The sequence below is a fragment of the Microbacterium sp. zg-Y1090 genome (genome assembly GCF_030246945.1).
Classification (GTDB): Bacteria; Actinomycetota; Actinomycetes; order Actinomycetales; family Microbacteriaceae; genus Microbacterium; species Microbacterium wangruii.
Genome location: NZ_CP126742.1, coordinates 226,547 through 283,270 on the forward strand (window position 1 = coordinate 226,547; position 56,724 = coordinate 283,270).

A 56,724-nucleotide genomic window follows, 5' to 3' on the forward strand; every position below is an offset into this window, starting at 1 on the left:
CTCTTCGACGCCGCGGGCATCACCGAGAACCCGAAGACGATCGAGGAGATGGGCGCCGCTGTCGAAGCGCTCAAGGCATCGGGCGTCGAGCCCATCGCCCTCGGCGGCAAGAACGCGTGGCCCGCCGCCCACTGGTACTACTTCTTCGCTCTGCGCGCCTGCAGCCCGGACACCATGGCGACCGCAGCCGAGGAGATGGACTTCAGCGACCCGTGCTGGCTGGATGCCGCACAGAACCTCGCCGACTTCGCCGAGACCGAGCCGTTCAACCAGGGCTTCCTGACCACCGAGGCCCAGCAGGGCGCCGGTTCGTCGGCCGGCCTCATCGCCAACCACCTGGCCGGCATGGAGCTCATGGGCGCCTGGAACCCGGGTGTCATCGCGGGTCTGACGCCCGACGAGAAGCCGCTGCCCGACCTGGCGTGGTTCCCCTTCCCCGAGGTTCCCGGTGGTGAGGGCGAGCCCGGCTCGATCCTCGGCGGCATCGACGGCTACTCCTGCTATGTGGACGCTCCCGACGCGTGCGTGGACTTCCTGAACTACCTGGCCACCGCCGAGGTGCAGGAGGCGTACTACGACGCCTTCGACGCCCCGCCGGTGAACACCGTCGCCCAGGAGGCCGTCACCGAGCCCTACCTGCTGCAGATCATCGAGGCCTACAACGAGGCGCCCTACGTCTCGCAGTGGCTCGACACCATCTACGGCCTGAACGTCGGCAACGCGCTGAACGTGGCGGTCGTGGACATGCTGGCAGGCAACAGTGGTCCGGAGCAGCTCGTCGAGGCGGTCAACGCAGCCGCAGCGAAGGGCTAGGAATCCGCACATGTCTGTTCGCGAGAACTCGTTGACGGAGAGCGGCACATCCGGCGAGCTCGCGCGGCGCGGCGGGGGCGACACCCAGGTGTCGTCCCCGCCCGTGCGGCGGCGGCGCAAGGGGCTGGGCTGGGCTGGGCGCCTCGAGATCGCGATCCTGGTGGGGCCAGCGCTGCTGGTCTTCCTCGGCTTCGTCATCTTCCCTGTGGTCGCCGCCGCGTACTACGGCTTCTTCCGGTGGCAGGGCTACGGCCCGCCCACCGACTTCGTCGGTTTCAACAACTACCTGCTGATCCTGCAGGACCCCGCCTTCCATGCGGCCCTCAGCCACAACGCGTTCATCGTCGTGATGTCGCTCGTGCTCCAGGGCCCCGCAGCCCTGCTGCTGGCGCTTCTGCTGAACCGCCGCATGCGCGGCCAGTCGGTCATCCGCGTGCTGATCTTCGTCCCCTACGTCATCGCCGAGGTCGTCGTCGGCGTCGGCTGGAGCCTCATGCTCCAGCAGCGCGGCGCCCTGAACGGCTTCCTCGAGAACGTCGGGCTCAGCGGCCTCGAGCAGGACTGGCTCGCCAACCCCGACATCGCCATCTGGACCCTGATGGTGATCATCACGTGGAAGTACTTCGGCTTCGCCGTCATCCTCTTCCTCGCCGGTCTCCAGGGCATCCCCGAGGAGCTGTCGGAGGCCGCCGCGATCGACGGGGCCTCGTTCTGGCAGACCCAGTGGCGCATCACGGTGCCGCTGCTGGGGCCGACCGTGCGCATCTGGGCGTTCCTGTCGATCATCGGCTCCCTGCAGCTGTTCGACCTCGTCTACATCATCTGGGGCCAGTACGTCGCCTCCACGGCGGGCACCTCGACCATGGCGACCTACATGGTGTCCGAGGGCCGCAACTCCGGGAACTACGGCTACGGCAGCGCCGTGGCAGTCGTCCTGTTCCTCATCTCACTGGTCGTCGCGCTGATCTATCAGCGCTTCGTCCTGCGCCGCGATACCGCCGGCGCCCTCACGGGAGGTAAGCGTCGATGACCGCGACAGCCCTCATCACCACGACTCCGCCCGACGAGCCGCTGCTCAAGGCGGGCAGGAAGCCGAAGGAGAAGCTGCCCTGGGGCAACCCGGTGGTCTACTTCATCGCCCTGGTGGTCATCGCCGTGATCCTCGTGCCGGTGGCGTACATCATCCTCGGCGGGTTCCGCACGAACGCACAGATCACCGCCGACCCGTCGGGGCTTCCGAGCCCCTGGAACTTCGGCAACTACCTCGACGTGCTCAGCGGGTCGATGTTCTGGCGACAGGTGCTCAACTCCGCCATCGCCGCCCTGTCGACGACCGCGGGCGCCGTGATCCTCGGACTCATGGCCAGCTACGTACTCGCCCGCTACCGCTTCCGCGGGCGGGGAGCGCTGTACGCGATGTTCGCGGCCGGCCTGATGTTCCCCATCACCGTCGCCATCACCCCGCTGTACATCGTGGTGCGCGACCTCGGCCTGATGAACTCGCTGCCGGGCATCATCCTTCCGCAGATCGCGTTCGCGCTGCCGACGACGATCATCATCCTGGTGCCGTTCCTCAAGGCCATCCCCGATGAGATCGAGGAGGCGGCCTTCATCGACGGCGCCAGCCGGCTGGGATTCTTCTGGCGCATGGTGATTCCACTCGCCCTCCCCGGCGTGATCACCGTCGGCATCCTCGCGTTCATCGGCAGCTGGAACAGCTACCTGCTGCCGCTGTTCATCCTCAACAACGAGGCCAGCTACACCCTCCCGCTGGGTGTGCAGGCCTTCTCCTCCCAGTACTCCGTCGATACGGCGCGCGTACTGGCCTTCACCTCGCTGTCGATGATCCCCGCTCTGGTCTTCTTCAGCCTGTTCGAGCGTCGTATCGTCGGTGGCCTCACCGGCGCCGTCAAGGGCTGAAAGAAAGATCGAGGACTCCTCCGTGGACACCCCTGTTTCGGCGCGCGTTCGCGCCCTGCTCGAGAGCATGACGCTCGACGAGAAGCTGGCACAGCTGGTCGGCTACTGGGTCGACCAGGGCGACGAGGTGGTCGCGCCCATGGCCGGCGAGATGGCCACCAGCACCCGGTACGACGACGCCACGACCCATGGGCTGGGGCATCTCACCCGCGTCTACGGCACCCGGCCGGTCGACCCCGTGGAGCGCGCCGAGTGGCTCTGGGGCGAGCAGCGTCGTCTGCAGCAGGAGACGCGCCTGGGGATCCCGGCCATCGTCCACGAGGAGAGCCTCACCGGACTCGCCGCGTGGAAGGCGGCCACCTTCCCCACGCCGCTGGCGTGGGGCGCCGCCTTCGACCCCGACCTCGTGGAGCGGATGGGCCACCTCATCGGGGAGTCGATGCGCGAGCTGGGCGTGCACCAGACGCTGGCGCCCGTGCTCGACGTGATCCGCGACCCCCGCTGGGGCCGCGTCGACGAGTGCATCGCGGAGGACCCCTACGTGGTGGGGACCATCGGCACGGCGTACGTGCGGGGCATGCAGGATGCCGGCGTGCACGCGACCCTGAAGCACTTCGTCGGCTACTCGCTGTCGCACGCAGGGCGCAACCACGCGCCGGTGCACATCGGTGAGCGCGAGATGCGCGACGTGATGCTGCCGCCGTTCGAGATGGCGGTGCGCGAGGGTGGCGTGCGGTCGGTGATGAACTCCTACACCGAGATCGACGGCGTGCCCGTGGCCTCCGACCCGACACTGTTGACCGACCTGCTGCGCGGCGAGTGGGGGTTCGACGGCGTCGTCGTCTCGGACTACTTCGCCGTGGCCTTCCTCCACACCATGCACGCCGTCGCCGCCGACCGCGGCGAGGCCGCAGCCCTCGCGCTGGCGGCGGGCATCGATGTCGAGCTGCCGACCGGTGACGCCTACCTCGAGCCGCTGGCCGAGCGCGTGCGCGCCGGCCTGTTCGACGAGGCGCTCGTCGATCGCTCCGTGCTGCGCGTGCTGGCGCAGAAGGAGGACCTGGGTCTGCTGGACGCCACCTTCGACGCCCCGCCCACCGCGATCGACCTCGACACCCCTGCGCACCGGGCCGTTGCCCGGGAGCTGGCCGAGGAGTCGGTGGTGCTGCTGGCCAACGACGGCGTGCTGCCCCTGGCATCCCCCCGGCGCATCGCGGTCATCGGCCCCAACGCCGATGACGAGCGTGCGCTGTTCGGCTGCTACTCCTTCCTCAACCACGTGCTGGCCCATCACCCCGACGTGCCGTCCGAACTCGAGGCGCCCACCCTGCGCACCGCGCTCGGCGAGCAGTTCCGCGACGCGGAGATCTGCTTCGCCGTCGGCGCCGACGTCGAGGGCGATGACCGCTCCGGCTTCGCGGATGCCGTCGCCTCGGCATCCGGTGCCGACGTGGCCATCGTCGTGGTCGGCGACCGCGCCGGCCTGTTCGGCCGCGGCACCGTCGGCGAGGGCAACGACGTGGAGAGCCTGGATCTGCCCGGTGTGCAGCGCGAGCTGGTCGAGGCCGTCGCCGCCACCGGCACCCCCGTGGTGATGGTGCTGCTCACCGGTCGCCCCTATGCGATCGACTGGGCACTGGACGGGAGCATCGGTGCGGTCGTGCAGGCGTTCTTCCCCGGTGAGGAGGGCGGGCACGCCATCGCCGGCATCCTGTCCGGCAGTGTGACGCCGTCCGGTCGCCTGCCGATCTCGCTGCCGCGGTCGGCGGGTGCACAGCCGTACAGCTACCTGCACCCGATCCTGGGCGGTGCGAACGAGATCACGAGCGCCGACAGCACGCCGCTGCGGCCGTTCGGCTTCGGCCTGTCGTACACGTCGTTCGCGCACAGCGACCTGCGGGTCGACCCCGAGACGCCGACCGACGGTGAGATCGTCGCGCGGGTGCAGGTGCGCAACACCGGTGATCGTGCCGGGACCGATGTCGTGCAGCTGTACGGCCGTGACGTGTACGCGAGCGTCACGCGCCCGGTGGCGCAGCTGCTCGGTTACCGCCGGGTGCCGCTGCAGCCCGGTGAGCAGGCGGAGGTGACCTTCCGCCTGCCGGCATCGCAGCTGGCGTTCACCGGACGCGACCTGCGCCGCATCGTCGAGCCGGGGCTGCTGAAACTCTGGGTCGGCCCCGACTGCGAAACCATGGAGGCGACCGCCGAGCTCACCTTGACCGGCCCGGTCAACGATGTGACCGGTCAGGCGCCCGCCTGGGTGCGCGTCGAGGTCGAGCCGGGCGTCGGCCCGGTGGACGTCGACGCGGCCGAGCCGGCGGTCACCGGCCGCTGACACCCCTCGATGCGCCGTCGACACCGTCCGGTCGGCGCCATAAGGAGACGACGATGACGACCGCCCCCTTGCGGGTCGCGCTGATCGGCACCGGGTTCATGGGGCGAATGCACGCCCACGCCTGGCGCACCGCGCACCGCTTCTTCGACCTGCCGCTGACGCCGGAGCCTGCCCTGCTGGTCGGCCGCGACCCGCAGCGCACCGCGGAGGCGGCCGACCGGCTCGGGTTCGCCGAGGCCGCCACCGACTGGCGTGCCGCGATCGAGCGCGAGGACATCGACCTGGTCGACATCTGCACCCCCGGGGACACGCACGCCGAGATCGCGCTGGCCGCGCTCGCCGCGGGCAAGCACGTGCTGTGCGAGAAGCCGCTGGCCAACGACGTGGTGCAAGCGGACCGCATGGTGGCGGCCGCCGAGCGGGCCGCCGCCGCCGGAGTCGTCAGCATGTGCGGCTTCAGCTACCGCCGCACGCCGGCGCTGTCGCTCGCGCGGCGTCTCATCGAGGACGGGCGCATCGGACAGGTGCGGCATGTGCGGGCGCAGTACCTGCAGGACTGGCTGAGCGATCCGGATGCGCCCTTCACCTGGCGCCTCGACCGCGACCGGGCGGGCTCCGGCACCCTGGGCGACATCGGAGCCCACAGCATCGACACCGCGCAGTGGCTGACCGGCGACGACATCGTGGGCGTCTCCGCGATGCTGCGCACCTTCGTCGAGACCCGTCCCGTGCTCGAGGAGCAGGTCGGCCTCGGCGGCCGCGCCTCGGCGGAGGCTCCCCGCCGCGACGTCACCGTCGACGACGCGGCCGCGTTCACCGCCCGCTTCGGCTCGGGGGCGCTCGGCGTCTTCGAGGCGACGCGGCTGGCGACGGGCCACCGCAACTCCAACCGCATCGAGATCAACGGCGACCGCGGCTCGATCGCGTTCGACTTCCGGGCGATGAACGAGCTGGACTTCTACGACGCCACCGATCCCGCCGGCGAGCAGGGATTCCGTCGCATCCAGGCCAACGAGCCCGAGCATCCCTACGCCGACGCCTGGTGGCCCGCCGGCCACGGTCTCGGGTACGAGCACCTGTTCACCCACCAGATCGTCGACCTCGTGCGTGCGATCTCGGACGGGACCGCGGTGGCGCCGACCTTTGCCGACGCCGCCCGCGTGCAGCGGGTGCTGGCCGCCGTCGAGCACAGCGCCGCACGCGACAGCCGGTACGTCACCGTCGAAGGAGAAACCGCATGACCGCACGCACCGCACTCGTCGTCCGGGGCGGGTGGGAGGGCCACCACCCGGTCGAGGCCACCGACCTGTTCCTCCCCTTCCTCGAGCGCAGCGGGTTCGACGTGCGGGTCGAAGAATCCAACGAGATCTACGCCGACGAGGAGGTCATGGCATCCACCGATCTGATCCTGCAGTCGGTGACGATGTCCGAGATCTCCCGCGAAGCCTTCGCCGGCGTGAAGGCGGCGGTGGAGCGCGGCACCGGGCTGGCCGGCTGGCACGGTGGCATCGCCGACTCGTATCGCAACAGCTCCGACTACCTGCAGCTCGTCGGCGGCCAGTTCGCGACGCACCCGTCGAAGCATCCGGATCAGTGCTCCGGCGACGAGTCCGACAACTTCCTGCCGTACACCGTCGAACTCACCGACCTCGGCCGTGAGCACGAGATCATGGCGGGGCTCGACGACTTCACCCTGCACACCGAGCAGTACTGGGTGCTGCACGACGACCTCATCGACGTGCTGGCCACCACCACGCACCCGGTGCAGCCCTACCACCCGTGGCACCGGCCGATCACGTCCCCCGCGGTGTGGACCCGGCTGTGGGGTCGGGGGCGCATCTTCGTCGCCACCCCCGGGCACAGCCTGGATGTGCTGCAGGACGACAACGTCCGCACGATCATCGAGAGGGGCCTGCTGTGGGCCAGCCGCACGGAATCGGCATAATCGGGCTCGGCGTCATCTCCCGGCAGTACCTCGACACCCTCGCGGGCGTCGACAGCGTGCGCATCACTGCGGTCGCCGATCTGGATGCCGAACGGGCCGCAGCGGTGGCGGACGAGATCCCCGGATGCCGGGCGCTCACCGTCGACGAGCTGCTGGCCGACCCGGCCGTCGACACCGTCATCAATCTCACGATCCCCGCCGCGCACGCCGAGATCGCGCTCGCCGCGCTCGCCGCGGGCAAGGGCGTCTACGGGGAGAAGCCGCTCGCGGCGACGCTCACCCAAGCCACGGCGATGAGGGATGCCGCCGGCGACCGGTGGCTCGGGGGAGCGCCCGACACCGTGCTCGGCACCGGCATCCAGACCGCGCGCGCCGCCGTCGAGGCCGGCGACATCGGCCGCCCCGTCTCGGCGGCGGCGACCTGGGTCTCGGGCGGCCACGAGTCGTGGCATCCGCACCCCGACTTCTACTACCGCGACGGCGGGGGGCCGCTGTTCGACATGGGGCCGTACTACCTCACGTCGCTCGTGCACCTGCTCGGCCCGGTCGTGCGGGTCAGCGGCGCGTCATCGCGCACCCGCGACACGCGCCGGATCGGCTCGGGTCCCCGTGCGGGCGAGATCATCCCCGTGGAGATCGACACCCACGTCACCGGCGTGCTCGAGCACGACGGCGGCGCGCTGTCGACGGTGACCTTCAGCTTCGACGCCGTCGGGTCGACCGCAGCGCCGATCGAGGTGCACGGCGAGGAGGGGTCGCTGAGCGTTCCCGACCCGAACACGTTCGCCGGCGATGTGCGCGTGCGCCGCCGCGGCGAGGCGGACTGGACGACGCTGCCCGCCGCGGCCGGATACGTCGGCGCGGGGCGCGGGATCGGCGTCATCGATCACGTGCGCGACGGCGAGGGGCGCGCGAGCGGTGAACTCGCCCTGCACGTGCTCGAGATCATGACCGCGCTCATCGACTCCGCGCACACCGGTGAGCGCGTCACGCTCACCACGACCGCGCGGCGTCCGTCGCTCGTTCCGCTCACCGCGCAGGAGGACTGGCGCCGCTGACGGCAGCGGTGCGCGTGCGCGCCGGCCGCGAGCGCTGCGAGCGCTGCGAGTGCTGCGAGCGCTGCGAGCGCTGCGAGCGCTGCTCCGGTGTCGCGAATGGTGGGTGGCGTGCGCGGGGATTGTGCGGAAGTGACACCGGAGTCGCGCGTCGCGGTCCCGGGCGCGACGATCGGCGGGTGCGGCCGTGTGCGCGCTGCCCGGGTGGCGCGAATGGCGGGTGCGGCCGTGTGTGCGCTGCTCGGGTGACGCGAATGGCGGGTGTGGCCGTGTGCGCGCTGCTCGGGTGTCGCGAATGGCGGGTGCGACGGGCGGGCATGGTGCGAAAGTGACACCGGAGCGGCTCCGCGGGAGCGGGCGCGGGGCGGCTCCGCGGGCGCGCGGGCGCGGCGGGGCTCCGCGGGAGCGGGCGCGGGGCGCGGGCAGGCGACCCCTCGGCTCAGCGCACGCCCTTCATGAGCCGCAGCACGGGCCGCGCGAACACCAGCAGCAGGACGCCCACGCCGATCGCGATGAAGCCGAGGGTCGAGAAGTAGGGCACCTCATTGTCGGGGTCGTAGTACTCCGCCAGCAGGCCCGAGATCGCGGTGCCCAGCGCCACCGACAGGAAGAACAGCGCGACCATCTGGGTGTGGAAGCGCGCGGGCGCGAGCTTCGTCGTCACCGAGAGGCCCACCGGCGACAGCAGCAGCTCGGCCACCGTGAACACCAGCAGGATGCCGACCATCGCCAGCAGCGGCGTCGACCCCGCCCCGCCGCCCGCGAAGGGGAGGAACAGCAGGAACGCCGCGCCCATGATCATCACGCCCAGGCCGAACTTCACCGGGGTGGAGGGCTGACGGGTGCCGAGCTTCGTCCACAGCCATGCGAAGACGCCCGACAGGATGATGATGAAGATCGGGTTGATGGACTGCACCCACGGCACCGGCATCTCCCAGCCGAAGAGGTCGCGGTTGAGCTTGACGTCGGCGTAGATCGTCACGACCGTGAACTGCTGCTGGTACAGCGACCAGAACGCCACCGAGGTGACGAACAGCGGCATGAACCCCCACACCCGGCTGCGCTCGACGGCGTCGATATGCCGGCTCGAGAGGATGACGACGAAGTACGCGATCGTCGCCGCCACCGTCGTGATGATCACGATGAGGGAGAGGTTGTCGGCGCGGATCACCCCGACGAGCACCAGCAGGACGATCGTCACGACCGCCGCCGCGGCGATGCCGCCGACGAGCCCGTAGCGGCTGCGCGGCAGCGGGTTCGCCACGCGTCGGGACGCGGCGGGCAGGGATTTGCGCCCGAACGAGTACTGGAGGAGGCCGAGCGCCATGCCGACGGCGGCGAGTCCGAAGCCCCAGTGGAAGCCGAGCGTCGACTGCAGCAGCCCGGTCAGCAGGGGGCCGGCCAGCGCGCCCAGGTTGATGCCGAGGTAGAACAGCGAGAACCCGGCATCCCGCCGGGGATCGTCCTTGCGGTACAGCGTTCCCACCACGCTCGTGGCGTTGGCCTTGAGGCCCCCCGACCCCAGCGCGATGAGAATGAGGCCGACGCCCACCCCGAGGAATCCGGGGATCAGGGCGAGGGCCACGTGCCCGGCGACGATGACGATCGCGCTGTAGAACAGCACCCGCTCCGAGCCGAGGATGCGGTCGGCGATCCACGCCCCGAGGATCGTCGAGAGGTACACCGAACCGCCGTAGGCCCCCACGATGCCCGCCGCCACGGCGCGGTCGAGTCCCAGCCCGCCGTCGGTCGCCGAGTAGTACAGGTAGATGAGCAGGATGCCCTGCATGCCGTAGAAGCTGAACCGCTCCCACATCTCCACACCGAAGATGTGCGCGAGGGCCCAGGGCTGCCCGAAGAACCGGCTGTCGCGGTCGCCGTTGTCGCCTTCGGCGACCTCGACCGGCCCCGTCGGAGGGCCGACCGGAACCTGCTCAGGCTCGTGCGCGCTCATGCGCCCAAGGGTAGACCTCAGCGAGGCAGAGAGGGATGGGGTTCGCGCGCAGGGCGTTGGGGGATGAACAGGGCGAGTACCAAGGCCACCACTGCGGCGGCGCCGCCCAGCACGAACGCGACGTCGAAGGCGGATGCCGTCGGCACCTGCGTGCCGCCCTGTGTGACCGACAGGCTCGCCAGGACCGCGCCGATGACCGCCGCGGCCACGCTGGTGCCGAGGGAGCGGAAGAGGGCGTTGAGCCCGTTGGAGGCTCCCGTCTCGTTCTGCGGCACGCTGCGCATGATCAGCATCGGCATGCTCGCGTAACCGAAGCCGATCCCGACGCCGACCAGCAGGTTCGCCACCAGGATGTGCCACACCTCGGAGGAGAACAGCAGCGTGAACCCGTACGCGACGATGAGCGCGATCGCGCCGAGCACAAGCAGCAGCCGCGGACCGACGGTGCGCGCCAAACGTCCCGAGTAGGGGGAGAGGACCATCATCACCAGGCCCGCGGGCGCGATCACCAGGCTGGCGCTCAGCAGCGACAGGCCGAAACCGGCCGGCGCGGGCAGCTCGAGGAGCTGCGGATAGGCCACGTTCGAGGCGAACAGGGAGAACCCCATCGCGAGGGAGGCGATGTTGGTGAGCAGCACCGGGCGGCGCGCGGCCACCCGCAGGTCCAGCAGCGGCTCGGCGATGCGCAGCTCGTACCAGCCCCAGACCAGCAGCACCGCGCCACCTCCCAGGCCGCAGGCCAGCACGGCCGGAGAGGTCCAGCCCCACTCGTTCCCCCGTGAGACCGCCAGCAGCACGCCCGTGAGACCGACCGCGAGTCCCGCCGCGCCGACGTAGTCGAAGCGGCCCGCCGTGCGCAGCACGCTCACCGGCACGATCCAGACCACCAGCACGAAGACCGCGACCCCCAGGCCGGCTGCCAGCCAGAACAGGGCGTGCCAGTCGCTGTACTGCGTGACCAGGGCGCTCAGCGGCATGCCGAGAGCGCCGCCCACGCCCATGGTCGCGCTGATCAGCGCGATCGCGGCATCCACCCGGTCTTCGTGCAGCACGTCCCGCAGGATCGAGATCGCCAACGGCACGACTCCGGTGACGGCTCCCTGCAGCGCGCGGCCGACGATGACCCCGATGATCTCGGTGGACAGCGCGGCGACGACCGAGCCGAGCACCAGCACGCCCAGCAGCACCAGCACGATGCGACGTTTGCCGTACATATCGCCCAGCCGCCCGGCGATGGGGGTGACGACCGCGGCTGCCAGCAGGGTCGCCGTGACCACCCACGCGGTGTCCTCGCGGCTGGCGTCGAGCAGTTCGGGCAGCTTTGCCTGGATCGGCACGACGAGCGTGAACATGAACGAGGATGCCAGGCCCGCCAGCGCCAGCACCGCGACGATCGCTCCCTGGCGGGGCATGCGGGTGAGGCGCCGACGTGCGTCCTCTTCCCGGCCCATCCGTCAAGGCTACTGCCGCCCGTGCAGGCTCGGCCCGTCCGGTCCTAAGGTGAGGGCATGGCCGATCTCAACAGCCTCATCGCCCCCTCCGGGATCGGGATCCGCGAGCTCGAGACCGTGGATGAGGTCTTCACCGCCGCCCAGGTGCTCTCCGACGTCTGGGACGGGGACAGCGACGCGATGCCGCCGAACCTGCTGCGGGCGCTCGCCCACTCCGGCAACTACGCCGTCGGGATCTACGACGGCGACCTCATGGTCGGGGCGTCGGTGGCGTTCTTCGCCGCGCCGGGGGAGCGTTCGATGCACTCGCACGTCACCGGTCTGCTGGCCGGGTACCGCGGCCAGGGGCTCGGCCGGCTGCTCAAGCAGCACCAGCGCGACTGGGCGTTCGACCGCGGCGTTGGGCACATCACGTGGACCTTCGATCCGCTGATCGCCCGCAACGCCCACTTCAACCTCTCCGTGCTGGGCGCGCGCGTCACCGAGTATCTGGTCGACCACTACGGCCCCATGGACGACGGCGTCAACCGCGGCGACGAGACCGACCGGTTGATGGCGTCGTGGGCGCTCGCGGCCCCGGCCCCCTCGCCTGCCCCCGACGCCGTGGTGGCGACGGTCGCCGTGCCGCGCGACATCGAACGGCTGCGCCGGGAGACGCCCGCCGAGGCTGCGGCGTGGCGGCTGCGGGTGCGCGAGCAGTTCGCCGAGCACACCGCTTTCGGCTTCGTTGTCGGCGGCTTCGACGACACGGCGGGGTATCTGTTCGTGCGCAGATGAGGCCGGCCCCGCCGCGCTCCCGCCTCGCCTGTCCCGGCTGCCCGGGCGCCCGCTAGCCTGAGCGCATGCCCATCGCCACCCCCGCGGCATCCGTCGCCCTCGAAGGCATCGAGCTGCGCGTGCTGCGGATGCCGCTGGTCTCACCGTTCACCACCTCGTTCGGCACCGAGACCGAGCGCGAGGTGATCGTGGTGAGGGCGCTGACGGCCGACGGCGACGGGTGGGGAGAGATCGTCACCCAGCAGGCGCCGCTGTACTCGAGCGAGTACACGCAGGGTGCGTGGGATGTGACGCTGCGCTGGCTGGGTCCGGCGCTGCTGGACCGGGGCACGCTCGCGCCCGAAGAGGTCGCCGGCGTTCTGCAGCCGTTCAAGGGCCACCGCATGGCCAAGGCGGGGCTGGAGCTGGCCGTGCTCGATGCGAGCCTGCGTGCGCAGGGGCGGCCGCTGGGCGCGTACCTCGGCGCGACGCGCGACCGGGTGCCCAGCGGAGTGTCGGTCGGCATCCAGCGCGACCCCGCCGCGCTCGTCGACGCGGTCGGGGAGTACCTCGACGCCGGCTACGTGCGCATCAAGATCAAGATCAAGCCCGGGCGCGATGTCGGTGACACCGCCGCGGTGCGCGACGCGTTCGGCACGATCCCGCTGCAGGTCGATGCCAACTCCGCCTACACGCTCGCCGACGTGGACACCCTCGTCGAACTCGACCGGTTCGACCTGCTGCTGATCGAGCAGCCGTTGCAGGAAGACGACCTCGTCGACCACGCCGTGCTCGCCGGGCGGCTGCGCACGCCGCTGTGCCTCGATGAATCGATCGTGTCGCTCAAGGCCGCGCAGGACGCGCGCGCGCTGGGTGCGGCATCCGTCATCAACATCAAGGCGGGCCGGGTCGGCGGCTACCTCGAGGCCGTCGCCATCCACGACCTCTGCCGCGGCGACGACATCCCGGTGTGGTGCGGCGGCATGCTCGAGACCGGCATCGGCCGCGCGGCCAACGCGGCGCTCGCGGCGCTTCCCGGGTTCACACTGCCCGGCGACGTGTCCGCGTCCGACCGCTTCTACCCCCGCGACATCGTCATCGACCCGATCGTGCTCGAGGACGGCCACGTGCGCGTGCCCACCGGCCCGGGGATCGGGATCGAGATCGACCCGGTGGCGCTCGAGGACTTCACCGTCGCCCGCGAGACGCTGCGGCGGTAGCGGGCAGGCCGACGCCGTGTGCGCAACGTCGCCGATCCGGGTTCGCGCGGGCCGCGCGAGGGGGGCGCGGGCCTGCGGCGGCACGGAAAGGCGACGTGGTGCACGGGCCGGCGCGGTGACGGCGGTGGTCGCGGTCGTTCTGGCCCTGGGCGGGTGCGCTGCGGAGCGCGCCGAGCTGCCCGAGGGGGTCGCGGTGACGGTGCAGCAGCTGCGGTCCGACGTCGCCGCGCGCACGGCCCAGGTGCGGGTGGTCAACGACAGCGCGGAGGATCTGCGCATCGACCGCGTCGAGCTGCAGGACGACCGGTTCATCGGTGCCCTGGCGAGGGAGCGGGACAGCACCGTGCCGGCCGGACGCACCGTGGACCTGCGGATCGAGCTGAGCGCGTCGGACTGCAGTGTGCCGTCCGACGCGAGGGCGGAGAGCACCGTCGTGGTCACCACCGCCGACGGCACGGCGCATCGCGTGCGCGCCGCCGACCCGCTCGGCTTCATCGCCGCGCTCCACGAGCGGGAGTGCCTCGCCGCCGCGGTGGCCGCCGTGACCTCCCTGTCGTGGGGGGCGTTCACACCGTCGGCGCCGGGCGCACCCGCCGCGCTGCGCCTGGATCTCGTTCCGACCGGCGCTGCCGGCACGGTGCGCATCGTCGACGTGCGCCCGACCAATCTGCTGCAGTTCGCCGCGCCGAGCACGGACCCGTTCCCGGTCGGCCGCGAGATCGACGGGCGGGACGGGCCGTCGTCGATCCAGGTGCCGCTCGTCCCGCTGCGGTGCGACGCGCACGCCGTGCAGGAGGACAAGCGTGGCACCGTCTTCGTCGTCGCCGTCGAGACCGCCGGGGCCGAAGGCGTGATCGAGGTGGCCGCGACGGCCGAGCACCGGGGGGCGATCCTGGCGTGGGTGGCGCGCTGGTGCGGGTTCGGCTGAGGCGCAGGCGCCGGCGCCGTCGCCCAGAACGGCGCGCGCCGCACCGATCGGCACTCCGCCGTAGGCTGAGATCGTGACCATGCCGCCTCCGCCCCCGCAGCCGCCGTACGGCGCGCCCTACGGGCCCACCCCCCTCAGCCCCGCCGACGAGAAGATGTGGGCCACCCTCATCCACGTGGGCGGCCTCTTCTTCGGCTTCATTCCCGCGCTGATCGGATACCTGGCGCTGCGCGACCGCGGCCCCTTCATCCGCGCCCACGCCGCGACGGCGCTGAACTTCCAGCTCACGGTGCTGATCGCCGTCGCCGTCGGAACGGTTCTGCTGTTCGTGCTGATCGGCTTCTTCGTGCTGATCGCCGTGGGGATCCTCGATCTGATCCTCTCGATCATCGCGGCCGTCAAGGCCGCCCAGGGGCAGTGGTACCGCTACCCGCTGTCGATCACGTTCGTGCGCTGACCCGCGCGCACAGGTGGGCGCCCATCGGCGCGGACTAGAATCGACGGATGCCGCCGCCTTGCGGCATCCGCGATTTTCCGCGCCGCACCACGACCATTTGGAGCCACCTGTGGCCGAGCAGTCCCGCCTCGACAAAGTCATCGCCCTCGCCCGTCACCGCGGGTTCGTGTTCCAGGCCGGTGAGATCTACGGCGGATCCCGCTCGGCATGGGACTACGGCCCCCTCGGCACGGAGCTGAAGGAGAACATCCGCCGTCAGTGGTGGCAGACGTTCGTCCGCGGCCGTGGCGACATGGTGGGCCTGGACTCCTCGATCATCCTGCCCAAGCGCGTGTGGGAGGCCTCCGGCCACGTCGCCACCTTCACCGACCCGCTGGTGGAGTGCCTGCAGTGCCACAAGCGGTTCCGCGCCGACAACCTCATCGAGGACTTCGAGGCCCGCAAGGGGCGCCCCGCCGCCAACGGCCTGGCCGACATCCCGTGCCCCAACTGCGGCACCAAGGGCAAGTACACCGAGCCGAAGGCGTTCTCGGGACTGGTGAAGACGTATCTGGGCGTCGTCGACGACGAGTCGGGGCTGCACTTCCTGCGCCCCGAGACCGCCCAGGGCATCTTCGTCAACTTCACCAACGTGCTGACCGCGTCGCGCAAGAAGCCGCCGTTCGGCATCGGTCAGGTGGGCAAGGCCTTCCGCAACGAGATCACCCCCGGCAACTTCATCTTCCGCACCCGCGAGTTCGAGCAGATGGAGATCGAGTTCTTCACCCCGCCCGCCGAGGCGCCGGAGTGGTTCGACCACTGGGTCGAGGCCTGCTGGAACTGGTTCGTGGACCTGGGGGTGAACCCCGACAACATGCGCCGCTTCGACGTGCCCGAGGAGGACCGTGCGCACTACTCCGCCGGCACGATCGACGTGGAGTACCGGTTCGGGTTCACCGGCAAGGAGTGGGGCGAGCTCATGGGCGTCGCCAACCGCACCGACTACGACCTCGGCAGCCACTCCGAGGCATCCGGCCAGTCGCTGACCTACTTCGACCAGGCCACCGGCGAGAAGTACACCCCGTATGTCATCGAGCCGTCGTTCGGCCTGACCCGCGCGATGATGGCGTTCCTCGTCGACGCGTACGACGAGGAAGAGGTGCCCAACGCCAAGGGTGGCGTCGACACCCGCACCGTGCTGCACCTCGACCCCCGTCTGGCGCCGGTCAAGGTGGCCGTGCTGCCGCTGTCGCGCAATGAGCGGCTTTCGCCGCTGGCGCGCGAGGTCGCCGAGACGCTGCGCGGGCGCGGCTGGAACATCGACTTCGACGACGCCGGCGCCATCGGCCGCCGCTACCGCCGCCAGGACGAGATCGGCACCCCGCTGTGCGTGACGGTCGATTTCGACTCGCTCGACGACCGCGCCGTCACGGTGCGCGACCGCGACACGATGGCGCAGGAGCGCATCGGTCTCGACGCGCTGGAGGGGTACCTGGCCGAGCGCCTGCGCGGCGCCTGACGCGCACCCGCGGTGCACGCCGGGCTTGCGCCCGGCAGTGCACCGCTGCACCCGCGCGTCAGTCGGCCGCGACGGTGACGGGCGCGACGATCATCCGCTCGGCACCCACGTGCCGTGCGTCGCCGACCACCTCGACGGCGTGCTCGGACACCAGATCTTCGCTCGAGCGACCGAGGCTGAACACGAGGGTGCCGGCATCCACCCGCCGGCGCAGGTCGATGCCGGTGTAGGCCGCCAGCTCCGGCGACACGGTGAAGGCGATGGCCGCGGCGGCGCCCGGTTGCAGGGTCGCCTTGGCGAACCCGACGAGTCGGCGTACCGGGCGGGCGACCTCGGCGACCGGGTCCGACACGTACAGCTGCACCACCACGGGTGTGGTGCTCGTCCCGGTGTTGCGGACGACCGTGGACAGCGCGGCGGTACCGTCGGTGGCGATCGCCTCTGCGTCGAGGATGCCGGGGGCGATGTCGACCGACCCGTACGACAGGCCGTGCCCGAAGGGGAACGCCGGCTCGGTGGGCAGGTTCGAGATGCGGTCGATCGTGCGGGTCAGCGGGGCTCCCAGGTACACGTGCTGACCGCCGCCGGCGATGCGCGGGATCTGCACCGGCAGCCGCCCGCCGGGGTTCACGCGCCCGCTCAGCACGCCGGCGACGGCCGCCGCGCCCTCTTCGCCCGGGATGAACGCCTGCACCGCTGCCGGCACGATCGACGCCGGGTGGTCGAACGCGTACGGCCGGCCGCTGTTGGTCACGAGCACGACCGGGGTGCCGACCGCCAGGACGGCATCGACGAGGGCGGACTGGCCGCCGGGCAGGGTCAGGTCGGTGGCGTCGCAGCCCTCGCCGGAGGTGCCGCGGCCGAACATTCCGGGGAGATCACCCACGGTGAGGATCACGAGGTCGGCGTCGCGGGCGGCGGCCACGGCGGCGGGGATGCCGGACTCGTCGGCGTCGAGGAAGTCGGCGCCGCGCTCGTGGACGATGTCTGCGTGCGGGAACTCTGCACGCAGGGCATCCAGCACGGTCGGCACGTCAATGCCGAGCCCGAGCTCCGGATGCCGGGGAAGCACGTGCACCGGGTAGGAGTAGCACCCCAGCAGTGCGCGGGCGGTGTCGGCGGTGGGCCCGATGACGGCGATGCGACGGCGCGTCTGGGCGGAGAGGGGCAGCAGGTCGCCCTCGTTGCGCAGCAGCACGACGGATGCCTCGGCCGCTTCACGCGCCAGCGCACGGTTGGCGGGCGGATCGAGATCGACCGCGGTGCCCGCGATCGCCGGCTGCGCGTCGAGCAGTCCGAGCTCGGCCTTCTGCCGCAGGACGCGCCGCACCGCGGTGTCGACGACGGCGACGTCGAGGTCGCCGGCGCGCACCATCTCGCCCAGCGGGGGGAAGCACATGCCGTTGGGGAGCTCCACGTCGAGCCCCGCCTCCAGTGCGAGGCGGCCGGCGTGCGCCGCATCCCGCGCGACGCGATGCGCAGTAGCGAGGAAGGCGACCGCCCAGTAGTCCGACACGACGGTGCCGGTGAAGCCCCATTCCCCGCGCAGCAGGTCGGTGAGCAGATGCCGGTCGGCCGCCACCGGAAGCCCGTCCAGATCGCTGTAGGAGTTCATCACCGACCGCACGCCGCTGTCGCGGACGGCGAGCTCGAACGGCACCAGCAGCACATCGGCGAGCTCGCGGGGCCCCACCGCGACGGGGGCATGGTTGCGTCCCGACAATGAGGCCGAATAGCCGACGAAGTGCTTGAGGGTCGCGATGATCCCGGCATCCTCCAGCCCGCGCACATAGGCGCCGCCCACGCCGCCGACCAGCACCGGGTCCTCGCCGATCGTCTCCTCGACGCGGCCCCACCGGTAGTCGCGCACCACGTCCAGCACGGGGGAGAGCCCCTGGTGCACGCCCAGTGCGCGCAGGTCGGCGCCGATGGCTGCGCCGATGCGCTGCGTGAGCGCCGCATCGAACGACGCGCCCCACGCGATGGGTGCCGGGTAGACGGTGGCGCCGAGCGCGTTGACGCCGGTCAGGCACTCCTCGTGGGCGATGGCGGGGATGCCGAGCCGGGTGTCGCGCATGAGCACCCGCTGCACGTCGGCCAGGCGCGTCACCACCTCTTCCGTCGGTGCGGGGGTGGTGCCGATCACCCGCGTGAGGTGGCCGAGCCCGTCGCGCGCGGCGACCTCGAACGGCGGGCGCCCTGCGCCGAGGGTGTCCTGCATCGGCGCGACCACCTCGCCGGCGCCGCGCTTGTCGAACCAGTAGCCGGTGAGCTGAGCGACCTTCTCCTCGACGGTGAGCTGCGCCAGCAGAGCCTCGGCGCGCTCGGTGGCCGTGCGGGTGGTGTCCTGCCATGAGGCGGTCCCGGCGGAGGAGGGAGCGGTGTCGGTCACGGAGCGTTCCTGTCGGTCGGGGGCGGGGCGGTCGATTCGCGCACGACGAGACGCGTGGCCAGTTCGATGTGGTGGGAGTCCAGTTGTTCGCCGGCGCTCAGCCGCTGGATCGTGCGCAGCGACACCCGGCCGATGTCCTGCAGCGGCTGGTAGACCGAGGTGAGCGGCGGATGCGCCCACGCGGCGACGTAGGTGTCGTCGTAGCCCACGACGCTGAGGTCCTCGGGCACGCGGATGGCCAGGCGTCGGGCGGCTTCGAGCACCCCCATGGCCTGTGCGTCGTTCGAGGCGAGGATCGCCGTGGGTCGGTCCGGCCGGCGCAGCCACTCCAGCGCGACGGCCAGGGCTGCGTCGTGCGTGAACAGGGCGTGCGCGACGAACGCGGGGTCGATCGGCACCCCCGCCTCCGCCGCGGCCGAGCGGAAGCCGTCGATGCGCGCCTTCGCGCTCATCGACTCGCGCGGGCCGCCCACGATGCCCAGGCGCGTGTGGCCCAGCCCGAGCAGGTGGGCGGTCGCGCTGCGACCGCCGGTCCAGTTCGTCGAGGCGACCGACACGATCGATGCGTCGTCCACCCGCAACGGGTCGACGAACACGACGGGGATGCCCGACCCCGAGATGGCGCTGTAGGTCGTCTCGGTGACCTCGGCAGTCACCACGATCGCACCGAGCCGGTCGGAGGCTGCCAGCCGGCGGATGACCTGGGCGTCGGTCCGCGCGCTGCCGGGGTGGTGGAAACGCGCCACCACGATGTCGATGTCCGCCTCCTCCGCCGCCAGCGTCGCGCCGCGGAGGATCTCCATCGCGTACGGGCTGGTGAGGCGGTCGACGAGGAATTCCACGCTCGCCCGCGCATCCCGTCGTCGCCCCCGCTGCCCCACGTAACCGGTGGCGGCGATCGCCGCCTCGATGCGCGCTCGGGTGCTCGCGGCGACCTCATGATGCCCATTGAGTGCTTTCGAGGCGGTCGCGATCGATACACCGGCGTGGCGGGCGACATCCGCGAGGGTGGGGCGCTCGCTGCGGTGAGTTTCCATCGCTCCTCTGCTCTGAGTCCACGTCGTCGCGGCCTCGAAAAGTTGCACTCACTATACGGGAGACGGTGCGGCACACCAGAAAAGACGATGTTTGACTCCGCGTAATCCTGCGGCTATCCTCACCTCCACCTACCGAAAGTTCACCGAAAAGTTTCGGTACTCCGTCACAGACAGCGAGGACAATGATGTTGGGTAAAGGAACTCGGGCGACCGTGGCGGTCGCCGCCGTCGCCGTGGGCGCACTGGCGCTGAGCGCATGCGGACCGTCGGACGACGATGCAGGGAACACCGGATCGGGCGACGGCTCGGCGGCCGTCGTCTGGGGGGTCGAAGGCGGTCAGTCCGCCTCGTACGAGGCCGCGGTCGATCGCTGGAACGAGGCGAACCCCGACCGGCCGATCGAACTGCAGATGTTCGGCAATGACGGCTACCAGGACAAGCTGCGCATCGCGATGGGCGCCGGCGAGGGCCCGGCGCTGATGTTCGGCTGGGGCGGCGGCGTGCTCCAGAGCTATGTCGACGGCGGCTTCGTCGACCCGATCGGGGACGCGGAGATCACCGATCGCTACCTCGACTCGGTGATCGAGAACGTGACGTTCGACGGCTCTGTCTACGGCGCGGCGATCAACAACATCCAGCCGGTGGTGGTGCTCTACAACACCGACGTCTTCGACGCCGTGGGAGCGAGCCCGCCCGAGACCTGGGACGAGCTGCTCGACCTGGTGCCGGTGTTCAACGAGGCGGGCGTTGCACCGATCGCGCTCGCCGGCGCCAGCAAATGGCCGCAGCTGCCCTACCTCTCGTACCTCGTCGACCGTGTCGGAGGCAGTGAGGTCGTCGAGCGGATCATGACGGGCGAGGCGGATGCCTGGTCGGACCCGGCCGTCATCGAGTCGCTGGAGATGATCCAGTCCCTCGTCGAAGCCGGAGGGTTCAACTCCGACTACGCCGCCATCGACTACGCCAGTGGTGCCGCAGACGCCCTCCTGTACTCCGGCAAGGCCGCGATGATGGTGGTGCTGTCCCAGGCCTACTCGAACATCCAGACCAACGCCGAGCAGTTCGTCGCCGACGGGAAGCTCGGCTACGCACCCTTCCCCATCGTCGAGGGGGGCAAGGGAGACCCGGGGGCGCTCGTGGGCAACCCCTCCAACTTCTGGTCGGTCACGAGCGCGGCATCCGACGCGCACAAGGAGACCGTGCAGGAGTTCCTGGCGACCGAGGTCATGAGCACCGACTACATGGCGGAGATCCTCGACCGGTCCGCCGTGCCGGGCGTCGAGGCAGCGGGCGAGCTCATCGCCGAGCGGGAGGACAACGACTTCCAGGAGTTCGTCTTCGGCCTCTCCGAAGATGCCCCGTCCTTCCAGCTGTCGTGGGATCAGGCGCTCTCGCCGGCACAGGGCGCGGAGCTGACCACGCAGCTGGACCGCATCTTCCTCCTCGAGATCACCCCGCAGGAGTTCGCCGACGCCATGAACGCGACCCTCTGATGACCACCACCGCCACACGGCGGACCGCGGGAGGGCCACGCTCGCGACCCTCCCGCGGGGGCGGCGGGCCGAGTCTGTGGTTCCTCGCCCCCGCCGGCATCCTGTTCCTCGGCTTCGCCGTGATCCCTCTCGTGGGCGCGGTGGGGCTGTCGTTCACCCGGTGGAGTGGGCTCGGCTCGCCGGAGTGGACCGGAGGGGACAACTGGGCCTGGTTCCTGACCGACGATGTCACCTACATCACCCTGCAGGTCACGCTGCTCGTCATGGTGGGCAGCTGGCTCGTGCAGACTCCGATCAGCCTGCTGCTGGGCACGTGGATCGCCCGTTCCGGAGGCTTCCGGTCGGTGGCGGGCCTCGTCTTCTTCGTGCCGTTGCTGCTGTCATCGGCCGCCGTCGCGCTGGCCTACAAGAACCTGCTCGACCCGAACTTCGGACTCTCCACCGAGACCGGCTTCGGGTGGCTCGCCCACAACTGGCTCGGTGACCGGAACACCGTGCTGCTCGTGGTCATCCTCATCATCTCGTGGCATTTCATCCCGTTGCACACGCTGCTGTACCAGGGGGCGGTGCGGCAGGTGCCCACCTCGATGTACGAGGCGGCCTCGTTGGACGGCGCCGGACGCGTCACGCAGTTCTTCACCATCACCATCCCGCAGCTCAAACACACCATCGTCACGAGTTCGACGCTCATGCTCGTGGGGTCGCTGACGTACTTCGACCTCATCTTCGTGATGACGGCCGGGGGACCCGGGTATGCCACCCGGGTGCTGCCGCTGCACATGTACCTCACCGGGTTCCGCTCGGCCGAGATGGGAAAAGCGAGCGTGATCGCGACGTTCCTCGCGGTGTTCGGCCTCATCCTCGCGCTGCTGCTGACCCGCCTCAGCGGCTTCACCAAGATGCAGAGCCAGCAGGAAGGCGCCTGAGATGACCGTGACCGCCCCCGTCGCCGCGTCCGGCTCCCCCGTCGCACTCCCGCCGCGCGCCCAGGGCCCCCGGCGTCGCGCGCGCCGCTCACGACCCAACGTGCCCGGCGGCATCCTGGGGCTGCTCTGGCTCGTGATCGTCGTGCTCCCGCTGTACTGGGTGGTGGTGACGAGCCTGCGATCGGGTCCGACGTTCTTCGTCGACAGCCCCCTCTCCCTGCCGTCGGAGCCGACGCTGGAGAACTACGGCAAGGTGTTCGACTCCGGATTCCTGGGGTTCTTCATGAACTCGGTGATCGTGACCGTCGCGACCGTCGTGATCGCCGTCTTCTGCTCGCTCCTGGCGGCCTACACGATCGTCCGCAACGCCCACCCGGTGGCACGGGGTTCGTTCTCGTTCGCCCTGCTGGGGCTGGCCATCCCGCTCCAAGCGGCGATCATCCCGATCTATTACATGATCACGCAGCTCGGTCTCTACGACACCCTGGTGGCGCTCATCATCCCGTCGGCCGCGTTCGCGCTGCCGCTGACGGTCGTCATCCTGGTGAACTTCCTGCGCGACATCCCGAACGAGATCTTCGAGTCCATGCGCATCGACGGCGCGTCGAACTGGGCGATGCTGTGGCAGCTGGTGCTGCCGCTGTCCAAGCCGGCGCTCATCACGGTGGCCATCTACAACGGCATGCAGGTGTGGAATGGCTTCCTCTTCCCGCTGGTGCTGACGCAGAGCCCATCGGTGCGCGTGCTGCCCCTGGCCCTGTGGAGCTTCCAGAGCGAGCTCACCGTGGATGTTCCGGCGATCATGGCCGCCGTGACCCTCTCGGTGCTGCCGATCCTGACGCTGTACATCTTCGGTCGCCGCCAGCTGGTGGCGGGACTGACCGCGGGCTTCGGCAAGTAGCGCGCGGCCTCGCACGGCCTGCGCCCGTCACGACCGCCCTCGCAGGCGTTCGTGACGGGCGCGGGGTGCTGCGGTCAGTTGTTCGAGGGCGCCGCCGGGGCGTTGCCGTTGGCGGAGGCGCCGGTGCGGGCGCCGGCGAACCCGGCCAGCAGCGTGCCGAGGTCGAGCCCGGTCAGCGACTTGACGACCTCGGTGCCCTCGCCGAGCACGGTGCCGACCGTCTTCGTGACCGCCGACGCGCCGTCGGTGGAGATGACGGTGAGCTGATCGATGTTGCTGATCGGCTCGGCGGCGGCGCGCACGATCTCCGGAAGGCGCGAGATGATCTCCTGCGCGAGCGCGGCCTCGCCGTACTTCTTCAGCGCCTCGGCCTTCGCGTCCGTCGCGGTCGCCTCGGCGATACCCTCTGCCTGGATGGCGGCGGCGCGCGCCTCACCCTCGGCGCGGATACCGGCGGCCAGGGCCACCTGCTTGTCGCGCTCGGCCTCACCGGCGAAGCGCACCGAGGTCGCCGATGCCTCGGCATCCTGCACGGCGGCGACCTTGTTGGCCTCGGCGATCTTCGTGCGCTTGTACGCGTCGGCCTCGGTCGCGGCGTTGGCCGCGTCGCGCAGGGCGGTGGCGCGCTGCACCTCGGCGTAGGCCTCGGCCTCGGCGGGCTTGCGGATCTCGATGTCGAGACGCTCCTGCGTCACGAGGGCCTGCTCGATGAGCGCCTCGCGCTCCTGCTGGGCGACGAGGCGGTCCTGCTCGGCCTTGGTGAACGTACCGGCGGCCTCGGCTTCCGCGTTGGCGCGGTCGGTCTCGGCCTTGATGGATGCCTGGCGCAGGCTCAGCGCCTTCTGGCGCTCGGCGATCTGCTCGGCGGCTTCGATGCGCGCGAACTCGCTGGCGCGCGAAGCCTCGGCTTCGCTGACCTCCGCCACCTGGCGGGCGCGGGCGGCCTCGGCGCGACCCAGGTTGGCGAGGTAGTCGCTGCCGGGGGTCGAGATGTCGCTGATGTTGAGCAGGTCCACCTGCAGGCCCTGCTCGACGAGGTCGGCCTTGGTCTCGGCGACGACGCGGTCCGACAGGCTCTTGCGGTCGGAGATGATCTGCTCGATCGTCATGTCGCCGACGATCGAGCGCAGCGAGCCCTCGAGCGATTCGCGGATGATGTCGGTGAGGGTCTCCTGCTGCGACAGGAAGCGCTGGCCGGCGCGGCGGACGCCCTCTTCGGTGCCCGAGACCTTGAAGTTGATCGACGCCTTGATGGCGATCTTGATGCGGTTCTTGTCGACGCCCTCGACGGTGATGCCGATCTGGCGCTGCTCGAGCGAGATCGGGAATCCCTGCTGCAGGATCGGCCACACGAACGTGCGCCCGCCGATGACCACGCGCTGGCCGGTGGCCTCGCCCGGCACGGGCTTGCCGGCGCCGCGTCCGACGATGATGAGCGCCTCGTTCGGGGGCACGCGGCGGATGCGCCGGGCGATGAAGGTCAGAAGTCCGAGGACCGCGACGATGAGGGCGAGGACGGCGGCGATCTGGACGATGTCGACCGGCATGGTGTTCCTTCCGTGGACGCGGCTGGTCGCCGCGGGTTTAGTCGGCGACGACCTTGACGCGCGTGCCGGTGTGTTCGACGACGCGGATGCGCACGCCTTCGGGGATGGGGGTGTCCGAGTACGCCAGACGCCGCTCGATCTCGTGCGGGCCGTCGAGGGAGACCTCGCCGCCGGCCGGGGTGATCGGGGAGCGGCAGACGCCGGTCAGTCCGACGGCGTTGACGGGCGTGCCGTCCGAGCTCGCCGCGAGCTTGCGGATGAACAGCACCGCGACGACGTAGGTGACCAGGGCGAGCGCCGCCGCGATGACGTAGACATACACGTCATCGAGGTTCGACGAGGCGCTGAAGACACCGCTCGCGCCGAAGACCACCGCCGCGATCCCGAGCGCGGTGCCCGACAGGGCGCCTTCGCCGATCTCGAAGTGGTCGAAGATGTCGCCGACCACGAGCGAGATGACCAGCACCAGAAGACCGATGCTGCCGATGATGATGAACGGCGTGAGCATGCCGGGCCTCCGCGGGTGTCGGGTTCGGTCCTCCCACCCTATGAGAAACCTGGGAGTGTGCGGCGTGCTTTTTTCAGGCCGGGTTCGCGGCGGCGTCCTTCGCCGCCGCCTTGGCGGCCTTCTTGAACGCCCGCACCTGCTGCAGGGACTCGGGCGAGACGATGTCGGCGACGCTGCGGTGCGACCCCTCCTCGCTGTACGGGGCGGATGCCTCGCGCCACCCGCCACCGGTGTAGCCGTACTGCTTGCCGAGCAGAGCGAGGAAGATCTTCGCCTTCTGCTCGCCGAAGCCGGGCAGTGCCTTCAGTCGCTTCAGCACGGCGGGCCCGTCGGGGTCGCCCTGGGTCCAGATGGCCGCGGCATCCCCGCCGTAGCCGTCGGACACCGCGGCGCACAGCGCCTGTACGCGGCCGGCCATCGACCCGGGGAAGCGGTGCACAGCCGGGGTCTGGGCGAACAGTTCGGCGAACCGCTCCGGATCCGTGCCGGCGATCGTCGCGGCATCCAGCGTGCCGAGACGCTCGCTGATCTTCAACGGGCCGGCGAACGCGGTCTCCATCGGCACCTGCTGGTCCAGCAGCATGCCGATGAGCAGCGCGAGGGGGTCACGCGTGAGCAGCTCGTCGGCGGCCGGGTCGTCGGTGATGTGCAGTGCCATGGGACCAGTTTCCCACCACCCGTGCTGCTGCGCCGAAGGGCGACGGCGCAGCGGCGCCTGCCGCACCGTGTGCTCGCGAGTCAGCCGGCGGTGGCGATCTCGCCGGGGGCGGCGAGGGTGACGGGCTCCGTGACCTCGAGGCCGAACAACGCCGTCACGGCCGCGAACACGTCGTCGGAACGTCCCTGCTCGGCGAGCTCGTGCGCCCGCACGGTCGGGGTGTGCATCAGCACGCCCGCGAGATGGCGCAGCGCCTGCTCGGTCGTCCCGTCGTCGCCGCGGCCGCGGGCGCGGGCGATCTCGGTCTCGAGCACCGTTGCGACGTGGGCGCGCAGCGCCACGACGGCGGGCGCGACGCTGCGGCGCTCACCGGTCATGACGAAGCGCTGCGCGGCGTCGTCGACGAGCCGGCGGGCGTCGTCGGTGGCCTGCAGCTCCTCCAGCGGCGCGTGCAGCCGGATGGTCTCGAGGTCCAGCAGGTCGGTCCCCTCGACCTCGGCGACGTCGTGGTCGACGTTGCGCGGCAGCCCGAGGTCGATGACCAGGCGGCGGGCCGGAACCAGGGCGGGATCCGCGGCGGCGACGCCCGCCGCGAACGTCTCGGCCGACAGCACGGGGTGCTCGGCGCTGGTGCAGGTGATGACGAGGTCGGCGGTGGCGACCTCGACGGTGAAGGATGCCGCGGGCACGGGGCGCAGCGCGTGGCGGGCGGCGAAGACGGTCTCGCGGCCCGACGGGGAGGCCACGGCGATGTCGGCGGCGCCACGATCGCGCAGGGCGGCGACGGTGGCCGCCGCGTACGAGCCGGTGCCGACCATGAGCACCCGAAGGCGAGACCAGTCGGTGACGCGGCTGCCGGCGAGCTCCAGGGAGAGCCGCACGAGCGAGCGTCCCGCCCGCCCGATGGCGGTGGCGTTCTTGATCCCGCGCTGCGTCTCGCTGGCCTTCTGGAAGAGCCGCTCCAGCTCCGGCGAGGTGGTGCGCTGCTCGCGCGCCTCGGTGAGCGCACGGCGCACCTGGCCGGCGATCTCGCCTTCGCCCACGACGACGGATTCCAGTCCCGACGCGACCGAGAAGAGGTGGCGGGCGACGTCGTCGCCGGTCGCCACCACGTACGCTCCCTCGAGCTCGGCGGGGGCGACGCCGGTGGCGGCCTCGATGGCCGTCAGCGCCGCTTCGACGCCCACGATGCCGGCGTCGGCCGCCGGCTCGTCCATCTCGACGTAGGCCTCGAACCGGTTGCAGGTGGCCACGACCACGGCCCCCTGCACGCTGGCGTCATAGGAGGCGATCATCGGCGCGACGCGGTCGGTGTGCACGCTGAGACGTTCGAGCAATTCGAATGGGGCGGTCTTGTGACTCGCGGAAACGCACAGCAGCACCATTGAAGGGTACCTGGCCCCCGCCTGGGAGCGGGCGGGGAGAGCGGTGCGAGGATGGATCCATGGCCACCGCCCCCCTTCTGCGCGCCCTTCACGGCGACCGCCCGGAACGCCCTCCCGTCTGGTTCATGCGTCAGGCCGGCCGCTCGCTGCCGGAGTACCGGGAGCTGCGCGTCGGAACCCGCATGCTCGACGCGTGCCTCGACCCGGCGCTGGCCGCTGAGATCACCCTGCAGCCTGTGCGCCGCCACGGTGTGGATGCGGCGGTGTTCTTCAGCGACATCGTCGTGCCGCTGAAGCTCGCCGGCATCGAGGTGGAGATCCAGCCGGGGCGCGGCCCGGTCTTCGCCGACCCCGTGCGCACCACGGCCGACGTCGCACGCGTGACCGCGATCGAGCCGGAGGCGGTCGCCGCGGCATCCACCCCCATCGCCGAGGCCATCGGGATCGTCACCCGCGAGCTCGGCGACGTGCCGGTCATCGGCTTCGCCGGGGCGCCGTTCACGCTGGCCGCCTACCTCGTCGAGGGCGGTCCGTCGAAGGAGCACCTGCGCGCCCGCGGCATGATGCATGCCGACCCGGATGCCTGGCATCGCCTGGCCGGCTGGCTCGCCGAGGTGTCCCGTGCGTTCCTGAAGGTGCAGACGGATGCCGGCGCCGCCGCCGTGCAGCTCTTCGACTCGTGGGCGGGGTCGCTGTCGGCTGCCGACTACCGCGTCTTCATCGCCCCCCACTCCCACGCGGCGCTCGCCGGCGCCGACGTGCCCCGCATCCACTTCGGCGTCGGCACGGCGCACCTGCTGAGGGACATGCGTCTGGACGGGCTGGCCGATGCGGTCGGCGTCGACTGGCGTACTCCGCTGGATGAGGCCGCCGCCATCCTCGGGCCGGACGTCACTCTGCAGGGCAACATCGACCCGGCGCTGCTGACGGCTCCCTGGCCGGTGCTGTCCGCCCACGTGCGCGACGTCATCGCCCGCGGCGGCGCCGCCCGGGCGCACATCCTCAACCTCGGTCACGGCGTGCCGCCCGAGACCGACCCGACCGTGCTCACCCGCATCGTCGCCCTCGCCCACGGGGAGGACGCATGACCGACGCCGATGACCTCCTCTCCACCGCCCACCACACCCGCGTCGTCGTCGTCGGGGGAGGCGTCGCCGGCCTCGTCGCCGCGCTCGAGTGCGCCAAGGTCGGGATGCCGGTGACGGTGCTCGAGGCGTCCGACCGCCTCGGCGGGGTCGTGCGGTCCGCCGAGCTGGACGGCGTGCGCGTCGACGTCGGCGCCGAGAGCTTCGCCACACGCGGTGGTGCCGTGGCCGACCTGATCGCCGAGCTCGGGCTCTCCGATGCGGTCGTCGCGCCCGCCGGCGGGGGCGCCTGGGTCGCGGGCCTGCCGCACGGTGGTGCTGCCCCGCTGCCGGCCGGCGGTGTGCTCGGCATCCCGGCCAACCCGTTCGCCGACGACGTGCGCCGGGTCATCGGCTGGCGGGGCGCCTGGCGCGCCTACGTCGACCGTCTGCGGCCGCCGCTGACCATCGGCCACGAGCGCAGTCTCGGCGCCCTGGTGCGCCGGCGCATGGGGCCGGAAGTGCTGGACCGCCTCGTCGCCCCCGTCACGACGGGGGTGTACTCGGCGCGGCCCGATGACATCGATGTCGACCTCGCCGCTCCCGGGCTGAACAACGCCCTCACGCGCACCGGCTCGCTCTCGGGCGCCGTCGGCCAGCTGCGCGGCGGCGCGACGGCCACCCCCGGCGCGGCCGTGCAGGGACTGGCCGGCGGCATGACCCGCCTGGTCGACGCCCTGCGCGCACGGCTGGAGGACCTCGGCGCGGACCTCCGCACCGACATGCCGGTGCAGAGCATCGAGCGCGACGGCGACGGGTGGCTGATCGTGGCCGACCCCGCCGACAGCCCCGTCCCCGCCGATGGCCCCGTCGCGGGGAGCGACGCGGTCGACCCGGCCGGCCCGGATGCCGGCTCGGCCGCTGCGCCCGACCCCGCCGCCGGCCGCTTCGCCGCGGACATCGTGATCGTCGCCACCCCCGAGGCGCAGGCGCGGCACCTGCTGTCGCCGGTCGTGCCGAGTCTCGACATCGGCAGCCTGACCGCACCGGTCGTCGAGATCGTCACCCTCGTGGTGGACGCGCCGGAACTGGACACCCCGCCCCGTGGGACAGGTGTGCTCACGGTTCCCGGCTCCCACACCGCCAAGGCCCTGACCCACTCCACGGCGAAGTGGTCGTGGCTGCGGGAGGCGACCGACCACCACATCCTGCGGGTGTCGTTCGGTGCGCAGGGCGAGGCGCCCGCCACCGAGGCGCTCGATGACGCGCACGCCGCCGAGCTCGCGCTCGCCGAGGCGTCCGCGCTGCTGGGGGTGCCGTTGCAGCCCGCGCAGCTGCGGGCGGCGCACCGCGAGCGCTACGTGCAGGCGCAGCCGGGGGCGGCCCTCGGGCGCGCCGCGATCACCGCCGCCGCCCGTGCCACGGTGCAGGCGGTTCCGGGTCTTGCGGCGACCGGCGCCTGGCTGTCGGGCACCGGGCTCGCCCAGGTCGTGCCCGACGCGATCGCCGAAGCCGAGCGCGTGCGTCGCGAGGCGCTGTGGGGTCCCGGGCGCGCGGAGGACTAACCCACCCCGCCCCTCGCGCGCAACCCCGGATGCCGGGAAGGGAATACAGGGCTAGCCTGGGGTCGACGAAGCATCCCCAACGAGCGTGAGGAGACCCCATGAGGGGCAAAGTAGGACTCATCATCGGAATGGCCGCCGGCTATGTTCTGGGCACGCGCGCCGGCCGGGAACGCTACGACCAGATCAAGCAGCAGGCGATGAAGATCTGGGACACCGAGCCGGTTCAGAAGCAGGTGGACAAGGCGAAGGAACTGGGCAAGTCGGCCGTCATGGCGCTTCCGACCGCGGTGTGGGACAGTGCGGTCAAGGTGACCAAGGCCGCCACCAGCCGCGGCGGCTCTGCCGGTCAGCGTCTGGACGCCGCCGTGGCCGCGGGCAAGGAGTCGGTCGACGAGGTCGCCGCGGGCGCCGAGACGACCGCCGCCGAGGTCAAGAAGGCCGCCCACGACGCGATCGACGACATCAAGAAGGCCGCGGACGACTGACATGACCACGCCCCGCGGATTCCGTGACCGAAGCGACGACAGTCTGCTGACGCTGATCGGCGATCTGCCCGAACTGGTGCGCAACCTGGTCGTCGCCGAGTTGGCCGCAGCGAAGGCCTGGGCGATGAAGACGGGCAAGGATGCCGGCATCGGCGGCCTGTGGATGGTCGCGGCGCTGATCATGCTGTTCTGGTCGATCCCCGCCCTCGGCGCCTTCGCCATCATCGGGCTGTCGTCCTGGTGGCCGGCCTGGCTTTCTGCGCTGGTCGTCTTCGTCGTGATGCTGCTCATCGTGGTGGTGCTCGCTCTGCTGGGACTCCTGCGCTTCCGCAAGATGTCGAACCGGAGCAATCCGGGTCAGGCGATCGCCACCGACGCCAAGATCGTGAAGGACGCTGTGAATGAGTACTGACCGAGCCCTCCCGGCATCCCGGCCCCTGCCGGTGCCCCGCACCGCCGTGCCGATGGGCATCGCCGACCCGGTCGAGCAGGCGCGCGCCGAACTGAAGGCCACGCTCGCGGCCATCGAGGAGAAAGCCAACGTGCCCAAGCGCGTGGGCGAGGCCGCCGACCGCAGCATCGAGGACGCACGGGATTTCGCACGCCGCAACCCCAGCGCCGCCCTCGCGGTCACGGCCGCCGTCGCGGTCGCGGTGGGTGTGACCGTGTGGGGCATCGTCCGTCTCATCGCGCGCTGATCGTCATCGCCCTTCCGTCGGCGCCGCCGCGTGCCGACGGTTTGGCATGCCGCGAAGCGCGGGGGACACTTGAGTGATGTCCGATACCGCCTACACCCTGTGGTCCGTCCTGCGGCGCGACCCGTCCCGCCCCATCACCGCCGACCGTCCCGCGGAGCTGGAGGAGGTCGTCGCCGAGTTGGCGGCCGACGGCACCACCGTGCGCGGGTTCTATGACGTCAGCGGCCTGCGCGCCGACGCCGACCTGATGATCTGGCTGCACGGGCCGACCGCCGAGGGGCTGCAGCGCGACCTGCGACGACTCCGCCGCACCGCGCTGCTCGAACCGCTGCTGCCCACCTGGAGCGCGATGGGCGTCCACCGCGATGCGGAGTTCAACCGCGCTCACGTGCCCGGCTTCCTCCGGGGCATCCCCGCGAAGCAGTGGCTGACGGTCTACCCCTTCGTGCGCAGCTACGAGTGGTACCTGCTGCCCGAGGAGGAGCGCCGCGCGATGCTCGCCGACCATGGGCGCAAGGGCGCCGCGTTCACCGGCGTCACCGCGAACACCGTGGCATCCTTCGCCCTCGGCGACTGGGAGTGGCTGCTGCCCATGGAAGCGGACGAGCTGACCGACCTCGTCGACATGATGCGCGAGCTGCGGTACACCGAGGCCCGCCGCCACGTGCGCGAGGAGGTGCCGTTCTTCACCGGGCGCCTGGTCACGCCCGCGGAGCTGGTCGAGGTGCTGCGGTGAGGATGCCGCGATGAGCCGTCCGTTCCGCCTGGGCACCCGCCGCAGCGCCCTGGCCACCGCGCAGTCCCAGCAGGTCGCCGACACCCTCGCCGCCGTCGCCGGCCGGCCGGTCGAGCTCGTCCCGATCGTCTCCGAGGGGGACGTCTCGCGCGCCTCGCTGTCGCAGATCGGCGGCACCGGGGTCTTCGCCACCCGACTGCGCGAGGCGCTGCTGGCCGGAGAGTGCGACCTGCTCGTGCACTCCCTGAAGGACCTGCCGACGACCCAGCCGCCGGGACTCGTGATCGCCGCGATCCCGGTCAGGGAGGACGCCCGGGACGTGGTCGTCACCCGCGACGGCGCGCCCCTGCACGCCCTGCCCGCCGGTGCGCGGGTGGGCACCGGCTCGCCGCGGCGCCGCGCACAGGTGATCCGCCGCAACCCCGGCGTCGACGTGCACGATCTGCGCGGCAACGTCGATTCGCGGCTGCAGCGCGTGCGCGACGGGCAGCTGGATGCCGTGGTGCTCGCGGCGGCGGGCCTCTCCCGCATCGGACTGGACCTCGGTGACCTGGGTCTCGAGCCGCTGGGCCTGGCATCCTGGCCCACCGCCCCCGGTCAGGGGGCGCTGGCGATCGAGACCCTGGCCGATGGCCCCGCCGACCTGATGGCGGCGCTGGCGCGTATCGACCACCTCGACACCCGTGTGGCCGTGACCGCCGAGCGGACGGTCCTCGCCGCGCTCGAGGCCGGCTGCCATGCGCCGGTCGGAGCGCACGCCGAGCTCGCCGGGGGATCGCTGCGCCTCAACGCCGTCGTCTACGCGCTCGACGGAAGTCGCCGCATCGCGTGCGACAGAGCCGACCCCCTCCCGCAGGAGTATGGTGGGACGACAGGCAGCGGCGATGGTGCGGATGCTGCCGACGACGCGAGCCCGATCGCGTACGCCGTACGCGCCGGGTCGGAAACCGCTCGTCGGCTGCTCGAAGGTGGAGCAGCCGGTCTGGTACCACGAGAGTCGACCCCATGAACACAGCCCCTTGGCAATCGCAACCGGCCAAGCCGCTCAGCGGCTGGCGGGTGCTCGTGCCGCGCGGCGGGCCCTGGGGGGACGGCGTTGCCGCCACGCTGCGGGCACAGGGCGCCACCCCCGTCATCGCGCCGCTGATCAACTTCGCTCCCTCGACGGACCAGGCGACCCTCGAGCAGTCGCTGGCCGACCTGGCCGCGGGGACGTTCGACTGGCTGACGATCACGAGCGCCACCACGGTGGACGTGCTCTACGCCTATCGTGCGAGCATCCCTGCCGCGACGAAGGTCGCTGCGGTCGGCGAGACCACCGCTGCGGCGCTCGCGGCGGTCGGCTACAAGGTCGACCTGGTGCCCGAGATCGACAACTCGGCCTCAGGCATGGCCGATCAGCTCATCGCCCTCGAGGCCGAGGCTCGCGACATCCTGACGTTGCGCAGTGAGATCGCCAAGCCGGTGCTCACCGAGCGCCTGGCCGAGGCGGGCCACCGCGTGCGCAGCGTCGTGGCGTATCGCACGGTCGGCGTGCCGGTGACCGAGAAGATCGCCCTCGATGTGCAGAGCGGCCGGATCAACGCGATCCTCATCACCAGCGGCTCGGTCGCCGAGCAGGTGCGCGAGCAGTTCCCGGCGATCCCCGAGGACACCGTGCTCGCGGCGATCGGCCCCCGCACCGCCGAGGATGCGCGCAAGCTGGGACTGCCGGTCACCGTCGTCGCCGCGGAGCAGACCGTCGCGGCACTCATCGGCGCGCTCTCCGCCCTCGCCCTCCCGCACTCCGCCGACGAGACCGTGCCATGAGTTTCCCCGCACACCGACCACGGCGGCTGCGGCAATCGCCGGCGGTGCGCCGGCTCGTGCGCGAGACCGACGTGGCGCCCAGCCGCCTGGTGCTGCCCGCGTTCGTCCGCGAGGGTCTGACCGAGCCGTCGCCGATCGGCTCGATGCCGGGCGTCGTGCAGCACTCCCTCGACTCCCTCCGCCGGGCCGCTGCCGAGGCCGCCGAGGGCGGCGTCGGCGGGATCATGCTCTTCGGCGTGCCCGAGGTGCGGGATGCGACCGGTTCCGGGGCGGACGACCCCCGTGGCATCCTGAACGTCGCCACCGAGGCCCTCGTCGCCGAGGTGGGCGACGCCCTCGTCGTGCAGACCGACCTGTGCCTGGACGAATTCACCGACCACGGCCACTGCGGAGTGCTGCGTGCCGATGGCGCCGTCGACAACGACGCCACTCTCGAGCGCTACGCCGCCATGGCGCTCGCGCAGGCGCGGGCGGGGTCGCACCTGCTGGGGCTCTCGGGGATGATGGACGGCCAGGTCGCCCACATCCGCGCCGCGCTCGAGGCCGAGGGGTTCACCGACACCCTGATCCTCGCCTACGCCGCGAAGTACGCCGGAGCGTTCTACGGGCCGTTCCGCGAGGCCGTCGACTCGCAACTGCAGGGCGACCGTCGCACCTATCAGCTCGATCCGGGCAACGGCCGCGAAGGTGTGCGCGAAGCCGTCACCGACGTGGCCGAGGGCGCCGACATCGTCATGGTCAAGCCCGCCCTGCCCTACCTCGACGTGCTGGCCGACGTGCGCGCCGCCGTCGATGTGCCGGTGTGGGCGTACCAGGTGTCCGGCGAGTACGCGATGGTCGAGGCGGCCGCAGCGCACGGCTGGATCGACCGTCGCGGCGCCATCCTCGAGTCACTGACGTCGATCCGCCGAGCCGGCGCCGACGCCATCCTCACCTACTGGGCCGTCGAGGCCGCCGGTTGGCTGCGCGCCGACCGCTGAGCACCCCGCGGCGCGGCCCGGCCACGCACGAGAGAGTGATCGATGAACGACAGAAACGATGAGCTGTTCGCGCACGCGCGCGAGGTGATCCCCGGCGGCGTGAACTCGCCGGTGCGCGCCTACGGATCCGTGGGCGGCACGCCCAGGTTCCTCGCCTCGGCGCGGGGTGCGCACGTGACGGATGCCGCCGGTCGGGAGTACGTCGACCTGGTGGCCTCGTGGGGTCCGGCGCTGCTCGGCCACGCCGAGCCGGGCGTGGTCGCCGCGGTGCAGGACGCGGCATCCCGCGGATTGTCGTTCGGGGCGCCGACGGGTGCCGAGGTGGAGCTGGCCGACCGCATCGCGGCGCGAGTGGCGGTCGGCGACCGGCGCCCTGTGGAGCGCGTGCGCCTGGTGTCCACCGGCACCGAGGCGACGATGACCGCGATCCGGCTGGCACGCGGGTACACCGGGCGCGACCTGCTCATCAAGTTCGCCGGGCACTACCACGGGCACTCCGACGGGCTGCTCGCCGCCGCGGGGTCGGGGGTCGCGACCCTCGCCCTGCCCGGCTCGGCTGGAGTGCCTGCGCCGATCGCGGCGCAGACCCTGGTGCTCCCCTACAACGACCTCGCCGCGGTCGAGGAGGCCTTCGCGGTGCACGGCGACCGCATCGCCGCGGTCATCGCCGAGGCCGCCGCGGCGAACATGGGCGTGGTGCCGCCGCTTCCCGGATACAACGCCGGGCTCGCCGCGCTGGCGCACGATCACGGTGCGCTGCTGATCCTCGACGAGGTGCTCACCGGGTTCCGGGTGCACCCCGCCGGATTCTGGGGCCTGCAGCAGGACGCCGGCGAGCAGTACACGCCCGACCTGTTCACCTTCGGCAAGGTCGTCGGCGGAGGGATGCCGCTGGCGGCCCTCGGCGGCCGGGCCGACGTCATGGAGATGCTGGCCCCCGTCGGACCCGTCTACCAGGCCGGCACGCTGTCGGGGAACCCGCTGTCGGTGGCCGCGGGCATCGCGACGCTCGAGCGGGCCACGCCGGAGGTCTACGCGCGGGTGGATGCCGCGGCATCCGTCGTCGCCGACGCGCTCGACGCGGCGCTGACTGCGGCAGGCGTGGAGCACGCGGTGCCGCGCGCGGGATCGCTGTTCGGTGTGGCGTTCCTGCCGGAGGCGCCGCGGTCGTACGCCGAGGCGCTGCAGCAGCAGGCCGCGCGGTACACGCCGTTCTTCCACGCGATGCTCGATGCCGGGGTGTCGCTGCCCCCGAGCGTGTACGAGGCGTGGTTCCTCACCGCCGCGCACGACGATGCCGCGCTCGCGCGGATCGTCGACGCGCTGCCCGCGGCCGCGCGCGCCGCCGCCGCGGCCTGACCCCCGCGGGCGCGGGGGCGCGGGGCGCGAGGTCGTGGCGGCCTGACCCCCGCGGGCGCGGGGCCGTGGGTCGCGAGGTCGGGGGCCGTGAGGTCGCGGGCTGCTCGAGTGTCGCGTTCGCACGGTGGCCCGCCGCGGCACCCGCCATTCGTGACACCGGAGCGGCGCTGGCGAGCGGGCGCGGGGCGAGCGGGCTGCTCGAGTGTCACATCCGCACGGTGGCGTGCCGTAGCACCCGCCATTTGTGACACCGGAGCGGCGCTGGCGCCCGGGCGCGGGGCGAGCGGGCTGCTCGAGTGTCACATCCGCACGGTGGCGTGCCGTAGCACCCGCCATTCGTGACACACGAACGGCTCCCGGCTCCCGGCTCCCGGCTCCCGGCTCCCGGCTCCCGGCTACCAGGCTCCCGGCTCCAGGCTCCAGGCTCCCAGGCCGCGGGCCCCGAGGCCCGGGGCGGCCGTAGGCTGGTGGCGTGGCATCCTCCCCTCGCGTCGTGGTCCTCGCCGGCGGAGTGGGCGGCTCGAAGTTCACCCTCGGCGTGCGTGACGCCCTCGCCCGTCGCAACGGGCCGGAGGCGACCGTGGTCGTCAACACCGGCGACGACCTGTGGCTTTCCGGGGTGCGCCTGCAGCCCGACGTCGACTCGATCCTCTACGCGCTCGCCGGGGTGAACGACACCGAGCGGGGCTGGGGGCGCGACGGCGACACCGAGCGCGTCAACGCCGAGCTGCAGCAGTGGGGAGCCGGCTGGCCCTGGTTCACCCTCGGCGACCTCGACCTCGGCACCCACCTCGCCCGTACCGGCTGGCTGCGGGACGGCCTCACCCCCACGCAGATCGTGGAGCGGCTCTCGGGCCGCTGGCCGCTCGGGGTGCGGATGCTGCCGATGACCGACACGGAGGTCGACACCCACGTGCGGGTGGTCGGCGGCGACGTGCTGCACTTCCAGGAGTGGTGGACCCGCCATCGCGCGCAGCTCACGCCGCTGGGCTTCGACCATCCCGGCATCGAGGCCGCGCTGCCCGCTCCGGGCGTGGTCGAAGCGATCGCGGATGCCGACGTCGTGCTGCTCGCGCCGTCGAACCCCGTCGTGTCGATCGGTCCGATCCTGGCCGTGCCCGGCATCCGGGAGGCACTGGCCCTCACATCGGCGCACGTCGTCGGCGTCTCCCCCATCATCGGCGGCGCCGTGGTGCGGGGGATGGCCGACGTCTGCCTCACCGCGATCGGCGTGGAGACCTCGGCAGCCGCCGTCGCGGCGCATTACGGGGCCCGCTCCGAGGGCGGGCTGCTGGATGCCTGGCTGATCGCGGAGGAGGACGCGCACCTCGCTGCCGCGATCGATGCGCTCGGGATGCGCGCGGTCGTCGCTCCGCTGTGGATGCGCGACGTCGCGGCATCCGCCGCGATGGCCGACGCCGCGCTCGCCGCCGTGGCGGTCTGAACCGGCCCCCGTCCGACCGGCCCCCGCCGGGCCGGCCCCCGTCCGACCGCCCCGTCCGACTGGCCCCCGTCCGACCGGCCCCCGTCCGACCGGCCCCGCGCCTACAGCTCCATGCGCATGACGGTGATGCCCGCGAGGTCGGAGCCCTCGGCATCCCGATGCATGCCGATCTTCGTGGCCACGCGTGTCGAGGCGGCGTTGCGCGGATGGATGAGAGCTCGCACTTCGTCGAACCCGAGCGTGCGCGCGAGGTCCCGCACCGCCGCCGTCGCCTCGGTGGCGTAGCCGCGCCGCTGGAAGCGCGGAGCCACGTGGTAGCCGACCTCCAGCACCCGGTGCGTGCCCAGCCGCTGCCAGGTGAGGCCGCAGTCGCCGACGAACCCGCCGTCGTGGTCCTCGATGATCCACAGGCCGAAGCCGTCGGCGCGGTAGCGGCTCCGGTTGCGGGCGATCCAGTCGGCGGCCTGCTCGCGGGTGTACGGCGCGGCGTAGTACCGCATCACGCTGGAGTCGCCCAGCAGCCCGGCCATCGCGTCCAGATCGCTCTCCTGCATATCCCGCAGCCGCAGCCGAGCCGTCGTGAGCACCGCACCGCGGTCGTTGCGAGCCGAGTGCAGCAGCGCGGTGGTGCGCGGTCCCACCCCGATCTCCTCGGCCGTGCGCAGCTGCTGGGCGGTGTCGACGTCGTTGCGCAGACCGGATGCCGCCGGTGCCGTCACCGCAACGGCACCGAGCTTGCGGTGTCGCCCGAACGAGCCGGCGCCGAACGCGGATCGCCAGGCCAGCCCGCCGGCGGCGGTCACGAGGGTCGACCCGGTGCCGATGGCATCGCCCACCACGGCCCGCCGGTGACGGCCTGCGGAGCGCAGCGCGTTCGCCAGCTCGACCGGCTGCAGCGCCGGCAGGTCTCCCAGCAGGGCGGCGCGGGCGCGTCCGGAGAATCCCGCCGCTCCCATGGCCACGGCGGCGTCCAGTCCTTCGCCGGGATCGCCCACGACCTCGACCGGGGCGGCGCCGGCAGCGCCGGCCACCGTGGCCGCGACATCCGGATCGCTGCTGACGACGACCACCCGTTCGACCCCCGGAGTACGGGCGGCCGCGGCGATGGTGTCGCGGGCGATCGCGCGGGCCAGCGCCTGACGGTCGATCCCCGGCACCGCCAGCCGCGACTTGCCGGTCTCGGCCGGTTTCACCGGAACGACGACGATCCACCCCGCCTCGGCAGGCTCACCGTCGCGAGCGGCGGCGACAGCCTCATCTGGGCCGACCCGCCCGGCATCCGTCGCTTCCAACCCGCCGACCATGGGGATCAGCCGCCGAACCGCGCGCGCAGGCGGGGCAGGATCTCGGCACCGTAGGTGCGCAGAAACCCCTCCTGGTCGAAGCCGGGGTCGTGGAACACGAGGTGGCGGAAGCCGAGATCGACGTAGCGGGCGATCTGCTCGACGTGCTCGTCCGGATCCGTCGAGACGATGAAGCGCGACGCCGCGCGCTCGATCGGCAGCTCGGCTGCCCGGCGCTGCATCTCGATGGGGTCGTGGATGCCGGTCTTCTCCTCGGGTGACAGCGCGAGCGGTGCCCAGAACCGCGTCTTATCCAGCGCCTCCTCGCGGGTGTCCGCCAGGGACACCTTCACCTCGATGAGGGTGTCGACATCGTCGGGGGTGCGACCGCCCTTCTCGAGACCCTCCTTCAGCGCGGGCAGCAGTTTGTCGGTGTACAGCGCCGGATCCTTGCCGCTCGTGGTGATCCACCCGTCGGCGATGCGACCGGCCAGACGGGTCGCGGCCGGTCCGGACGCGCCGATGTAGATCGGCACCGGCTGGTCGGGGCGGTCGTAGACGGTGGCATCCTTGACGCTCCAGAAGTCGCCCTCGTACGTCACCCGCTCCTCCGCCCACAGCTCTCGGATGAGGGTGATGGCCTCTTTCATGCGCTGGAAGCGCTCGGGCGGGTCGGGCCAGTCCAGGCCGAGGGTGACTTCGTTCAGCGCCTCCCCGGTGCCGACGCCGAGGATCATCCGCCCCGGGAACATCACCCCGAGCGTCGCGAACGCCTGAGCGATCACGGCGGGGTGGTAGCGGAACGTCGGGGTGAGCACCGATGTGCCCAGCAGCACCCGGGAGGTGCGCGCCCCCACCGCACCGAGCCAGGGGAGAGCGGCGGGGGCGTGGCCGCCCTCGTGCATCCAGGGCTGGAAGTGGTCGGAGATGAACACCGAGTCGAAGCCGACCTCTTCGGCCAGCACGGCGAAGTCGGCCAGCTCGCCCGGTGCGAACTGCTCGGCTGACGCCTTGTACCCGAGACGGAAGGGCACGGTCATGACGATCTCCTCTCGTCCCCGCCGGCGGTGGCGGGGATGGTCGTGAACTCGGTGCCGTCGGCGCGGGCGAGCCGGGCACGGAAGGCGTCGACCGTGCCCGGCCACAGCAGGGTGAGCCTGCCGCGGTCGACGTACCAGTTGCGGCATCCCCCGGTCAGCCAGGGGGTGGTGCGGGCGGCCCGGTCGATCTCGGCGGTGTACGCGGCCTCGGCCTGCGGGTCCACCCGCAGCACGCCTCCGGGCGCCTGCGCGCGCTGGGCGAGGGCGCGCACCGCGTAGGCGGCCTGCTCCTCCAGCATCAGCACCGACGAATTGTGGCCGAGTGAGGCGTTCGGGCCGTCGAGCACGAAGAGGTTCGGAAAGCCCGCGACGACGGTGGAGGCGAACGAGGTCATGCCGTCGGACCAGTGCTCCGCAAGCGTGAGCCCTTGCTCGCCGGTCACGAGTTCGGCGTACGGCTGACGCTGCGAGACGAAGCCGGTGGCCAGCACCAGGGCATCGGCTCGGTGCCGGGTTCCGGATGCCGCGACCAGCGCGCCGTCGTCGTCGACGGCGGCCAGAGCCGAGGGCTCCAGCGTCACGGCGGGCGAGGCGACGGCGGGGTAGAAGTCGTCGGAGAGCAGCACCCGCTTGCACCCGAACGAATACTGCGGGGTCAGCGCGGCGCGCAGCCGGGCGTCGGGCACCTGTGCGGCGAGGTGATCGAGGGCGACCTGGCGCGCGGCGGCGGAGGCAGCGGCGTCACCGGATCGGGAGGCGAAGCGGGCCTCACCCTCGACGTACAGCGCCGCGCGCAGCGCCGCGAGCTCCTCGGGGTGCGTCGCGAACCGCTCCCGCTCGGCGTCGTCGTAGGCGCGCTCGTCGCGGGGGACGATCCACGCGGGGGTGCGCTGGAAGAGGGTCACCTGCGCGGTGGTCTCGGCCAGGCGGGGCATGAGCTGCACGGCGCTGGCGCCGGTGCCGACGACGGCGATCCGGCGCCCGGCGAGGTCGGCACCGTGGTCCCAGCGGGCGGAGTGGAAGATCGGCCCGTCGAACTTCTCGAGCCCCGGGATGTCGGGGATGGACGGCTCCGTCAGGCGCCCGCACGCCAGCACGAGGGCGTCGGCCGTGAGCGGCCCGCGGCCGGTGTCCAGCGTCCACCGCGACGCGGCGGCATCCCACTGCGCGGACAGCAGCGGGGTCTGCAGTCGCAGCCGATCGCCGAGGTCTTCGGTGGCGGCGACGTCTTCGAGGTAGCGGTGGATCTCCGCCCCCGCGGCGTAGCGTGCCGACCAGCCCGGGTTCGGGTGCGTGGCGAACCCGTACAGGTGGGACGGCACGTCGCAGGCGACCCCGGGGTAGGTGTTGTCCCGCCAGGTGCCCCCGACGGATGCCGCGCGCTCGAGGATCACGAACGACGACCGCCCCGCACGGCGCAGCGCGATGGCCATGCCGAGGCCCGCGAACCCCGCGCCGACGACGGCGACCTCGACGTGCTCGGTCACCGGTCGTCCCCGCGTTCGTCTGCGTTCGTGGTCGCCTCCTGGGGCTGCTCGAGTGTCGCGTCCGCACGGTTGTCGTGTGCGGGATCCGCCACTTGCGACACCGGAGCGGCCCCGGGTGCGGGGGCGGAGGTTCCGGCGGGGCGGAGAGCGTGCTGGGGCTGCTCGAGTGTCGCATCCGCACGGTTGTCGTGTGCGGTACCCGCCATTCGTGACACCGGAGCAGCGCCGGCGGCGACCCCGCGGGCGCCGGGGACCCCGCGGGCGGCGGCGACCCCGCGGGCGGCGGGGCGCGGCGTGCCGTAGTCGGTGGTGCGCAGCCGGAACGGGCGGAACAGGCGGGCCGCGAGCCGGGCGGCATCCGCTACGGGCAGCTCGCTGCCGTGCTCGATCCCGGCGGCGGGGAGCACCCGGCCGTCGAGCAGGGTGCCGCCCAGGTCGTCGGCGCCGGCGTGCAGCAGCACCGCGGCGGCATCCACGCCGACGCGTGGCCACGGCACCTGCACGTGCGGGATGGCGCCGGCCAGCATCAGCCGCGCGACGGCGGTCATGGCGCGGTGCTCGTCGATCGCCGCGCGGCCGGGCACGAGGGGCACTCCCCCCGCGGGGCCGGGGAGGGGGATCGGCACGAACTCGCTGAACCCTCCGCCGGATGCGGTGGCGACGGCGGCCTCCTGCAGGCGCCGCAGCAGGCGCAGGTGGGCGATGCGCTCGTGCGCGGTCTCGACGTGGCCGTAGAACAGCACGCTCGTGGAGCGGAACCCGTGGCGATGCGCGGCCGAGATCCCCTCGACCCAGCGGTCCACCTCGAGATCGGTGGGGAAGGCAGCCATCCGCACCCGCTCAGCGGCGACCTTCACGCCCGTGCCCGGCACGGTGTCCACGCCCACCTCGCGCAGCGCGGCGAGGGCGCCGTCGAGGCCGAGGCCACCGCGCTCCGCGAGATCCCACACGTCCTGCGGGCGATACGCATGCAGGTGGATGCCGGGTGCAGCCTGCTTCACCGCGCGGGCGATGTCCAGGTAGGCACCGGGATCCTCGCTGTCGGGCAGGCGGCCCTGCACGCACAGCTCGGTGGCGCCGAGGTCGGCGGCGTCCGCGGCGATCCTGCCGACGTCGGCGAGGTCGAACTCGCCCGGCGCGGTCGCGCCCGCGGCGCGGAAGCCGGTGGAGGTGAGGTTGCGGTTCACCACGAGGCTCACCGCCTCGCCCACGGTGTAGCGCCGCAGGTCGTCCGCGGTCGCGACGAGCGCCTCGAGGTCCGCGCCGGTGGACGTGAGGAGCAGGGCCCAGTCGTCATCGCCGAGGGCGGTCGGGTCGGCGGCGGCCTGCTCGGCGAGCCGCGCCCGGGCGCCGCCGGTGCTTCCGGCGGCCGAAACGGGGGTCCCGCCCTCGGCCGGAACGCGGGTGCCGGCGCCGTCGTGTGCAGGACCTCGCTGAACTGTGCCGTGCGGGACGAATTCGGCCGCGGACGGTGCCGTGGCGGCCGCCGTGGCGACGTTGTGCACGCGGCCGTCGGCAGAGGCAGCGGCAGCAGAAGCATCGGCGGGCTCGGCGCGATCAGGAGAAGGAGCAGCGGCTGCGGCGGGCGCCGCAGCGAGCGACGTCTGCGGGTCGGCGAGGGCCGCGACCGGCGCGTGCATCGCCGGGTCGAGCCACTGCTCGCCGCGGCGGAGGTACTCGGGGTGGGCTGTCAGCCGCTCCCGCAGCTCGAAGCCGAGCGCGGCGGTGCGCGCGGCCAGCTCGTCCAGGTGCGGCCACGGACGCTCGGGGTTGACGTGGTCGGCGGTCACCGGCGACACCCCGCCCCAGTCGTCCGCTCCGGCCCGCACGAGCAGGTCGAACTCGGCGGGATCCGACAGGTTCGGCGGCACCTGCACCCGCATCCCCGGCCCGAACACCAGCCGGGCGACGGCGACCGCCGCGACGTACTCGCGCAGCCCGGCGTCGGGTGCGGACTGCGCGGCCGTCCGCGGCTTGGCGCGGAAGTTCTGCACGATCACTTCCTGCACGTGCCCGTGCCGGTCGTCGGCGTCGCGGATGGCCACCAGCGACTCGGCGCGGTCGCGCAGAGTCTCGCCGATGCCGACGAGGATGCCGGTGGTGAACGGAACCTGTGCCCGCCCGGCGTCCTCGATCACCCGCAGCCGCACCGCGGGGTCCTTGTCGGGCGACCCGAAGTGCACCTGACCTGGCTCGGTGAACAGGCGCCGCGATGTCGTCTCGAGCATCATGCCCATCGACGGCGCGGTCGGGCGCAGTGCCACGATTTCGTCGTAGGTCATGACCCCCGGGTTCAGGTGCGCCAGCAGCCCGGTCTCGGCGGTGATCAGCCGCGCCATGCGGCCGACGTAGTCGAGCGTGGAGGCGTAGCCGTGCTCATCGAGCCAGGCGCGGGCGGCGGGCCACCGGTCCTCGGGGCGGTCGCCGAGGGTGAGCAGTGCCTCCTTGCATCCCTGCGCCTGTCCCTGCCGCGCGACCGACAGCACCTGCGCCTCGGTCATGTAGAGCGGCTTGTGCAGGGTGGCCAGCTGGCCGGGGGTGTCCACGAACACGCAGTAGTGGCAGCGGTCGCGGCAGAGGGTCGTCAGGGGCAGGAACACCTTGCGCGAATACGTGATGATGCCGGGGCGTCCTGCGGCGGCGAGCCCGGCATCGCGCTGGGCGCCGGCGATCGTCAGCATCCGTTCGAACTCGTCGCCGGTGGCGTGCAGCAGCACCTCGGCGTCGTCGACCCCCACGCGCTCGCCGGCCGCAGCGCGACGCAGGGCGTCGTCGACGGTCGCCGCGGCGGGGGGAGGCTGCAGGAGTGTCACCGGTCAAGTGTCCCACCGTGAACCGCGGGCGGGGCGGCCAGATCGTTGCGGTCCCGTAAGCAAACGAGGGCGAGGTCGCTGGCAGACTAGGAGCATGGTGACCCTCCTGCTGGACTCGACGCGACTCGAGATCGTCTTGTCGGCCACCGAGCGTCTGCTCGCATTCCACAAAGGGAATGTCATCGTGCCGCGCGACACGATCGCGAAGGTGCAGCTCATCGACGACCCGTGGAGTTGGCTGCGCGGCATCCAGAGCCCGGGCACCCGGCTGCCGGGCGTCATCGCGATGGGCACCTGGAAGTCGGTGAACGGCGTCGACTTCGTCATCGTTCGCCGACGCCTGCCCGGCGTCGTGATCGACCTCGAGGGCCACCCCGAGTTCCAGCGCATCGTGCTCAACACGCGCCACGGCCTCGCCCTCATCCAGGCGCTGCGTGTGGATGCCGGCGAGCAGCCGGCCGATGTCGTGGCTCTCGCCACGGGCGCGGTTCCCACCGCCGGTGCCGCGGAGGAGCCGCCCGCCGACGAGCCCGAGGCGCCCGCCGAGGCCGAGTCGCCGAAGGCGGCGCCCGGTGCCGTGCCGGTGCCGGCGCGAAGCCCCGCACCGCACGCCCGGCGAAGCCTGCCACCGCACGCCCGGTCAAGCCCGCCACAGCCTGACCCGCCCTGCCTCGCGCTGAGCCTGAGCCGCGCGCTCACACCGAGTCGCGCTCAGGCGACGTCGCGCTCAGACGACGTCGCGCTCAGGCGACGTCGCGCCGCCAGCTGAACAGCTGCGCGAGCAGGAGCAGCACGACGGCGAGGCCCAGCAGCACCAGGCCGCCCGCCCACCATTCGAGGGACGGTGCGGACCCGCCGCCGGCGTCGACCATCGCGCTGGTGTACAGGCTCGCGCCCACCAGCGCATCCGAGGCGGCGCCGGGGAGGAACTGCACGATGTCGCCGGCGCCCTCGACCAGCGGCACCAGGGTGCGCACGACCGGCTCCAGGAACTGGGTGAACACCAGCGCGCCCACGATCGCGACGATCTGGTTGCGCACCAGCGCGCCCACGCCGATGCCGATCAGCACCCACAGCACGAACGCGGCGAGCATGCGGCCGAGCATCGCCCAGATGTCGGTGTCACCCAGCTGCGTGTCGACGCCCTGCAGCGCCAGCAGGCCGGCCGACGGACCCGTCGAAGCCACGATGCCGATCACGCCGTACAGCAGACCCAGACCGATGCCCACGATGACCTTCGCCGTGAGCACCCGCCCACGGCGCGGGGTGGCGAGGAAGGTGGGAGTGAGTGTCTTGTGCCGGATCTCCGTGGTCACCATCAGCGTGCCGATGAGGAGCGGGAACACGTAGCCCATCGCGGTGGCGAGGGAGTACAGCACGGACGGCAGGCTCTCCTCGGGTAGCACGGGAGCACCCTCGCTGCCCGGCAGCGCGCCGGTGGCCGCGGCGGCGAAGAAGAACGCCAGCCCGGCCGCGGTCGATCCCACGTAGAGCAGCAGCACCAGGGCGAGGATCCACCACGACGAGGTGGAGAACTGCTTGGTGTTCTCGGACTTGACGGTGCCGATGAAGCTCATCGGTCGCCCCCTTCCGTCGCGGCCGATGCCGCCGGGGCGGGCTCCTGGAACGCGCTCGGGTGCGTGCGGGTGCCGGAGGCCAGCTCCAGGAACACCTGCTCCAGCGACGGTCCCTGCCGCTGCAGCAGCGACAGCGCGATGCCGGCGGATGCCGCGACGGCACCGATCTGAGCGGGCTCGGCCGCGGCGATCCGCAGGCCCGCACGCAGCGGCTCGGCCTCGATCCCCGCGGCGGCGAGTGCCGCTGCGAGGGCGGCGCGGTCGGGGGCGTCGACGACGGTGGCGTATTCGGCCGGGTCTGCGAGGTCGTCGATGGTGCCCTCGAAGACGAGGCGGCCGCGGGCGATGACCAGCAGCGAGTCGACGGTCTGCTGAACCTCGGTCAGCAGGTGGGAGGAGATGAAGACGGTGCGTCCCTCGCGGGCGAGAGCCTTGAGGAAGTCACGCATCCACCGGATGCCCTCGGGGTCGAGACCGTTGGTGGGCTCGTCGAGCACGAGCACACCCGGGTCGCCGATGAGCGCGGCGGCCAGGCCGAGCCGCTGACGCATGCCGAGCGAGTAGCCGCCGACCTTGCGCCCCGCGGCATCAGCGAGTCCCACGAGTCCGAGCGTCTCGTCGACGCGTGAGGTGGGGACATCGGAGGCCTGTGCCAGCGCCGTCAGGTGCGCCGCGGCGGTGCGGCCCGGGTGGAAGCTCGAAGCCTCGAGCGCCGAGCCCACGCTCTGCAGCGGATGAGGCAGCTGCGCGTAAGGCGTGCCGCCGATCGTGGCGGTGCCCTCGGAAGCGCGGACGAGCCCCAGCAGCATCCGCATGGTCGTCGTCTTGCCTGCGCCGTTCGGGCCGAGGAATCCGGTGACCCGCCCGGGCTCCACGCGGGCGGTGAAACGGTCGACGGCCCTCAGGGAACCGAAGCGTTTCGTGAGGGCGGAGAACTCGAGCACTTGTCCGTCGGGCATGCGCTTCCTCTCTTTTGTGCCCAGTCTGGCCGGGATGGGGGGATAATGCGAAACCGCTACCGTGTGGGGATGAGCCGACCCGATTCCGAGTCCCGTGTGCGGGTGCAGCGCCGTGACGGCGTGGGGCACCTGACCCTCGACCGCCCCCGTGCCATCAACGCCCTCGACCTCGGCATGGTCGAGGCACTCATCGCCGCGCTCGACGTGTGGCGGGAGGACCCCGATGTCGCGCTGGTGCTGCTGGACGGCGCCGGCGACCGGGGGCTCTGCGCCGGCGGCGATGTGCGCGGGCTCTACGACCAGATCGTGGCGGGTCGCCCCGAGGACACCGCACTGTTCTTCCGCGCGGAGTACGCCCTCAACGCGATGATCGCGGAGTATCCGAAGCCCGTGGTCGTGCTGGCGGACGGCATCACGATGGGCGGCGGCATCGGCCTGGCCGGGCACGCGGCGGTGCGGATCGTCACCGAGCGCTCACGGCTGGCGATGCCCGAGACCCGCATCGGCTTCACCCCCGACGTCGGCGGGACCTGGCTGCTCGGCCGTGCCCCCGGCCGTGTGGGGGAGTACCTGGGGCTGACCGGGGCGACGATGGATGCCGCGGATGCGATCTACGCCGGCTTCGCCGATCACCTGGTGCCCGCCGAGCACCTGCCCGAGCTGCATCACGCGCTGCAGACGCGGGCCGATCCCCAGACCGCCACCGAGCTGACTCTGCTGTTCGACGCGACGCACGGTCCGTCGCGGCTGGAGTCCGACCGCCCCTGGATCGACGACGCGTTCGCGGCCGAGACCGTCGCGGAGATCATCGCCCGCCTGCGGTCGCGTCCGGAGCAGCGGGCGGCCGAGGCCGCCGACGAGCTGGAGACCCTGTCGCCGACGGCGCTGACGGTGACGCTGGCCGCGGTGCGGCGCGCGCGCACGCTGCCCGACCTGCGCGCGGCGCTGGCGCAGGAGTACGGCCTGGTCATGTGGTTCGCCCAGACTCAGCCTGACCTGCCGGAGGGCATCCGCGCGCAGCTGGTCGACAAGGACCGGTCGCCGTCGTGGCATCCCGCGTCGCTCGCCGAACTCGGCCCGCGCCTCGTCGACGACGCCTTCGCGTTCGAGCCCGGCATCCCGCTCTGGGGATAGCCTTCCCGTCCGTCCGGCGAGCGACCGGCCGCCAGCGGCGCACGTACGATGGGTGGTCGAGCCCTCGGGGAGGCACCGTGTTCGACAGCCCACTTTCCGCGTCGGCGTACGACGTGCTGGGCGTGGATGCCGCCGCCGACGACGAGACCCTGCGTCGCGCCTACCGGCTGAGACTGCGCCAGACGCATCCCGACACCGGGGGCGATGCCGCCGTGTTCGTGCAGGTGCAGCGGGCGTGGGAGCTGGTGGGCACCCCGGACTCCCGCGCGGCATACGACCGCGGCCACGGGTTCGGCGCGGCCGCGGCCCCGGACTTCTCCGGCTGGAAGGCGCCGACCGCCCGCACCGACACCCGTCCGCGGGCACGGTCGTTCGGGCACCCCGGCGGATGGCGGCGCGAACGCTACCTGGCCCTCATCCGCGAGTGGGCCGGTCGCGGCGTCGACCTGCCCGACCCGTACGATCCGGCGCTGGTGCGCACCGCCCCGCACGAGGTGCGGCGCCTGCTGGCCGACGCGCTCGCCGAGGAGGCGACGGCGCGCATCGTCGCCGACCTCGGGATGGGGTACACCGTGTGGCACGACGTCTCGGCGCCCGCCCGCGGCGACGGCCCCGACGCCAAGCTCGACCACATCGTGCTGGGGCCGAGCGGGCTGTACGCGGTGCTGTCGGAGGACTTCGGCGGGCCGGTGCGCGTGCGCCGCGGCGAGCTCGTCGGCGACGGGGTCGAGGGGTCGCCGGTGGGTGACCTGGTCGCCCGCACCCGCACCGTCGCGCGCGCTGCGGGCGTGCGGTTCAGCGGGGTGCTGGTGGTGCTGCCCGACGACGACCTCGTGCAGCCCATCGAGGAACTGGGGAAGGTGCGCGGACTGCCCGTCGCGGTGGTGTCGCGCAGCGCGCTGGCCACCGTGCTGCGCCGAGGCATGACCGGCGCCCGCGACATCGGTGGCAACGAACTGTTCGACGTGCGCTCGCGCCTGCAGCGCACGGTGCGCTTCGTCTGACACCGCCCCCCGTCCTGCGCCGGGGGGCGCGACCGTGCGAGGCGCGGGTACCGTTGCCGTGTGGACCCCGTGATCGCGACCTTCGTCATCCTCGGGCTGGCGGTGATCGCGTTCGTCAGCGGGAAGATCCCGATGGCGGTCGTCGCCGTCGCGGTGCCGCTGGGGCTGTGGGCGACCGCCATCCTCACGCTCCCCGAGGCGTTCTCGGGCTTCGGTGACCCGACGGTGCTGTTCATCGCGTCGCTGTTCATCGTCAGTGAGGGACTGGATGCCACCGGCGTGACGGCCTGGGTCGGCCAGCAGGTGATCACCCGCGGTGGCGCGGGCAAGCGCCGGCTGCTGGTCATCGTGGGGGCGATGTCGGCGATCCTCACCGGCTTCATCAGCATCAACGGCGCCGTCGCGGCCCTGCTGCCTGTCGTCGTCGTCGTGGCGGTGCGCGCCGGCATCGTGCCGTCGAAGATGCTCATCCCGCTGGCCTTCACCGCCAGCGCCGGGTCGCTGCTGACCCTCACCGGCACGCCGGTGAACCCGGTGGTCTCGCAGCTGGCGGTGTCGGCAGGAGGACGCGCGTTCGGGTTCTTCGAGTTCGCGCTGGCCGGGGTGCCGCTGGTCGCGCTGACGATCGCGGTGGTCGCCGTGCTCGGGCCGCGGCTGCTGCCCGAGCGCTCCCCCGACCACTTCGACGCCGCCGCGGACCCCAGCGCCGCGGCGCAGGGCTGGCGTGAGACGTACGACGTGGACCTGTCGACGAAGACCCTGTTCAACCCCACCGACGGCGTCGTCGAGGTGCTCGTCGCCCCCCGCTCGAGCCTCATCGGGCGCAGGGTCTGGCCGGGGATGACCACCCGCGACGACAACCTCGTGATCCTCGCGGCCCGCCGCGGCGCGGCCGAGCCGCCGCACGTCTCCCGTGCCGGCACAGCGGGCGGGCTCACGCTGCAGGCGGGCGACGCGGTGCTCGTGCAGGGCACGTGGGCCGAGCTCGAGCGATACATCCGGTCGCCCGACATCATCGCCGTGACCTCCCCGCAGGCGCTGCGGCGTACGGTGCCGCTGGGGCGTGGCGCGCGCCGGGCCCTCGTCATCCTCGCCCTCATGGTGGTGCTGCTGGCCACCGGCGCGGTGCCGCCCGCCGTGGCCGGCCTGCTGGCGGCGGGGGCGATGATCGTCACGCGTGTCATGTCGATGCCGCAGGCGTACCGGGCGATCTCCTGGACGACGGTGATCCTCATCGCCGGCATGGTGCCGCTGTCGTCGGCGTTCGTCTCCACCGGCGCGGCCGACGTCGTCGCCGAGGTGGTGCTCGGCATCACCGGATCGGCCGCGCCGCACCTGGCGCTGCTCGTGCTGTGCGTCGTGACTGTCGTCCTCGGCCAGTTCATCTCGAACGTCGCGACCGTGCTGATCGTCGCCCCGATCGCGGTGTCGATCGCCGGCACCCTCGGTCTCAGCGTGCAGCCCTTCATGATGGCGCTCACCGTCGCCGGGGCCGCGTCGTTCCTCACGCCCATCGCCACCCCGGTGAACGTGATGGTCATGCAGCCCGGCGGCTACCGCTTCGGCGACTACTGGCGCCTGGGCGTGCCGCTGACCGTGGTGTTCCTCGCCGTCGCCGTGCTCTACGTCCCGCTCATCTGGCCCTTCTGAGCCGAGCCCGGATGCGGGCGCTCAGCCGGCGAGGCCGAAGAGCTCCAGCGGATGGGTGAGCCGCCACCAGGCTGTCGGGCCGGGCAGGTCGGAGGCGAGACGCACCTCCACCGTGTCGCTGTCGAGGGGGCCGGTGACGGTGAGGGTACCGGCGGCCGCCCCGGCCGTGCGGGCATCCGCGCCGTCCTCGAGGCTGACGTCGGCGGTCACCGGCGCGCTGGCGCCGTTCCACAGCACGACCGACGTCGCGTCGGCGGTGACCAGTTCGGTGTCGGCGCCCCACGCCGTCGTGACCGATCCGGCGACGGTGCCCGCGGCGACCGTCGGCCGCGCCTGCAGCTCGCTCTCGAGTTGCGCGAGCAGCGCCCGGGCCACCGCGTTGCGCGCTTCGCCGTCGCCCTGCGCCATGACCGCGGCGTACATGCGCACCGGCGTCTCGTCCACGACGAGGTCCTTCGCCACCAGGAGGTTGAAGTGCTCCCACAGCGCGCCGGTCTTGATGCCGACGACGCCGGGGTCGGCGAGCAGCGCATTGGTGTTCTCGATGAGACCCGCGCCGGGCAGCTCGGCCGTCGGCATGCGGACGATCTCCGCGACCACCGGGTCGGCCATCGCCAGGTCGGCCAGCGCGATGAGCGAGGCCGGGTCGGCGACGTTGTCCTCGTCGATGCCACTCGGATCCACGACCGTCATGCCGGTGAGCCCGCGCTGCGAGAGCCAGGCTGCCGCGGCATCCGCGAAGACCTGGTCGCTCGGCCAGAGGTCGGCGGCGAGGCGATCGGCGTAGTTGTTCGCCGAGGCGATGAGGATTCCCTGCATCAGCTGGTACTGCGTGAGGGTGCCGTCCACCGGCACCGGAAGGGCGGACTCGCCCCGCTCCCGGTAGCGCCAGTAGCTGCTCTGGTCGGCGGCGGTGAAGCCGTACTCCGGCCCCTGCTCGCCCACGGCGAGCGGCATGCGGTCCAGCGCCATCAGCACCGTGACGACCTTCGTCAGGCTCGCCATCGAGATGGGGTCGCCGGTCGACGCCGCCGCGCCGGTGATGCCCTGCACCCCCAGTGCGGCACCGCCCTGCTCGGGCCAGGCGGGAGCGGACGCCGGTGCGCTCACCGGTGCCAGCTCGGCCGTGGTCACCTGCGGCGCGACCGCATGCAGCGGCCACAGGAGGGTGGTCGCGGCGTAGAGGACGATCACGCCGATGATGCTGAGCAGCGGCACGAGCACCCCGGCACGCAACGGCGAGCGGCGCGGGCGCACGGCCAGCAGATCGGGCTGCACCGTCACGTACGGCGTCGCGGCGGTGTCGAGGCTCACGCCGGGAGAGGCCGCGGCCACGGCGTCCTCGTCCACCCAGGTGAGGGCCAGGCGCCGCGGGGTGCGGCGCGGCCCGGCCGTCGATTCCTCGTCGGCGCGAATCGCAGCGTCCTCGTCGTCGGCGACCGGCGGCAGGATGCCGGGGGTGGCCAGGCCGGAGACCGCCACCGGGACCGCCACGGGGGCGGGTGGCGCGGCGGCTTCCGACGTGGACTCGATGTCGGAGTCGGCGGTGGGTTCGGGCTCGGGCTCGGGCTTGGGGTCCGGCTCGGGCTCGGGCTTGGGCTTGGGGTCCGGCTCGGGCTCGGGCCGCGGGTGCGGGCGCGTGGTCACGGACTCGTGCGCGGCCTCCGCCCCCGACGGGGTGCCGGTGGCGTCCGCCCCGTTCCCTGCGGCATCCGCCGTCGTGTCATCGGCGGTGGTGCCGGGCGTCGGGCGCGTGGCGTCGCCGGCGACCGCGCGCTCCCGCGCTCGGCGGGCACGGCGCGTCAGCGGGGGCGCGTCCTCTGTGGTCACTCAGCAAAAATACCCCGTCTCAGCCGTGGGTATACTCGACGCCAAACCACGGGAGTCCGGTGAGCCGGGCTGAGAGGAAGCGATCCACGCTTCGACCGTCGAACCTGATCCGGATCATGCCGGCGCAGGGAGGAGAGAGAATGCACGCATCCACGTCTGCTCGCGAAGCCTCACAGAAGAGTTCGCGTCCGCCGCTTCCGCCCTTTTCCGAACGTGCGCGCTGGCGTGTCGTCGACATCGTGGTGGCCAGCGTCATCGCCGTCGCCTGCGCTGCCGTGTTCCTGCTGTGGAACGTCGGCTACGAGGGCCCCAGCGCCCTGCTGAAGCCGCTGCTGCCCGGGGTGCAGGGGCTGCTGGCCGGACCCTGGCTGATCGCCGGGGTGCTGGGTGGCCTGATCATCCGCAAGCCCGGAGCGGCGATGTACACCGAGACCGTCGCCGCGGTCATCTCCGCGCTGGTCGGAAACCAGTGGGGCCCCCTCACGATCGTCTCCGGCCTCGTGCAGGGGCTCGGGGCGGAACTGGTGTTCCTGGTGTTCCTCTACGGGATGTGGCGTCTGCCCGTCGCGATCCTCGCCGGCGCCGGCGCCGGGGTGGCCGGCGGCATCAACGACCGGATCTTCTGGTATCCCGGCGCGGACACGCTGTTCACCACCGTCTACATCGCCTCGACCACCGTGTCGGGTGCGGTCATCGCCGGGCTCGGCGCCTGGCTGATCGCGCGAGGGCTCGCCGCGACGGGAGCCCTCAGCCGGTTCGCGGCGGGGCGCGAGGTCTCCCGGCGCGTCTGACGTGCCGGCATCCACCGCGTCCGCACCCGTCGCCGTCGAGGCGCGCGGGTGGGGTTGGCGCTACGCCACGCGCCAGGCGTGGGCCGCGCGCGAGGTGACCCTGCGCATCGAACCCGGTGAGCGGGTGCTGCTGCTGGGGGCGTCGGGTTCGGGCAAGTCGACACTGCTGCAGGGCGTGGCGGGAGTGCTCGGCGGCGCCGACGAAGGGGAGCAGGAGGGTGCGCTGCTCGTCGGCGGTGAGCCGGCGGCCGCGACCCGCGGTCGCGCCGGCCTGGTGCTGCAGGATCCCGACAGCCAGACGATCCTCGCGCGCGTCGGCGACGACGTGGCGTTCGGCTGCGAGAACCTCGGCGTGCCCGCGGCCGAGATCTGGCCGCGCGTGCGCGCCGCCCTGGATGCTGTGGGCCTCGACGTGCCGCTGGACCGGGCGACGGCGGCGCTGTCGGGCGGGCAGAAGCAGCGCCTGGCCCTGGCCGGCGTGCTCGCGATGCGCCCGGGCGTCGTGCTGCTGGACGAACCGACCGCGAACCTCGACCCCGCCGGGGTCGCCGAGGTGCGCGACGCGGTCGGCCGGGTGCTGGATGCCACCGGAGCCACCCTGATCGTCATCGAGCACCGGGTGGACGTGTGGCTGCCCCTCGTGGACCGCGTGATCGCGCTCGCGCCCGGCGGAGGCGTGCTCGCGGATGGATCACCGCACGCCGTGCTCGGCTACGGGGGAGCGGGTCCCCGCCCCGCGCCGGCGGGCGGGTCACGACCCCACACGTCCGGCACGAACCCGCGCCCGCTGCCCGCGGGCGCCGCACGACCCCACACTTCCGGCCCGGGCTCACACCCGCTGCCCGCGGGCGACCCGCGAACCCACACACCTGGCACGACCCCACGCCCGCTTCCCGCGGCCGACCCGCGAACCCACATACCTGGCACGAACCCACACGACGCGCGCGCGCGAGACGTGTGGGTTCGCGCGCAGCGTGTGGGCTCGTGCGAGGGCGAGGGCTCGCGCGAGGGCGAGGGCGAGGGCGAGGGCGAGGGCGACGGCGCCGGCGACGGTGCCGGCTCGACGGCGGATGCCGCGGCATCCGGGCTCGCCCAGCAGCTCGCCGCGGCCGGGGTATGGGTGCCCGGCATCCCTCCGCAGGTGCCGCCCCCTCCGGCCGCGGCGCCGGGCGAGGTGCTGCTCACGGCGCGCGACCTTGCGGTGGCGCGCACCCCCGGCACGATCGTCGCCGGTCCTCTCGATCTCGACCTGCGCGCGGGCGAGGTGCTCGGCGTCGTGGGACCCAACGGGGCGGGCAAATCCACTCTCGGACTCACCCTCGCCGGCCTGCTGGCGCCGGCGGCGGGCACGGTCGCGGCATCCGATGCGCTGGCCGCCGGCGCACGAGCCCGCCGCCGCCGGGCTCACGCCGGCGCCGCACCGATCGGCTGGTCGTCGCGGACCCTGCTGACTCGCATCGGCACGGTGTTCCAGGATCCCGAGCATCAGCTGCTCGCCCGCACGGTGCGTGAGGAGCTCGCGGTCGGTCCGCGCGCGCTCGGGCTCCCCGAAGACGAGGTCACCGCCCGCGTGGACGACCTGCTTGAGCGGCTACGGCTCGCGCGCCTGGCCGAGGCCAACCCGTACACGCTCTCCGGTGGCGAGAAGCGCCGGCTCACGGTCGCGGCGACGCTCGCGGCGCGGCCCCGGGTGATGGTGCTCGATGAACCGACGTTCGGGCAGGATGCCGTGACCTGGGCCGAGCTCGTGGCGATCATCGCCGGGCTCCGCGACGGCATCGACGAGCGCGGCCCGCTCGCGATCATCGCGATCACCCACGACGAGGCCGTGCTCGCCGCCCTGCACGCGCGCCGCTTCGAGGTCGGCACGTGAGCCCCGAGGCCGGACGCGGGCCTGTCGCACGACGCAACGCCGTCGCGAAGCTCGGCGCGGCGCTGCTGATCGCGCTGCCACTCGTGGTGACCATCGACCCGGTGTCGGCGCTCGTCGCGCTCGTGCTCGAGATTCCGCTGCTGCTGGCGGCCGGGCTCAGCGCCCGGCAGTTCTGGCTGCGCACGCTGCCCCTGTGGATCGCCGCACCGACCTCCGCCGTCACGATCGCGCTGTACGGGGCGGCGAGCGGCGAGGTGTACGTCGAGTGGCTCTTCATGCGGGTGAGCGAGGGGTCGCTGCTGCTGGCCGCGGCGACCTTCCTGCGCGTGCTCGCGATCGGCCTGCCGGCGGTGGTGCTGTTCGTCACCGTGGACCCCACCGACCTCGCCGACGGGCTGGCGCAGATCGTGCGGCTGCCGGCACGGTTCGTGCTTGGCGCGCTCGCCGGCATGCGCATGCTGGGGCTGCTCGTCGACGACTGGCGGGCCCTGTCGCTCGCGCGCCGCGCCCGCGGCGTCGCCGACACCGGGCGGCTGCGGCGGGCCGTCGGCACGGCGTTCGCGCTGTTCGTGCTGGCGATCCGGCGGGGGTCGTCGCTGGCCACCGCGATGGAGGCGCGGGCGTTCGGGGCGCCGACCGCGCGCACCTGGGCGCGGGAATCGCGGCTCACCGCCGGCGACGGCATCCTGCTGCTCTCCGGTGCGTCGATCTCGGCGACGGCGCTGGCCGTGTCGATCGCGGCGGGGGCGTTCACCCCGATCCTCGGTCGCTGAGGCTCCCGGCATCCGCCGCCGGGCTGCGCACGGCAGGCCGGGACCACCGCCGCGGCCGGGTCGGGTCAGGTCGCGTCCCACAGGGCGGCGTAGTAGGCCATCCGCTGCGGGTCGCGCTCGATGCCGTACGCGCCCAACAGGACGTCCTCCCAGCCCGGGCCGTAGTTCCAGCCGCAGCTGGCAGCAGCGACGGCGATGTCCGCCCAGCGGTCGGCGACGCCCAGCGCGCCGAGGTCCACGTGACCGGTCCAGCGCCCGTCGTCGTCCAGGAGCGTGTTGGGCGCGCAGGCGTCGCCGTGGCATACGACCAGCAGATCCGGCGGCGGCGGTGTGCTCAGCGCCGCGGGCACCTGGATGCCACGCCTCGCGGCATTCGCAAGGCGTGCGGGAACGCGCCAGTCGTAGGGGCAGTCTGCGGCGGGGAGCGCCTCGTGGAGGGCTCGCAGTCCCGCACCCAGCGCCCGCACGGCGACGGCGGGCTCGGCGACCCACCGCGGGTCGACCGCTGACCGGCCGGGCAGCGCGGAGGTCACGAGCCATTCGTCCGCGGCATCCGCGCCCCAGGCGAGGGTGTGCGGGACGGGCGTGTACGCAGCCGCCCACCCCAGGCGTGCGGCCTCGTCTGCCATCGACGTCTCCGCGTTGCGCGGTCCGTGTTTGATGTAGCGCCCGTCGTCGGTGCGGAAGGTGAGCCCGCCGAGCTCATTGCGCCAGACCGGCTCCAGCCGCGCACCGTCGGCGAGTTCGCGTACGCGCGGCGGCACCGGAAGCGGCTCGGCGGGGATCGTCACCCCGCCAGTGTGCACCAGCGGGCGGTTCAGGATCCGGCGGGGTCCTGCAGCGCATCGCGCAGCAGCACCGCGTGATTGTGCGCTTCGTCGCGCACCGCGTGCAGCAGGGTCACGACATCGTGCGAGGCGATCACCGCGCGCAGCGCCGCCACCGCGGGATTCGCGGCGAGCTCCTTGCGGTACGCCGCGGCGAAGTCGTCCCACGGCATCCCGTCGTGATGGAAGGCGGTGCGCAGCTGCGGCGAGGGGGCGACGTCCTTGTCCCACAGATCGATGCGAGCACGCTCCTTCGACAGCCCGCGCGGCCAGAGTCGGTCCACCAGCACGCGGAATCCGTCATCCGGCCCCGCCGCGTCGTAGACACGCTTGACCTCGATCATGGGGCCAGTCTGCCTCG

50 protein-coding genes and 1 riboswitch (1 of these 51 running past the window's edge) are annotated in these 56,724 nt (G+C 72.4%); of the genes, 33 read left to right on the forward strand and 17 right to left on the reverse strand.

Features of this window, described 5'->3' with window-relative positions:
- The 7 genes from QNO26_RS01035 to QNO26_RS01065 form a co-directional block, all read left to right on the forward strand.
- Window positions 1-813, forward strand: the 3' portion of a protein-coding gene (locus QNO26_RS01035) for an ABC transporter substrate-binding protein (protein WP_257532919.1). 477 nt of this gene lie to the left of the window's left edge; only the last 813 of its 1,290 coding nucleotides appear in the window; its start codon lies off the left edge, out of view; it ends in the stop codon at window positions 811-813.
- A 10-nt stretch (window positions 814-823) separates the two neighbouring features.
- Complete coding sequence (locus QNO26_RS01040) at window positions 824-1,843, forward strand: carbohydrate ABC transporter permease (protein WP_257532921.1); 1,020 nt, start codon at window positions 824-826, stop codon at window positions 1,841-1,843.
- A complete protein-coding gene (locus QNO26_RS01045; RefSeq protein WP_257532923.1) occupies window positions 1,840-2,733 on the forward strand; it encodes a carbohydrate ABC transporter permease in 894 nt (297 codons plus the stop codon). The genes QNO26_RS01040 and QNO26_RS01045 overlap by 4 nt, the downstream gene beginning before the upstream one ends.
- Before the next feature lie 67 nt (window positions 2,734-2,800).
- Window positions 2,801-5,071, forward strand: coding sequence for a beta-xylosidase/alpha-l-arabinosidase (locus QNO26_RS01050; protein WP_257533141.1), 2,271 nt, complete (start codon window positions 2,801-2,803; stop codon window positions 5,069-5,071).
- 53 nt (window positions 5,072-5,124) lie between these two features.
- Window positions 5,125-6,312 carry a Gfo/Idh/MocA family protein gene (locus QNO26_RS01055; protein WP_257532925.1) on the forward strand — a complete coding sequence of 396 codons (1,188 nt, stop codon included), beginning with the start codon at window positions 5,125-5,127 and terminating at the stop codon, window positions 6,310-6,312.
- On the forward strand, window positions 6,309-7,016 hold the full coding sequence (locus QNO26_RS01060; protein WP_257532927.1) for a ThuA domain-containing protein: 708 nt from the start codon (window positions 6,309-6,311) through the stop codon (window positions 7,014-7,016). The genes QNO26_RS01055 and QNO26_RS01060 overlap by 4 nt, the downstream gene beginning before the upstream one ends.
- The gene (locus QNO26_RS01065) at window positions 6,989-8,074 is read left to right on the forward strand and encodes a Gfo/Idh/MocA family protein (RefSeq protein WP_257532929.1); all 1,086 of its coding nucleotides are present in this window, start codon (window positions 6,989-6,991) and stop codon (window positions 8,072-8,074) included. The genes QNO26_RS01060 and QNO26_RS01065 overlap by 28 nt, the downstream gene beginning before the upstream one ends.
- 436 nt (window positions 8,075-8,510) lie before the next feature.
- On the opposite strand, the gene QNO26_RS01070 is transcribed toward QNO26_RS01065, so the two are convergent.
- The gene (locus tag QNO26_RS01070; protein ID WP_257532931.1) at window positions 8,511-10,025 is read right to left on the reverse strand and encodes a peptide MFS transporter; all 1,515 of its coding nucleotides are present in this window, start codon (window positions 10,023-10,025) and stop codon (window positions 8,511-8,513) included.
- 17 nt (window positions 10,026-10,042) lie between these two features.
- Window positions 10,043-11,437, reverse strand: a complete 1,395-nt coding sequence (locus QNO26_RS01075; RefSeq protein ID WP_257638647.1) for an MFS transporter — start codon at window positions 11,435-11,437, stop codon at window positions 10,043-10,045.
- Window positions 11,438-11,533: 96 nt separating this feature from the next.
- Here QNO26_RS01075 and QNO26_RS01080 point away from each other — a divergent pair, with 96 nt between their 5' ends.
- The 5 genes from QNO26_RS01080 (at window position 11,534) to QNO26_RS01100 (ending at window position 16,335) form a co-directional block, all read left to right on the forward strand.
- Entirely contained in the window at window positions 11,534-12,253 is a 720-nt protein-coding gene (locus QNO26_RS01080; RefSeq protein ID WP_257532934.1) for a GNAT family N-acetyltransferase, read from the forward strand.
- Between the two features lie 65 nt (window positions 12,254-12,318).
- Window positions 12,319-13,452: an o-succinylbenzoate synthase gene (gene menC / locus QNO26_RS01085; RefSeq protein ID WP_257532936.1), complete on the forward strand. Its 1,134-nt coding sequence runs from the start codon at window positions 12,319-12,321 to the stop codon at window positions 13,450-13,452.
- A 115-nt stretch (window positions 13,453-13,567) separates the two neighbouring features.
- Window positions 13,568-14,380, forward strand: coding sequence for a hypothetical protein (locus QNO26_RS01090; RefSeq protein ID WP_285181700.1), 813 nt, complete (start codon window positions 13,568-13,570; stop codon window positions 14,378-14,380).
- A gap of 79 nt (window positions 14,381-14,459) precedes the next feature.
- Entirely contained in the window at window positions 14,460-14,837 is a 378-nt protein-coding gene (locus QNO26_RS01095) for a DUF4870 domain-containing protein (protein ID WP_257533143.1), read from the forward strand.
- Window positions 14,838-14,946: 109 nt separating this feature from the next.
- Window positions 14,947-16,335, forward strand: a complete 1,389-nt coding sequence (locus tag QNO26_RS01100; RefSeq protein ID WP_257532940.1) for a glycine--tRNA ligase — start codon at window positions 14,947-14,949, stop codon at window positions 16,333-16,335.
- Between the two features lie 58 nt (window positions 16,336-16,393).
- Here QNO26_RS01100 and QNO26_RS01105 read toward each other — a convergent pair whose 3' ends face one another.
- Window positions 16,394-18,727 carry a beta-glucosidase family protein gene (locus QNO26_RS01105; RefSeq protein WP_257532942.1) on the reverse strand — a complete coding sequence of 778 codons (2,334 nt, stop codon included), beginning with the start codon at window positions 18,725-18,727 and terminating at the stop codon, window positions 16,394-16,396.
- Window positions 18,724-19,764, reverse strand: a complete 1,041-nt coding sequence (locus QNO26_RS01110; protein ID WP_257532944.1) for a substrate-binding domain-containing protein — start codon at window positions 19,762-19,764, stop codon at window positions 18,724-18,726. Before QNO26_RS01110 ends, QNO26_RS01105 begins: the two co-directional genes overlap by 4 nt.
- A gap of 212 nt (window positions 19,765-19,976) precedes the next feature.
- Here QNO26_RS01110 and QNO26_RS01115 point away from each other — a divergent pair, with 212 nt between their 5' ends.
- From QNO26_RS01115 to QNO26_RS01125, 3 genes are read left to right on the forward strand one after another with little or no spacing between them, the layout of a single operon-like run.
- The gene (locus tag QNO26_RS01115) at window positions 19,977-21,257 is read left to right on the forward strand and encodes an extracellular solute-binding protein (protein ID WP_257532945.1); all 1,281 of its coding nucleotides are present in this window, start codon (window positions 19,977-19,979) and stop codon (window positions 21,255-21,257) included.
- Window positions 21,257-22,183, forward strand: coding sequence for a carbohydrate ABC transporter permease (locus QNO26_RS01120; protein ID WP_257532947.1), 927 nt, complete (start codon window positions 21,257-21,259; stop codon window positions 22,181-22,183). Before QNO26_RS01115 ends, QNO26_RS01120 begins: the two co-directional genes overlap by 1 nt.
- A gap of 1 nt (window position 22,184) precedes the next feature.
- Window positions 22,185-23,084 (forward strand): carbohydrate ABC transporter permease, encoded by a 900-nt coding sequence (locus QNO26_RS01125; RefSeq protein ID WP_257638629.1) that lies wholly within the window; start codon window positions 22,185-22,187, stop codon window positions 23,082-23,084.
- Window positions 23,085-23,158: 74 nt separating this feature from the next.
- Here QNO26_RS01125 and QNO26_RS01130 read toward each other — a convergent pair whose 3' ends face one another.
- The 4 genes from QNO26_RS01130 to QNO26_RS01145 all read right to left on the reverse strand — a co-directional run bounded on the left by QNO26_RS01130 (window position 23,159) and on the right by QNO26_RS01145 (window position 27,179).
- Window positions 23,159-24,631, reverse strand: a complete 1,473-nt coding sequence (locus tag QNO26_RS01130) for a flotillin family protein (RefSeq protein WP_257532951.1) — start codon at window positions 24,629-24,631, stop codon at window positions 23,159-23,161.
- A gap of 37 nt (window positions 24,632-24,668) precedes the next feature.
- Complete coding sequence (locus QNO26_RS01135; protein WP_257532954.1) at window positions 24,669-25,139, reverse strand: NfeD family protein; 471 nt, start codon at window positions 25,137-25,139, stop codon at window positions 24,669-24,671.
- A 73-nt stretch (window positions 25,140-25,212) separates the two neighbouring features.
- Entirely contained in the window at window positions 25,213-25,797 is a 585-nt protein-coding gene (locus tag QNO26_RS01140; protein WP_257532956.1) for an HhH-GPD-type base excision DNA repair protein, read from the reverse strand.
- A gap of 80 nt (window positions 25,798-25,877) precedes the next feature.
- Entirely contained in the window at window positions 25,878-27,179 is a 1,302-nt protein-coding gene (locus QNO26_RS01145; RefSeq protein WP_257532958.1) for a glutamyl-tRNA reductase, read from the reverse strand.
- Between the two features lie 62 nt (window positions 27,180-27,241).
- Between QNO26_RS01145 and hemE the strand changes: the two genes are divergently transcribed.
- The 11 genes from hemE to cofD all read left to right on the forward strand — a co-directional run bounded on the left by hemE (window position 27,242) and on the right by cofD (window position 37,322).
- The gene (hemE, locus tag QNO26_RS01150; protein ID WP_257532961.1) at window positions 27,242-28,270 is read left to right on the forward strand and encodes a uroporphyrinogen decarboxylase; all 1,029 of its coding nucleotides are present in this window, start codon (window positions 27,242-27,244) and stop codon (window positions 28,268-28,270) included.
- The gene (locus QNO26_RS01155; protein WP_257638630.1) at window positions 28,267-29,811 is read left to right on the forward strand and encodes a protoporphyrinogen/coproporphyrinogen oxidase; all 1,545 of its coding nucleotides are present in this window, start codon (window positions 28,267-28,269) and stop codon (window positions 29,809-29,811) included. The genes hemE and QNO26_RS01155 overlap by 4 nt, the downstream gene beginning before the upstream one ends.
- Window positions 29,812-29,909: 98 nt before the next feature.
- Window positions 29,910-30,296 carry a hypothetical protein gene (locus QNO26_RS01160; protein WP_257532965.1) on the forward strand — a complete coding sequence of 129 codons (387 nt, stop codon included), beginning with the start codon at window positions 29,910-29,912 and terminating at the stop codon, window positions 30,294-30,296.
- Between the two features lies 1 nt (window position 30,297).
- The gene (locus tag QNO26_RS01165) at window positions 30,298-30,708 is read left to right on the forward strand and encodes a phage holin family protein (protein WP_257532968.1); all 411 of its coding nucleotides are present in this window, start codon (window positions 30,298-30,300) and stop codon (window positions 30,706-30,708) included.
- A complete protein-coding gene (locus tag QNO26_RS01170; protein ID WP_257638631.1) occupies window positions 30,698-30,994 on the forward strand; it encodes a hypothetical protein in 297 nt (98 codons plus the stop codon). Before QNO26_RS01165 ends, QNO26_RS01170 begins: the two co-directional genes overlap by 11 nt.
- 76 nt (window positions 30,995-31,070) lie before the next feature.
- Window positions 31,071-31,730: a hydrogen peroxide-dependent heme synthase gene (gene hemQ / locus QNO26_RS01175; RefSeq protein ID WP_257532973.1), complete on the forward strand. Its 660-nt coding sequence runs from the start codon at window positions 31,071-31,073 to the stop codon at window positions 31,728-31,730.
- Window positions 31,731-31,740: 10 nt separating this feature from the next.
- A complete protein-coding gene (gene hemC, locus QNO26_RS01180; RefSeq protein ID WP_257638632.1) occupies window positions 31,741-32,739 on the forward strand; it encodes a hydroxymethylbilane synthase in 999 nt (332 codons plus the stop codon).
- Window positions 32,736-33,539 carry a uroporphyrinogen-III synthase gene (locus tag QNO26_RS01185; RefSeq protein WP_257532977.1) on the forward strand — a complete coding sequence of 268 codons (804 nt, stop codon included), beginning with the start codon at window positions 32,736-32,738 and terminating at the stop codon, window positions 33,537-33,539. Before hemC ends, QNO26_RS01185 begins: the two co-directional genes overlap by 4 nt.
- Entirely contained in the window at window positions 33,536-34,519 is a 984-nt protein-coding gene (gene hemB, locus QNO26_RS01190) for a porphobilinogen synthase (protein WP_257532979.1), read from the forward strand. The genes QNO26_RS01185 and hemB overlap by 4 nt, the downstream gene beginning before the upstream one ends.
- Window positions 34,520-34,561: 42 nt before the next feature.
- Window positions 34,562-35,878, forward strand: coding sequence for a glutamate-1-semialdehyde 2,1-aminomutase (locus QNO26_RS01195; protein ID WP_257638633.1), 1,317 nt, complete (start codon window positions 34,562-34,564; stop codon window positions 35,876-35,878).
- 472 nt (window positions 35,879-36,350) lie between these two features.
- On the forward strand, window positions 36,351-37,322 hold the full coding sequence (gene cofD, locus QNO26_RS01200; RefSeq protein ID WP_257532983.1) for a 2-phospho-L-lactate transferase: 972 nt from the start codon (window positions 36,351-36,353) through the stop codon (window positions 37,320-37,322).
- A 101-nt stretch (window positions 37,323-37,423) separates the two neighbouring features.
- On the opposite strand, the gene cofC is transcribed toward cofD, so the two are convergent.
- Genes cofC through cofG form a run of 4 tightly spaced genes read right to left on the reverse strand, consistent with a single transcriptional unit; the run spans window position 37,424 to window position 43,945 of the window.
- Complete coding sequence (gene cofC / locus QNO26_RS01205; protein ID WP_257638634.1) at window positions 37,424-38,626, reverse strand: 2-phospho-L-lactate guanylyltransferase; 1,203 nt, start codon at window positions 38,624-38,626, stop codon at window positions 37,424-37,426.
- 5 nt (window positions 38,627-38,631) lie between these two features.
- Complete coding sequence (gene fgd, locus QNO26_RS01210; protein ID WP_257532987.1) at window positions 38,632-39,645, reverse strand: glucose-6-phosphate dehydrogenase (coenzyme-F420); 1,014 nt, start codon at window positions 39,643-39,645, stop codon at window positions 38,632-38,634.
- Entirely contained in the window at window positions 39,642-41,132 is a 1,491-nt protein-coding gene (locus QNO26_RS01215; RefSeq protein ID WP_257638635.1) for a flavin-containing monooxygenase, read from the reverse strand. Before QNO26_RS01215 ends, fgd begins: the two co-directional genes overlap by 4 nt.
- The gene (gene cofG / locus QNO26_RS01220) at window positions 41,129-43,945 is read right to left on the reverse strand and encodes a 7,8-didemethyl-8-hydroxy-5-deazariboflavin synthase CofG (protein WP_257638636.1); all 2,817 of its coding nucleotides are present in this window, start codon (window positions 43,943-43,945) and stop codon (window positions 41,129-41,131) included. The genes QNO26_RS01215 and cofG overlap by 4 nt, the downstream gene beginning before the upstream one ends.
- A gap of 94 nt (window positions 43,946-44,039) precedes the next feature.
- Between cofG and QNO26_RS01225 the strand changes: the two genes are divergently transcribed.
- Window positions 44,040-44,714: a dihydrolipoyllysine-residue succinyltransferase component of 2-oxoglutarate dehydrogenase complex gene (locus tag QNO26_RS01225; RefSeq protein ID WP_257638637.1), complete on the forward strand. Its 675-nt coding sequence runs from the start codon at window positions 44,040-44,042 to the stop codon at window positions 44,712-44,714.
- Here QNO26_RS01225 and QNO26_RS01230 read toward each other — a convergent pair.
- Window positions 44,689-45,522: an ABC transporter permease gene (locus QNO26_RS01230; RefSeq protein WP_257532996.1), complete on the reverse strand. Its 834-nt coding sequence runs from the start codon at window positions 45,520-45,522 to the stop codon at window positions 44,689-44,691. The two genes, QNO26_RS01225 and QNO26_RS01230, sit on opposite strands and share 26 nt — an antisense overlap.
- Window positions 45,519-46,481 (reverse strand): ATP-binding cassette domain-containing protein, encoded by a 963-nt coding sequence (locus tag QNO26_RS01235; RefSeq protein WP_257638638.1) that lies wholly within the window; start codon window positions 46,479-46,481, stop codon window positions 45,519-45,521. The genes QNO26_RS01230 and QNO26_RS01235 overlap by 4 nt, the downstream gene beginning before the upstream one ends.
- A gap of 69 nt (window positions 46,482-46,550) precedes the next feature.
- Here QNO26_RS01235 and QNO26_RS01240 point away from each other — a divergent pair, with 69 nt between their 5' ends.
- From QNO26_RS01240 to QNO26_RS01250, 3 genes are all read left to right on the forward strand, one after another.
- Entirely contained in the window at window positions 46,551-47,615 is a 1,065-nt protein-coding gene (locus QNO26_RS01240) for an enoyl-CoA hydratase/isomerase family protein (RefSeq protein WP_257638639.1), read from the forward strand.
- Window positions 47,616-47,692: 77 nt separating this feature from the next.
- A complete protein-coding gene (locus tag QNO26_RS01245) occupies window positions 47,693-48,619 on the forward strand; it encodes a DnaJ domain-containing protein (protein ID WP_257638640.1) in 927 nt (308 codons plus the stop codon).
- 60 nt (window positions 48,620-48,679) lie between these two features.
- A complete protein-coding gene (locus QNO26_RS01250; protein ID WP_257638641.1) occupies window positions 48,680-50,269 on the forward strand; it encodes an SLC13 family permease in 1,590 nt (529 codons plus the stop codon).
- 21 nt (window positions 50,270-50,290) lie between these two features.
- Here the strand turns inward: QNO26_RS01250 and QNO26_RS01255 are convergent, their stop codons facing one another.
- On the reverse strand, window positions 50,291-52,099 hold the full coding sequence (locus QNO26_RS01255; protein WP_257533005.1) for a D-alanyl-D-alanine carboxypeptidase family protein: 1,809 nt from the start codon (window positions 52,097-52,099) through the stop codon (window positions 50,291-50,293).
- Between the two features lie 38 nt (window positions 52,100-52,137).
- Window positions 52,138-52,247, forward strand: a riboswitch (TPP riboswitch).
- On the opposite strand from QNO26_RS01255, the gene QNO26_RS01260 reads away from it, so the two are divergent.
- From QNO26_RS01260 to QNO26_RS01270, 3 genes are all read left to right on the forward strand, one after another.
- Complete coding sequence (locus QNO26_RS01260) at window positions 52,240-52,890, forward strand: ECF transporter S component (RefSeq protein WP_257533008.1); 651 nt, start codon at window positions 52,240-52,242, stop codon at window positions 52,888-52,890. It overlaps the preceding riboswitch by 8 nt.
- 1 nt (window position 52,891) lies before the next feature.
- Window positions 52,892-54,763: an ABC transporter ATP-binding protein gene (locus tag QNO26_RS01265; RefSeq protein WP_257638642.1), complete on the forward strand. Its 1,872-nt coding sequence runs from the start codon at window positions 52,892-52,894 to the stop codon at window positions 54,761-54,763.
- Window positions 54,760-55,536: an energy-coupling factor transporter transmembrane component T family protein gene (locus QNO26_RS01270; RefSeq protein WP_257533012.1), complete on the forward strand. Its 777-nt coding sequence runs from the start codon at window positions 54,760-54,762 to the stop codon at window positions 55,534-55,536. Before QNO26_RS01265 ends, QNO26_RS01270 begins: the two co-directional genes overlap by 4 nt.
- A 65-nt stretch (window positions 55,537-55,601) precedes the next feature.
- On the opposite strand, the gene QNO26_RS01275 is transcribed toward QNO26_RS01270, so the two are convergent.
- Together QNO26_RS01275 and QNO26_RS01280 are read right to left on the reverse strand one after the other, a co-directional pair.
- Window positions 55,602-56,327 (reverse strand): aminoglycoside 3'-phosphotransferase, encoded by a 726-nt coding sequence (locus QNO26_RS01275; protein ID WP_257533014.1) that lies wholly within the window; start codon window positions 56,325-56,327, stop codon window positions 55,602-55,604.
- Between the two features lie 26 nt (window positions 56,328-56,353).
- A complete protein-coding gene (locus QNO26_RS01280; protein WP_257638643.1) occupies window positions 56,354-56,707 on the reverse strand; it encodes a DUF488 domain-containing protein in 354 nt (117 codons plus the stop codon).
- Window positions 56,708-56,724: the final 17 nt, after the last annotated feature.

Excerpts from the sequence above, each read along its gene's own strand:
- QNO26_RS01040 (WP_257532921.1), top strand. The coding sequence starts at position 824 with ATGTCTGTTCGCGAGAACTCGTTGACGGAGAGCGGCACATCCGGCGAG.
- QNO26_RS01045 (WP_257532923.1), top strand. The coding sequence starts at position 1,840 with ATGACCGCGACAGCCCTCATCACCACGACTCCGCCCGACGAGCCGCTG.
- QNO26_RS01050 (WP_257533141.1), top strand. The coding sequence starts at position 2,801 with ATGACGCTCGACGAGAAGCTGGCACAGCTGGTCGGCTACTGGGTCGAC.
- QNO26_RS01055 (WP_257532925.1), top strand. The coding sequence starts at position 5,125 with ATGACGACCGCCCCCTTGCGGGTCGCGCTGATCGGCACCGGGTTCATG.
- QNO26_RS01060 (WP_257532927.1), top strand. The coding sequence starts at position 6,309 with ATGACCGCACGCACCGCACTCGTCGTCCGGGGCGGGTGGGAGGGCCAC.
- QNO26_RS01070 (WP_257532931.1), bottom strand. The coding sequence starts at position 10,025 with ATGAGCGCGCACGAGCCTGAGCAGGTTCCGGTCGGCCCTCCGACGGGG.
- QNO26_RS01075 (WP_257638647.1), bottom strand. The coding sequence starts at position 11,437 with ATGCCCCGCCAGGGAGCGATCGTCGCGGTGCTGGCGCTGGCGGGCCTG.
- QNO26_RS01080 (WP_257532934.1), top strand. The coding sequence starts at position 11,534 with ATGGCCGATCTCAACAGCCTCATCGCCCCCTCCGGGATCGGGATCCGC.
- menC (WP_257532936.1), top strand. The coding sequence starts at position 12,319 with ATGCCCATCGCCACCCCCGCGGCATCCGTCGCCCTCGAAGGCATCGAG.
- QNO26_RS01095 (WP_257533143.1), top strand. The coding sequence starts at position 14,460 with ATGCCGCCTCCGCCCCCGCAGCCGCCGTACGGCGCGCCCTACGGGCCC.
- QNO26_RS01110 (WP_257532944.1), bottom strand. The coding sequence starts at position 19,764 with ATGGAAACTCACCGCAGCGAGCGCCCCACCCTCGCGGATGTCGCCCGC.
- QNO26_RS01120 (WP_257532947.1), top strand. The coding sequence starts at position 21,257 with ATGACCACCACCGCCACACGGCGGACCGCGGGAGGGCCACGCTCGCGA.
- QNO26_RS01125 (WP_257638629.1), top strand. The coding sequence starts at position 22,185 with ATGACCGTGACCGCCCCCGTCGCCGCGTCCGGCTCCCCCGTCGCACTC.
- QNO26_RS01130 (WP_257532951.1), bottom strand. The coding sequence starts at position 24,631 with ATGCCGGTCGACATCGTCCAGATCGCCGCCGTCCTCGCCCTCATCGTC.
- QNO26_RS01135 (WP_257532954.1), bottom strand. The coding sequence starts at position 25,139 with ATGCTCACGCCGTTCATCATCATCGGCAGCATCGGTCTTCTGGTGCTG.
- QNO26_RS01140 (WP_257532956.1), bottom strand. The coding sequence starts at position 25,797 with ATGGCACTGCACATCACCGACGACCCGGCCGCCGACGAGCTGCTCACG.
- hemE (WP_257532961.1), top strand. The coding sequence starts at position 27,242 with ATGGCCACCGCCCCCCTTCTGCGCGCCCTTCACGGCGACCGCCCGGAA.
- QNO26_RS01155 (WP_257638630.1), top strand. The coding sequence starts at position 28,267 with ATGACCGACGCCGATGACCTCCTCTCCACCGCCCACCACACCCGCGTC.
- QNO26_RS01160 (WP_257532965.1), top strand. The coding sequence starts at position 29,910 with ATGAGGGGCAAAGTAGGACTCATCATCGGAATGGCCGCCGGCTATGTT.
- QNO26_RS01165 (WP_257532968.1), top strand. The coding sequence starts at position 30,298 with ATGACCACGCCCCGCGGATTCCGTGACCGAAGCGACGACAGTCTGCTG.
- QNO26_RS01170 (WP_257638631.1), top strand. The coding sequence starts at position 30,698 with ATGAGTACTGACCGAGCCCTCCCGGCATCCCGGCCCCTGCCGGTGCCC.
- hemQ (WP_257532973.1), top strand. The coding sequence starts at position 31,071 with ATGTCCGATACCGCCTACACCCTGTGGTCCGTCCTGCGGCGCGACCCG.
- hemC (WP_257638632.1), top strand. The coding sequence starts at position 31,741 with ATGAGCCGTCCGTTCCGCCTGGGCACCCGCCGCAGCGCCCTGGCCACC.
- QNO26_RS01185 (WP_257532977.1), top strand. The coding sequence starts at position 32,736 with ATGAACACAGCCCCTTGGCAATCGCAACCGGCCAAGCCGCTCAGCGGC.
- hemB (WP_257532979.1), top strand. The coding sequence starts at position 33,536 with ATGAGTTTCCCCGCACACCGACCACGGCGGCTGCGGCAATCGCCGGCG.
- QNO26_RS01195 (WP_257638633.1), top strand. The coding sequence starts at position 34,562 with ATGAACGACAGAAACGATGAGCTGTTCGCGCACGCGCGCGAGGTGATC.
- cofC (WP_257638634.1), bottom strand. The coding sequence starts at position 38,626 with ATGGTCGGCGGGTTGGAAGCGACGGATGCCGGGCGGGTCGGCCCAGAT.
- fgd (WP_257532987.1), bottom strand. The coding sequence starts at position 39,645 with ATGACCGTGCCCTTCCGTCTCGGGTACAAGGCGTCAGCCGAGCAGTTC.
- QNO26_RS01225 (WP_257638637.1), top strand. The coding sequence starts at position 44,040 with ATGGTGACCCTCCTGCTGGACTCGACGCGACTCGAGATCGTCTTGTCG.
- QNO26_RS01230 (WP_257532996.1), bottom strand. The coding sequence starts at position 45,522 with ATGAGCTTCATCGGCACCGTCAAGTCCGAGAACACCAAGCAGTTCTCC.
- QNO26_RS01235 (WP_257638638.1), bottom strand. The coding sequence starts at position 46,481 with ATGCCCGACGGACAAGTGCTCGAGTTCTCCGCCCTCACGAAACGCTTC.
- QNO26_RS01240 (WP_257638639.1), top strand. The coding sequence starts at position 46,551 with ATGAGCCGACCCGATTCCGAGTCCCGTGTGCGGGTGCAGCGCCGTGAC.
- QNO26_RS01260 (WP_257533008.1), top strand. The coding sequence starts at position 52,240 with ATGCACGCATCCACGTCTGCTCGCGAAGCCTCACAGAAGAGTTCGCGT.
- QNO26_RS01280 (WP_257638643.1), bottom strand. The coding sequence starts at position 56,707 with ATGATCGAGGTCAAGCGTGTCTACGACGCGGCGGGGCCGGATGACGGA.